General features: G+C 31.0%; 50 protein-coding genes and 2 tRNA genes (1 of these 52 running past the window's edge). 14 read left to right on the top strand and 38 right to left on the bottom strand.

What is annotated here, in order from left to right; all coding sequences use genetic code 11:
- From COC46_RS06615 to COC46_RS06535, 17 genes are all read right to left on the bottom strand, one after another.
- Nucleotides 1-239, bottom strand: the beginning of a protein-coding gene (locus tag COC46_RS06615) for an N-acetylmuramoyl-L-alanine amidase family protein (protein ID WP_098808954.1). 475 nt of this gene lie to the left of the window's left edge; only the first 239 of its 714 coding nucleotides appear in the window; its start codon is at nucleotides 237-239; the stop codon falls past the left edge of the window.
- A 109-nt stretch (nucleotides 240-348) separates the two neighbouring features.
- Nucleotides 349-1,296 (bottom strand): polysaccharide deacetylase family protein, encoded by a 948-nt coding sequence (locus COC46_RS06610; protein WP_255294836.1) that lies wholly within the window; start codon nucleotides 1,294-1,296, stop codon nucleotides 349-351.
- Between the two features lie 217 nt (nucleotides 1,297-1,513).
- Entirely contained in the window at nucleotides 1,514-2,932 is a 1,419-nt protein-coding gene (locus COC46_RS06605; protein ID WP_098808953.1) for an ABC transporter substrate-binding protein, read from the bottom strand.
- A 221-nt stretch (nucleotides 2,933-3,153) separates the two neighbouring features.
- Nucleotides 3,154-4,974 (bottom strand): sensor histidine kinase, encoded by a 1,821-nt coding sequence (locus COC46_RS06600; protein WP_098808952.1) that lies wholly within the window; start codon nucleotides 4,972-4,974, stop codon nucleotides 3,154-3,156.
- Nucleotides 4,971-5,651: a response regulator transcription factor gene (locus COC46_RS06595; RefSeq protein ID WP_098808951.1), complete on the bottom strand. Its 681-nt coding sequence runs from the start codon at nucleotides 5,649-5,651 to the stop codon at nucleotides 4,971-4,973. The genes COC46_RS06600 and COC46_RS06595 overlap by 4 nt, the downstream gene beginning before the upstream one ends.
- Before the next feature lie 82 nt (nucleotides 5,652-5,733).
- Nucleotides 5,734-6,633 carry a carbohydrate ABC transporter permease gene (locus COC46_RS06590; protein ID WP_098808950.1) on the bottom strand — a complete coding sequence of 300 codons (900 nt, stop codon included), beginning with the start codon at nucleotides 6,631-6,633 and terminating at the stop codon, nucleotides 5,734-5,736.
- A gap of 18 nt (nucleotides 6,634-6,651) precedes the next feature.
- Entirely contained in the window at nucleotides 6,652-7,524 is an 873-nt protein-coding gene (locus COC46_RS06585; RefSeq protein ID WP_098808949.1) for a carbohydrate ABC transporter permease, read from the bottom strand.
- An 880-nt stretch (nucleotides 7,525-8,404) separates the two neighbouring features.
- Nucleotides 8,405-10,783, bottom strand: coding sequence for a YhgE/Pip domain-containing protein (locus COC46_RS06580; protein ID WP_255294835.1), 2,379 nt, complete (start codon nucleotides 10,781-10,783; stop codon nucleotides 8,405-8,407).
- Nucleotides 10,784-10,860: 77 nt separating this feature from the next.
- Nucleotides 10,861-11,433: a TetR/AcrR family transcriptional regulator gene (locus tag COC46_RS06575; protein WP_098808947.1), complete on the bottom strand. Its 573-nt coding sequence runs from the start codon at nucleotides 11,431-11,433 to the stop codon at nucleotides 10,861-10,863.
- 367 nt (nucleotides 11,434-11,800) lie between these two features.
- Nucleotides 11,801-11,873, bottom strand: a tRNA-Val gene (locus COC46_RS06570).
- A 229-nt stretch (nucleotides 11,874-12,102) separates the two neighbouring features.
- On the bottom strand, nucleotides 12,103-13,611 hold the full coding sequence (locus COC46_RS06565; protein ID WP_098808946.1) for an SIR2 family protein: 1,509 nt from the start codon (nucleotides 13,609-13,611) through the stop codon (nucleotides 12,103-12,105).
- Nucleotides 13,612-14,014: 403 nt separating this feature from the next.
- The gene (locus tag COC46_RS06560; RefSeq protein WP_098808945.1) at nucleotides 14,015-14,641 is read right to left on the bottom strand and encodes a recombinase family protein; all 627 of its coding nucleotides are present in this window, start codon (nucleotides 14,639-14,641) and stop codon (nucleotides 14,015-14,017) included.
- Between the two features lie 292 nt (nucleotides 14,642-14,933).
- Nucleotides 14,934-15,350: a hypothetical protein gene (locus tag COC46_RS06555; RefSeq protein WP_098808944.1), complete on the bottom strand. Its 417-nt coding sequence runs from the start codon at nucleotides 15,348-15,350 to the stop codon at nucleotides 14,934-14,936.
- 855 nt (nucleotides 15,351-16,205) lie between these two features.
- Nucleotides 16,206-17,840 carry a DUF6119 family protein gene (locus COC46_RS06550; protein WP_255294834.1) on the bottom strand — a complete coding sequence of 545 codons (1,635 nt, stop codon included), beginning with the start codon at nucleotides 17,838-17,840 and terminating at the stop codon, nucleotides 16,206-16,208.
- Between the two features lie 497 nt (nucleotides 17,841-18,337).
- A complete protein-coding gene (locus COC46_RS06545) occupies nucleotides 18,338-19,705 on the bottom strand; it encodes a hypothetical protein (protein ID WP_098808942.1) in 1,368 nt (455 codons plus the stop codon).
- 944 nt (nucleotides 19,706-20,649) lie between these two features.
- A complete protein-coding gene (locus tag COC46_RS06540) occupies nucleotides 20,650-22,134 on the bottom strand; it encodes a GIY-YIG nuclease family protein (protein WP_098808941.1) in 1,485 nt (494 codons plus the stop codon).
- A 73-nt stretch (nucleotides 22,135-22,207) separates the two neighbouring features.
- Nucleotides 22,208-22,678: a recombinase family protein gene (locus tag COC46_RS06535; protein WP_369700022.1), complete on the bottom strand. Its 471-nt coding sequence runs from the start codon at nucleotides 22,676-22,678 to the stop codon at nucleotides 22,208-22,210.
- A gap of 929 nt (nucleotides 22,679-23,607) precedes the next feature.
- Here COC46_RS06535 and COC46_RS06530 point away from each other — a divergent pair.
- Nucleotides 23,608-23,817: a hypothetical protein gene (locus COC46_RS06530; protein WP_098808940.1), complete on the top strand. Its 210-nt coding sequence runs from the start codon at nucleotides 23,608-23,610 to the stop codon at nucleotides 23,815-23,817.
- Nucleotides 23,818-24,039: 222 nt separating this feature from the next.
- Here COC46_RS06530 and COC46_RS06525 read toward each other — a convergent pair whose 3' ends face one another.
- The 8 genes from COC46_RS06525 to COC46_RS06490 all read right to left on the bottom strand — a co-directional run bounded on the left by COC46_RS06525 (nucleotide 24,040) and on the right by COC46_RS06490 (nucleotide 31,912).
- Nucleotides 24,040-25,236, bottom strand: a complete 1,197-nt coding sequence (locus COC46_RS06525; RefSeq protein WP_098808939.1) for a hypothetical protein — start codon at nucleotides 25,234-25,236, stop codon at nucleotides 24,040-24,042.
- A gap of 521 nt (nucleotides 25,237-25,757) precedes the next feature.
- Nucleotides 25,758-26,678 carry a tyrosine-type recombinase/integrase gene (locus COC46_RS06520; RefSeq protein ID WP_098808938.1) on the bottom strand — a complete coding sequence of 307 codons (921 nt, stop codon included), beginning with the start codon at nucleotides 26,676-26,678 and terminating at the stop codon, nucleotides 25,758-25,760.
- A gap of 131 nt (nucleotides 26,679-26,809) precedes the next feature.
- Nucleotides 26,810-26,882, bottom strand: a tRNA-Val gene (locus COC46_RS06515).
- Nucleotides 26,883-27,032: 150 nt separating this feature from the next.
- The gene (locus COC46_RS06510) at nucleotides 27,033-27,227 is read right to left on the bottom strand and encodes a hypothetical protein (RefSeq protein ID WP_098808937.1); all 195 of its coding nucleotides are present in this window, start codon (nucleotides 27,225-27,227) and stop codon (nucleotides 27,033-27,035) included.
- A 306-nt stretch (nucleotides 27,228-27,533) separates the two neighbouring features.
- A complete protein-coding gene (locus COC46_RS06505) occupies nucleotides 27,534-28,739 on the bottom strand; it encodes a DUF6944 family repetitive protein (protein WP_098808936.1) in 1,206 nt (401 codons plus the stop codon).
- Between the two features lie 100 nt (nucleotides 28,740-28,839).
- The gene (locus COC46_RS06500) at nucleotides 28,840-29,496 is read right to left on the bottom strand and encodes a potassium channel family protein (protein WP_098808935.1); all 657 of its coding nucleotides are present in this window, start codon (nucleotides 29,494-29,496) and stop codon (nucleotides 28,840-28,842) included.
- Between the two features lie 14 nt (nucleotides 29,497-29,510).
- Nucleotides 29,511-30,824, bottom strand: coding sequence for a TrkH family potassium uptake protein (locus COC46_RS06495; protein ID WP_098808934.1), 1,314 nt, complete (start codon nucleotides 30,822-30,824; stop codon nucleotides 29,511-29,513).
- 173 nt (nucleotides 30,825-30,997) lie between these two features.
- Nucleotides 30,998-31,912 (bottom strand): DMT family transporter, encoded by a 915-nt coding sequence (locus COC46_RS06490; RefSeq protein ID WP_098808933.1) that lies wholly within the window; start codon nucleotides 31,910-31,912, stop codon nucleotides 30,998-31,000.
- 115 nt (nucleotides 31,913-32,027) lie between these two features.
- Here COC46_RS06490 and COC46_RS06485 point away from each other — a divergent pair, with 115 nt between their 5' ends.
- The 4 genes from COC46_RS06485 (at nucleotide 32,028) to COC46_RS06470 (ending at nucleotide 36,354) form a co-directional block, all read left to right on the top strand.
- A complete protein-coding gene (locus COC46_RS06485; protein ID WP_098808932.1) occupies nucleotides 32,028-32,756 on the top strand; it encodes an alpha/beta hydrolase in 729 nt (242 codons plus the stop codon).
- 113 nt (nucleotides 32,757-32,869) lie between these two features.
- Complete coding sequence (locus COC46_RS06480) at nucleotides 32,870-33,382, top strand: YjcG family protein (RefSeq protein WP_098808931.1); 513 nt, start codon at nucleotides 32,870-32,872, stop codon at nucleotides 33,380-33,382.
- A complete protein-coding gene (locus COC46_RS06475; protein WP_098808930.1) occupies nucleotides 33,382-33,813 on the top strand; it encodes a GNAT family N-acetyltransferase in 432 nt (143 codons plus the stop codon). The genes COC46_RS06480 and COC46_RS06475 overlap by 1 nt, the downstream gene beginning before the upstream one ends.
- Nucleotides 33,814-34,062: 249 nt before the next feature.
- Nucleotides 34,063-36,354 (top strand): ATP-dependent helicase, encoded by a 2,292-nt coding sequence (locus COC46_RS06470; protein ID WP_098808929.1) that lies wholly within the window; start codon nucleotides 34,063-34,065, stop codon nucleotides 36,352-36,354.
- A 60-nt stretch (nucleotides 36,355-36,414) separates the two neighbouring features.
- Here the strand turns inward: COC46_RS06470 and COC46_RS06465 are convergent, their stop codons facing one another.
- On the bottom strand, nucleotides 36,415-36,612 hold the full coding sequence (locus COC46_RS06465; protein WP_098808928.1) for a hypothetical protein: 198 nt from the start codon (nucleotides 36,610-36,612) through the stop codon (nucleotides 36,415-36,417).
- 68 nt (nucleotides 36,613-36,680) lie between these two features.
- A complete protein-coding gene (locus COC46_RS06460; protein WP_098808927.1) occupies nucleotides 36,681-37,031 on the bottom strand; it encodes a DUF1360 domain-containing protein in 351 nt (116 codons plus the stop codon).
- A 361-nt stretch (nucleotides 37,032-37,392) separates the two neighbouring features.
- Between COC46_RS06460 and COC46_RS06455 the strand changes: the two genes are divergently transcribed.
- Nucleotides 37,393-37,929: a CotY/CotZ family spore coat protein gene (locus tag COC46_RS06455; RefSeq protein ID WP_098808926.1), complete on the top strand. Its 537-nt coding sequence runs from the start codon at nucleotides 37,393-37,395 to the stop codon at nucleotides 37,927-37,929.
- Nucleotides 37,930-37,989: 60 nt separating this feature from the next.
- On the opposite strand, the gene COC46_RS06450 is transcribed toward COC46_RS06455, so the two are convergent.
- Nucleotides 37,990-38,469 (bottom strand): CotO family spore coat protein, encoded by a 480-nt coding sequence (locus tag COC46_RS06450; protein ID WP_098808925.1) that lies wholly within the window; start codon nucleotides 38,467-38,469, stop codon nucleotides 37,990-37,992.
- 242 nt (nucleotides 38,470-38,711) lie between these two features.
- Between COC46_RS06450 and COC46_RS06445 the strand changes: the two genes are divergently transcribed.
- Together COC46_RS06445 and COC46_RS06440 are read left to right on the top strand one after the other, a co-directional pair.
- The gene (locus tag COC46_RS06445) at nucleotides 38,712-39,185 is read left to right on the top strand and encodes a DUF2642 domain-containing protein (protein WP_098808924.1); all 474 of its coding nucleotides are present in this window, start codon (nucleotides 38,712-38,714) and stop codon (nucleotides 39,183-39,185) included.
- A gap of 377 nt (nucleotides 39,186-39,562) precedes the next feature.
- Nucleotides 39,563-40,228: a DUF2642 domain-containing protein gene (locus COC46_RS06440; protein ID WP_098808923.1), complete on the top strand. Its 666-nt coding sequence runs from the start codon at nucleotides 39,563-39,565 to the stop codon at nucleotides 40,226-40,228.
- 143 nt (nucleotides 40,229-40,371) lie between these two features.
- Here the strand turns inward: COC46_RS06440 and fabI are convergent, their stop codons facing one another.
- Nucleotides 40,372-41,142 (bottom strand): enoyl-ACP reductase FabI, encoded by a 771-nt coding sequence (gene fabI, locus COC46_RS06435; RefSeq protein WP_098808922.1) that lies wholly within the window; start codon nucleotides 41,140-41,142, stop codon nucleotides 40,372-40,374.
- Between the two features lie 383 nt (nucleotides 41,143-41,525).
- Between fabI and COC46_RS06430 the strand changes: the two genes are divergently transcribed.
- Together COC46_RS06430 and prpE are read left to right on the top strand one after the other, a co-directional pair.
- Complete coding sequence (locus tag COC46_RS06430; protein WP_098808921.1) at nucleotides 41,526-42,686, top strand: FtsW/RodA/SpoVE family cell cycle protein; 1,161 nt, start codon at nucleotides 41,526-41,528, stop codon at nucleotides 42,684-42,686.
- 205 nt (nucleotides 42,687-42,891) lie between these two features.
- Nucleotides 42,892-43,650, top strand: coding sequence for a bis(5'-nucleosyl)-tetraphosphatase PrpE (prpE, locus tag COC46_RS06425; RefSeq protein WP_098808920.1), 759 nt, complete (start codon nucleotides 42,892-42,894; stop codon nucleotides 43,648-43,650).
- Between the two features lie 172 nt (nucleotides 43,651-43,822).
- Here the strand turns inward: prpE and COC46_RS06420 are convergent, their stop codons facing one another.
- The 4 genes from COC46_RS06420 to COC46_RS06405 are packed head-to-tail and all read right to left on the bottom strand — an operon-like array spanning nucleotide 43,823 to nucleotide 46,566.
- The gene (locus COC46_RS06420; RefSeq protein WP_098808919.1) at nucleotides 43,823-44,725 is read right to left on the bottom strand and encodes an RluA family pseudouridine synthase; all 903 of its coding nucleotides are present in this window, start codon (nucleotides 44,723-44,725) and stop codon (nucleotides 43,823-43,825) included.
- Nucleotides 44,726-44,736: 11 nt separating this feature from the next.
- Nucleotides 44,737-45,531, bottom strand: a complete 795-nt coding sequence (locus tag COC46_RS06415; protein ID WP_098808918.1) for an NAD kinase — start codon at nucleotides 45,529-45,531, stop codon at nucleotides 44,737-44,739.
- A gap of 15 nt (nucleotides 45,532-45,546) precedes the next feature.
- The gene (gene yjbM / locus COC46_RS06410; RefSeq protein ID WP_098808917.1) at nucleotides 45,547-46,170 is read right to left on the bottom strand and encodes a GTP diphosphokinase; all 624 of its coding nucleotides are present in this window, start codon (nucleotides 46,168-46,170) and stop codon (nucleotides 45,547-45,549) included.
- A gap of 15 nt (nucleotides 46,171-46,185) precedes the next feature.
- Nucleotides 46,186-46,566: a UPF0738 family protein gene (locus COC46_RS06405; protein ID WP_098808916.1), complete on the bottom strand. Its 381-nt coding sequence runs from the start codon at nucleotides 46,564-46,566 to the stop codon at nucleotides 46,186-46,188.
- Between the two features lie 124 nt (nucleotides 46,567-46,690).
- On the opposite strand from COC46_RS06405, the gene COC46_RS06400 reads away from it, so the two are divergent.
- Nucleotides 46,691-47,272: a CYTH domain-containing protein gene (locus COC46_RS06400; protein ID WP_098808915.1), complete on the top strand. Its 582-nt coding sequence runs from the start codon at nucleotides 46,691-46,693 to the stop codon at nucleotides 47,270-47,272.
- An 860-nt stretch (nucleotides 47,273-48,132) separates the two neighbouring features.
- Entirely contained in the window at nucleotides 48,133-49,008 is an 876-nt protein-coding gene (locus COC46_RS06395; RefSeq protein WP_098808914.1) for a DsbA family protein, read from the top strand.
- 321 nt (nucleotides 49,009-49,329) lie between these two features.
- Here the strand turns inward: COC46_RS06395 and pepF are convergent, their stop codons facing one another.
- The 4 genes from pepF to mecA form a co-directional block, all read right to left on the bottom strand.
- A complete protein-coding gene (pepF, locus tag COC46_RS06390; RefSeq protein ID WP_098808913.1) occupies nucleotides 49,330-51,150 on the bottom strand; it encodes an oligoendopeptidase F in 1,821 nt (606 codons plus the stop codon).
- Between the two features lie 51 nt (nucleotides 51,151-51,201).
- Nucleotides 51,202-52,407, bottom strand: coding sequence for a competence protein CoiA (locus COC46_RS06385; protein ID WP_098808912.1), 1,206 nt, complete (start codon nucleotides 52,405-52,407; stop codon nucleotides 51,202-51,204).
- A 147-nt stretch (nucleotides 52,408-52,554) separates the two neighbouring features.
- A complete protein-coding gene (gene cls, locus COC46_RS06380) occupies nucleotides 52,555-54,102 on the bottom strand; it encodes a cardiolipin synthase (RefSeq protein ID WP_098808911.1) in 1,548 nt (515 codons plus the stop codon).
- A 50-nt stretch (nucleotides 54,103-54,152) separates the two neighbouring features.
- On the bottom strand, nucleotides 54,153-54,824 hold the full coding sequence (gene mecA / locus COC46_RS06375) for an adaptor protein MecA (RefSeq protein ID WP_098808910.1): 672 nt from the start codon (nucleotides 54,822-54,824) through the stop codon (nucleotides 54,153-54,155).
- 317 nt (nucleotides 54,825-55,141) lie between these two features.
- Here mecA and COC46_RS06370 point away from each other — a divergent pair, with 317 nt between their 5' ends.
- Nucleotides 55,142-55,816, top strand: coding sequence for a TerC family protein (locus tag COC46_RS06370; RefSeq protein ID WP_098808956.1), 675 nt, complete (start codon nucleotides 55,142-55,144; stop codon nucleotides 55,814-55,816).
- A gap of 135 nt (nucleotides 55,817-55,951) precedes the next feature.
- Here the strand turns inward: COC46_RS06370 and spxA are convergent, their stop codons facing one another.
- On the bottom strand, nucleotides 55,952-56,350 hold the full coding sequence (gene spxA, locus COC46_RS06365) for a transcriptional regulator SpxA (RefSeq protein ID WP_056473638.1): 399 nt from the start codon (nucleotides 56,348-56,350) through the stop codon (nucleotides 55,952-55,954).
- A 439-nt stretch (nucleotides 56,351-56,789) separates the two neighbouring features.
- On the opposite strand from spxA, the gene COC46_RS06360 reads away from it, so the two are divergent.
- On the top strand, nucleotides 56,790-56,993 hold the full coding sequence (locus COC46_RS06360; RefSeq protein ID WP_069032985.1) for a hypothetical protein: 204 nt from the start codon (nucleotides 56,790-56,792) through the stop codon (nucleotides 56,991-56,993).
- Nucleotides 56,994-57,671: the final 678 nt, after the last annotated feature.

The raw sequence follows: 57,671 nt of genomic DNA, 5'->3' as shown, positions 1-57,671 counted from the left end.
TGTCCACTTGCACCTATGTCTTCTCCACCATGACCTGCATCAATGACAATTGTTTTACCAGTTAATATCTTTTTAGAAGAAGCATTTACTTTATTTCTATTTTCAGTTGATGCTTGAGCTGTATTTTCTTCATTTTTTATTAGTCCATTATCTTTATGTTTAAAGATAAGAAATACTATCAAAATTGAAATGATAATAAAAAAGAAGTTTCTAATCTTCTTTTTTTTCTTTCGATCCATAGAATTTTCCCCCTTGGTTTTTATACTTATCTTTCAGTTATTTAATAGTCTAATAGTTGCTAGTAAGACAAAATCAACTTTAGATAAAGTTGAAATGAAGATTAATATTTCAAAGACGTCGATCATTCCAAAAGTTTAATGCAAAGTGTTCATTTGGGTTATATACCTTAAATGCATATCCTTTTGCCCTTAAATAGCTAATGATTTCAGGAAGTGCATCCAAAGTGACTTGCTTTTCATGTAATAGAATGACTTCTCTATTTTTTGTTGTTTGTCTTTTTACTTCATTTACAATTTTTGAGGGGTTAGCAGTGTTCTTCCAATCATTTGTATCCACTGTCCAATCCCATATTTTCAATCCTGCATTAACTGAATCATTACGAAGTTTTAAACTTAAACCCGGTCTAGAGCCATAAGGCGCACGAACCAAGCTGGTGTTTTCACTGGTCAAGATGTTAATAATTGATAAAGTTTGTTTCATCTCTTGCACAAATTGGCCTTGTTTGTACAGTCGATGATAGTTATGAGTCATACTGTGTGCGCCTATATAATTTCCTTCGTTTACAGCCCTTTTGACTTCTTCTTGATACTCATTCATGTTTTTTCCAGTCATAAAGAAAGTCGCGTGAATTTTTTCCGTCTTGAATACATCAAGAAATTGATTAGTCAGCTCACTCGGTCCATCATCGAAAGTTAGATAGACGACTTTCTGAAGTTGGGTACTTTGTTGTTTGTCATTTGTTTGGTTTACATTTTTTTCTTGCTTCTTTTGAACATGATCGATTTGACTACTTTCTTTTCGCCTATCTAGTTTTTCATTTGCTGGCTTCATATCACTTATTTTGTTTGCATTACCTTCTGTGTTATGTTTGACACTCTTTTTGAAGTTCTTTATTTGTTCCTGATCACTTTCGGCACTTTTTGCTACATTTTCAACAGCAAATTCTTTCAATTTACCATTGAAAGAGTAAATGAGTGAAAATGCTAATAAGGTCATACATAGACTTACAATCGCTTTTTTTATCACCTTTTTTTTCATTCTTTTATGTGCTTTCATCTCTTTTTCACCGTACTCTCCACTCCTTGAACATCTTTACAATCAAGATAAGGGTTCCAAGTAAAGATGAGATGAAGATGAGATGAAGGAACAATGAAGATTGATAATAAATGAAAAAAAGACCAAAATTCCGCCTGTTGCCGTTTCTATAAACTTAAAGATTTTGGATATAAAAAAGAGACCGCTTTAATGGTCTCCTAGAAATTTCTTTATCTTTTTACTCGTTTAAATAAGTCGTTACTCTGTTCTGTATAATCATCGCTACACTTTCCGAAGATTTTTGACCCTTAAAAAAGCTTTTTGATTCTTCCTCTATAATTATTCTGATTTTTTCATTCCATCGTACTTGTGTATTTGCTTCTGAAATCATTTGTTTCAACGGTTCAAGTGATGCTTCTGAAACTGTTACAACTCCACCTTTTCCGCCTTTGCCGACCTTTCCTCCATCACCATTTTCCACTTTCCCTTCTATTACATCGGTAAATTCCTTCTCATTTGCTGCGATATTCACAGGGAACATGCCGCTTACTGATTGAGTTTGAATCTCATAAGAAAGTAAAAATTTTAAGTAATCCCATGCTTCCATTTTGACAGTGGAATTTGTATTCATCGCATAGCGATCATATCCAGTAAAGGTAACGCCAGACTCGTTTTTAGAAGAATGCGGAAAATCGTAAATGGTCGCACCATTCTGATAGTAAATAGCAGAACGCATCGCAAAATCGTTTGCAGAATAGATTGGTGAACTTGTAAAGTACGTAGTTTTCTGCACACCGAGCTGATAATCCGATAAAACATCATCGTCATACATTTTTTTTACTTTTTTGAGTAAATCAATAAATAATGGAGAATCAAATTGGGCTTCCTTTTTCTCTATATCAACTAGTTTATCGTAGTTTTCATCCGAGAAAACAAGTGGATTTAAGATACCTTCAGGTGTAACTTCCATCACAGTATCCAGTGTTCCTTTTGTTTTTAGCTGTTGGCTTATTTCTGTAAAACGATCCCAAGTCCAGTTCTGTTGGTCATCTATTTGGATGCCTGTTTTTGAAATCGCTTCTTGATTTGCAATTAAAGCACCTAATGAAAAACGCGTGGGCATAAGGTACAGTCCACCATTTATTTTAGAATGATCAAGAATGTTCATGTAATATTGACTTTTATCAAATGACGTATCTTTTTCAATGTAATGATTGAGGTCAACAAAGGCGTTTTTATCTATGTATCGATCGATTGGCAAACTTTGATCGTTTAAGATGAATAAATCCGCGCCTTTTCCAGATAGCACTTCTGTTGTCGTCTGTGCCACGTATTTCTCAAGTTGAAGAAGAGATATCCCGCCACCGCCAGATGCAAAGCTTTTCAGTTCGATTGTAATATTTGGATGTTTTTTTTCGTATTCCTTCGCAGCCAATACAAAGTCTGGATGTTTCCCTAAGACTGAGATGGTGATTGTTTTTTTCACATCCTTGCTTAGTTTTAACGACAGATCTTCTCTATTAGCATTATTATTACTATTATTGGCATGATTTTGTTCTGAGTTATTGTTTTTATCGCTTGGTGTTTTCCCACTACTACAAGCGACAAGACTAAATAGTACGAATAAGCTCATCATTAAAGACAATATTCTTTTCATTTATTCATCTCCCTTTCTCTTATTAACTTAAAATAAGAATACCCTCCTCAAATAAAGATGAAATGAAGATGAAATGAAGTTTATTAAAAGATTGATAAAAATTTTAACATAATGATGGTTGGTTGGTTAATTCTAGGAACGTCAGCTTGAACAAAAAATCGCCCTTTTGACTAGAGCGATCCAAAAAAATACTAGTATTTTCAAATTTTCCAAACGCATTTTCACTTATTTTTATTTAAGCAAAAGTAAAATAATACGCCATCCGATGTATTCATGACCCCGTACTGCGCGTCATGTAGATCTAATATATTTTTTGTAATGGCAAGTCCTAACCCAGTACTTCCTTCTGAACGGTGTCGGGATGTATCACCACGATAGAAACGTTCCCAGACCTTATCTAATTGGTCATTTGGAATATGGGATCCTTTATTTTCGACGCACACTTTCACTAGTTCATCTTCTATAATCGTTGAAACATAGATATGTTGATGAATAGGGGTATAACGGATTGCATTTGTCATATAGTTCGTGATGACTTGCTCAATTCGATGTTGGTTTGCTAAAACTTCGATTGAAGTTAAATCTTTATGAATGGTCAATTCCTTTTTCTGAATTTCTACCGATAATTGACTACAAGTCTGATCAATTACTTTATCAATAAAAAATGGCTCCATTTGCATTTTATACGTTCCAGACTCGTACTTTGCAAGTTCAAGCATATCGACAATTAATAGATCCATCTTGTCGACTTCTTTTTCCATCGCTTCAAAATAGTAATCCTTCTTATGACTAGCAACACCGTCTTTCAGGATCGAAATGCAGCTTTTCATTATACTTAAAGGTGTCTTAAGTTCATGTGAAACACCTGAAATGAATTCTTTCCTAGTATTTTCTAATTGTTTTTCTTTCTCAATATCTTGTTGTAGTTGAGTAATATGTGAATGTAGTGTATTTGAAAGCAAATTAATATTCTGAGATAAATCACCAATCTCATCTTTGGAACGATATTCGATTCGTTCTGAAAAATCTAAGTGTGCAATTTTCCTAGTTGTATAGTTAATTCTTAATAATGGTCTCGCAATTTTGATTGAATAATAAATGGACGCCAGAATTGTAAGAAGTAAAACAAATGCAATAATATAAACAAAATAATCTTTTACCATTTGAACTGCTTCATCTACCGGTTGTAAAGAAGCCATTGCATAAATATAATTTATTTCACCATCTTCTTCAATTGGATCAATAAACAATTTATACTTAATTCCATTTTGTTCATAATCAAGTGTCTTGAACGTTTCGTACTTAGTTTGTTCATCAAACAATAAGCTCGTTTGAAATTCATTGAGACGATCCATAAATAAATTATTACTATATATAATGCTTGAAACATCATTTCGATTAGGAATTTGTACATCTTGAACAATTCCTTTTAATCGTTTTATTCGAAAATTAGTATTAAATTTTTGTGCTAAATCTATTTTCTCTTCCAGACTATACTTTTTATTATCTGGTTGAAACTCCTTATCAAGATTAGTCATAATAAAATGATTTACCCAATATGAATTATTCTGTAACGAATATAGGTAAAATGGTATAATTCTATTATTTTTTTCAACCGTAAAAAGATCAACAGAATCACCTTTTGAAATAGTATTAGGATTTTTTAAAACATCTTCGGTTTTTAATAAATGATACAGTGGTATCTTTAATACTTGTTTTGAATTTACTTTATTTTCTTCTATCTTAATTTCCGCATAATAATCATTAGATGATTTTATATCCCCATTTTGATCTAATGTTGTTATCCATGTATTTTTATTACGATAAAAGTCTTGCTCTAATTGCTGGATTGTTTGAATATTACCATTGCTTTTTAGATATTTTTTCTCAAATGCTTTGATACTTGATTTAAGCTCATTTACTTTTCGATTTGCATAATATTGTTTAAAAAAAATTGTTTGACCAATATAAATGGAACCTGTGATTAGCAAACATAATGTTGTTGTTAATAAAAACAGTTTTAAGACAATCCCGAATTTCATACGGTTTCCTCAAACTTATAACCTGTTCGAATAATCGTTGAAATCAGTTTTGATTTACTGCCTAATTTCGTCCGTAAATTACGGATATGTGTATTAATTGTTCGATCATCACCATTGTAGTCATAGCCCCAAACCTTTTGCACGAGTTGTTCCCTTGTAATTACGATCCCCTGGTTTTGCATTAAATAAGTTAATATTTCAAATTCAGTATGGGTTAAATTGATAGCATTTCCATCAATTTTGACTTTCCGTGTAGCAAACTCTACTGAAATACCATTTCTTGTTAAGGTAAGTTTAGACTGCTCATTCATTTTATATCTACTCTCAAGTAACCGTTTGACTCTTGCAAGCAAAATTGGTGGACTATAAGGCTTTGTAACATAGTCATCCGCACCTAACTCAAAACCTAGAAGTGTATCATCTTCATCCACCCGTGCAGTTAACATGATGATTGGAACATTTGAAGTCTTCCTGATTCTTCTACAAACCGCCCACCCATCAACTTTCGGTAACATAATATCAAGAATAATGAGATGAAAATTTTGTTCTTGAAACAATTCCAATGCTTGTACTCCATCGATGGCCTCAATTACTTCATGACCTTCATTTTCTAAATAATCTTTCACTATTTCACGTAAAATCGTTTCATCTTCAACGATTAAGATTTTGTATGGCATGATCTATCCACGCTCGCTTTCTATGCTCTCCCATACCTTTATTTTATCCAACATGGAATTTTATTAATTAGTGATGTACCCATTAATCCTTTGCTCCTGATAACTGAATTCCTTTGATTAAATATTTTTTTGTGAATACAAAAATCAACAACATTGGTGCCATATAAAGAATGGATGCAGCAAAACTGATCCCTCTTGTTTCTTCTATAATTTGAGATAAATAAAGAGACAATGGAAATTTTGATGGATCATCTAGAAAAATAAGCGGTTGTTCAACCATGTTCCAATAATCTGCGAATAATAAAACGACTAGCGCTGCAAGTCCTGGGCGAATTAACGGTAATATGATCTTTATAAAGATTTTAAAGTGACCTGCCCCATCTATTTTTGCAGCTTCGACAATTGAATAAGGAATCGTCATGACGAATTGTCTGAGCATAAATACGCCAAATGCACCAAAAACGCCAGGAAAGATAATCGCGCCAAAGCTATTTAAAAGCCCTAACTTATCCGCAATAATATAATTCGGAACAAGTGTTACTTGAAAAGGCATCAACATGGTAACCATATACACCAAAAATAGCGGATCTCTTCCTTTAAACTTTAGCTTTCCGAAAACATATGCCGCAAGTGACGCAACAATCAGTTGCCCTAGTATGATTGGGAATACCATTAATACTGAATTCCCATAAAATTTCATATTTGATTGTTCTTTGTCAATGAATGATTGTTTCTTGTCAAAGAATCCTTTATATTGTTCAAACGAGAACTTTTCAGGTATCAAGTCCAAATGGACGAAAGACACTTTTTGTGCAATGTTATCTTGTTGAAGTTCACTATCTGATGGATAGCTTTGGCTAATTTCTTTCTCTGTCATAAAAGAATTTGATAATGTAAAAACTATTGGAAAAACCATCATTGCTGCTATACACAATAAGAAAAAGGTTAATATCCATTTACGAATTAAAGTATTTCTTCTCATCCTCTTCACCTCTCATTTCTAACTCATAAACTTTCGATAACGACGTTCAATTACGAAGAAAACAAACACTAAAATTAAAATACAAATGACCATTAATGAGGCAGCAGCGGTTAGTTTCTGAACATTTAATGAAGCAAACATATTGTTCATATAGTGCTGAATCATATAAATTCGATCAAAAGGATAGTCTCCGGCGATTAGATAAGTTTCACGGAATACTTTGAAGGAGTTAATAATGCTCATTAAAAGTACAAAAAACATTGTTGGCGTTAAGTAAACTAACGTAATCTGTCTAAATTTAAAGAAACGACCTGCACCTTCTATGTCGGCTATCTCATAGTAATCTTTTGGTATATTTTGAAGACCTGCCAAGAATATGATCATGTTGTAACCAATGTTTTTCCATAAATAAACAACTGATACAACAGCGATCGACCAATCTGATTTCATCCAATCGATTTGCGCAAACCCTAAATTCACCAACCATGAATTAAATGTACCGTTCCAATCAAATAATATTTGCCATAGCATAACAATCGATGCGACTGGTACAACAATTGGTAAGATGAATGAACTAATAATAACATTTTTAAACAGTACACTTTGATGCAAGCAAAGTGCTAGAAGTAAAGAAATGCCGATCACAAGCGGGACATTAATCGTCGTAAACCAAAAGGTGTTTGATGCTGCCTTTAAAAATGAAGCACTTGCTAATAGTTCTTTATAATTGAAAAGACCAACATATGAACCCCCAACCGCACCATCTTTAAATGAATAGATCGTACCCATTACAAATGGGATTAAATAAAAAAGGGAAAAACCAATCAAACTCGGTAATAAGAAAAATGCTACAACCCTACCGTCGTTATTTAATTGATTACGAATTTTCATGCACTCACTTCTTTCTATAATTGAGTAATTAATTCTTTTTCGAAAGAAGTGTAACCTAATGAGATGAAGATGAGATAAAGATTAAATAAAGATTTAGCGGAAAATGATTATTTTAAAAATAAAACACAAATAAAAAGCTAACAGATTAGTTAGCTTTTTAAACTTTAATTTAAATTCCAATTTTCTTTTTCAAATTCAACGAATAGGATGAAATCTTCATTACAAAAGGATTTCTTATCTTTTTCATTTAAAAATCCATAGATTTTCAAATGAATTTTTTTCCTTTCTTATTCAACTGACATTTAGTTGAATAAGAAAATATACTAATTTTTAAATCAATAAAGTTTTTCTGCCCCAATTCTGCCCCATAAAACTGTTTCGCCAACAATAAAATTCTGTTATAAAACAAAAAACCTCTTGATATACAAGAGGTTTAGGTATGATCCCAACTGGAAGCCAACCAGCGACCCCTACCCTTTCAATTACAGAGTACGATTATAATTCAGTATTTATGAATATTTTAGGTCAATAGAGTCCAGTAAATCAAACAGTCGATGAAATTTTATTCATCATAAATCTATTAATTCTATTGTTTCTAATATGTCAGTGCAATTTATGTGCAATCGAAAAGTTTTTTTCATGAGGTAGGGTGATTGGTGTAATAGGAAACTGATTGTTTAATTTATATATACGTTAAACAAATGATAATTCATTCAGGATTCACTATTTTATGCCAAGATATATTGACTGAAAAAATTATTTACCACTAGAAGAAAAACGTTTATTATCCAGCAATCGTAAACATTGTTGCCATAGAACAATGTTTACCTCAACTACGTAAAATACGACACATAGCAAATGCTACATGTCGCTTGATTAATTATGCTTCTACAGTATTTTGATCCATTCCACTTCCGTATTGCTTTTTAAAAGCTACCGCAAAATATGCTAAAGATAATACACTAAATAAGACAATAAAGCCTAATAAGATCATTACATTATGCCACATTAAGCTATAGTCTCCAGTGGAAATAACTACCTTAAATGCTTGAACAGTATATGTCATTGGTAAAATCGCATTAAAGTGTTGTAAGAATTTCGGAACTAGTTCCAATGGGAATGTACCAGCGCTTGTTGTTAGCTGTAAAATTAACGCAATAATAGCAAGGAATCTTCCTGGTTCTCCAAAAACAGTTACTAAAAATTGAATTAATGCTAAAAACGCGAAACTTGAAACAAGACTAATTAATAAATAGTAAGGTAAAGATTTAACTTCTAGACCTAATATACCTATTAAAGCAACACTTGCAACAACTGATTGTATGATTCCTACCACAATTAAAATACCTGTTTTTCCGATAAACCAAGCAAAAGCATTTTTAGGACGTGATGCAGCAGCTCTCATTGGGTAAACAACCGACATCAATAGACCACCTACATATAATCCCATTGAAAGGAAGTATGGTGTGAAACCTGTTCCATAGTTAGGAACTTCATTCATACTTTCTTTTTTCAATTTAACTGGATTTGAATACATATCTAATTGTTTATTATTTACACCAACATCTTTTGTTTCCTCTTTCGCATCACCTAATTTTGTTGATAACTCATGTGATCCATCCTTAATTTTTCCTAATCCGCTGTTCAGTTGATTTGATCCATCCGCCAGTTGATTCACACCATTTTCTAACGCTGGTGTATTGTCGCTTATTTGACCTATTCCACCTGCAATTTGAATCATACCATCTACTAATTTTGGTGAATTACTACTTAATTTATTTGCTCCATCATTTAATTGATTAATACCAGCCAGTAATGTTGGTGAGTTTTCCGACAGTTTATTTGTTCCACTTGCTAATGCTTGAGTTCCTGTAGCAAGCTGTTTTCCACCATTATTTGCTTCTCCGAGTTTTTCACCAAATTGAGTTAATCCATTTGTCAATTTTGTTTGACCAGCAGTTAATTTACCTACACCTGCTTCAAGTTCATTACTTTTTTCATTTAAAGTAGTCGCTCCTGCTGCTACTTGCTTACCACCTTGGCCTAGTTGCCCTGCTGCAGATGATAAATCACCTACTCCACTTGCAACCTGCTTACTACCTGAAACTAACGCTTCGATTTTTGCATTATAAGCATCTTGTTGTTCCTTAGGTAATGAGGATAATAATGGTGCTATTTCTTTCTGTAATTGAGATAGCCCGTCAGCTACTTGGCTAGCTCCTATTTTCGCCTCATTCGCCTTATTTTGCCATGTAGTTAAATTAGTTGATAATGAATTTGCCCCATCTGCTAATTGTTGAGTACCGGCTTTTAATTGAGGAAGATTTCCGTTTAATTCATTTAACCCGCCTAACACTTGTTTTGAGCCGTCAAGTAGTTGACCGTTTGCTGAATATAATTGATCTAAACCATTTGACAGAGAATTCATACCAGTATTTAACTTAGACGCTCCAGCATTTAAGTCACTTACACCTTTTGAAAGAGGTCCTACACCATTATGAAGTTGGTTAATCCCTTGAGATAATTGTCCTACACCATTTGTGTATGCTACTAAACCATTTTTCTCTTTTTGAGAACCATCATTTAATTTACTAACACCTTCTTTTAATTCAACTGATTTACCTGCTAATAGTTTAAGTCCATTTGAAAGTTTCTCAGAACCATCCTTAGCAGTTCCAACACCTTTATCTAATTTTGATGACCCATCACTTGCTTGAGCAATTCCACCAGTTAATTCGCCAATACTATCGTAAATCGTTTCTACATAGTTTCGAGTAATTGTATTAGAAATTTTTTCTTTTACTTTTTCAGATGCAGAATTTCCGATTTGTGCTGATAGAAAATTGAATCCTTCATTTGGAATATATTCCATTGTTAAATGTTTTGGATTTTTTTCAGAAACAGAAGCAGCGTTTTTTGAAAAGTTTTCAGGAATACGAACTGCCATATAATATTCTTGATTTTTCAAACCTTTCAAAGCCTTTTCATTGCTAACAAACTTCCATTTGAAATTGTGATCTGTTTTAAGATTCTTAACAAAATCTTTTCCTATGTTTAAAGACTTTCCATCAACTGTTGTTCCTTTATCTAAATTTACAACTGCTACTGGTAATTTCTTTAAACTTCCGTACGGATTCCAAAAAGCCCATAAAAACATTCCACTATACAATAATGGCACTAACAATACTGCAATCACTGGAATTATAAGCTTTTTGTTTCGTACAATATGACTTAATTCTTTTCCAAATTGTGAAAACACGTCTCTCTCTCCTTCTTGAATTGAACAATTGACCATATTGTTCAAATGGTCAATTTTATTTATTTAAAAATGGATTATCATTTTGACAATCCATTTAAAATATAGAAATTAAATAGTTCGGTAATACGTTGCTTATCCAGAGGCTCGTGATCTCTGCTCCATTCAATTGTTAGTGTTGTATACAACCTGTATAAGACTACAGCAGTGATTTCTGCATCACATTGAACGATTTCATTTCGATTATTCGCTTCTTCAATCTTACGCTTAAGATATTGAATAATCACATTGTTAATTCTCTTAATTGCGTCATGGACCTCAATTGTTCCAATTTCGCGTTGTTCTTGAAGAAGTTTAATCGTTAAATCATGTTCTTTTTGAAATTCCGTAATTGTTTCGATTCCTTTATGAACTTGGGTAATAAAAGAATCAGAATCACAAATGGCATTTTCCGCTACACTTTTCATATCTAAAATTAGATTATCGATGATTTCATCAAATAATTCTTCTTTATTTTTGAAAAATGTGTAGATCGTTCCTTTTCCAACATTTGCTTGCTTTGCAATTTGACTCATTGTTGTAGCTTTATAACCAAATGTTCCAAAAGATCTTGTCGCTGCCTCTAAAATACCTTTCTTTTTACTTGTACTCAACGTATTACACCCCCTTTGACTAATTGACCAAAAATGTATTTTAGTCAATTTTCATATTCTTAATTTAACATACCATTTTTATCTTTTCAACTTTGATTTATAAAAATAAGCTTTTTTTACTTTTTTGTTATTTTAGAAAGTGATTAGTTGATTTTACTGCTACATGCTAATACTATTTGCACCATTGCGCATGAAAATACCACAATCATGTGACAATATTAATGCAAATGGGTGAGAATCCTAAAATTGTTTGTGAAAGATTAAGTCATTCAAGAGTTCAAACACTCCTGGTATTTACTCACATTCAAATGAAGCAAAAAAAAGCCCAAACCCTTGATACACTTAGGTTTGAGCCTTCTCATTTGTATGATCCCAACTGGACTTGAACCAGCGACCCCTACCCTGTCAAGGTAGTGCTCTCCCAGCTGAGCTATGGAATCGAATGTAAATTTAAGTTTTTCAAGAAATTTAAAAGTTAAAAGACTTGCAGACCACTAACCTTCTTATCTTTATATTTGTAATTGTAAAGTGGTCAACAGACTCAGTCAAGTAGTTCAAGAAATGTTTTTCACCATTGGATCAATTCTATTAGATAATCTCTAAACATCCTAATCTATGTTTCTTTATAAACAAAAGAGTGAACAAAGCATTCACTCTTTTCAAAAATTATTAACCAATAGTTGCCTCTACTTCTGCATATTTTTTATAGTCATATACACAAAGTAATTTTTTATAATCAGTTTCTCTCTTAATTGGATATTCTCTCAGGTATATTTCTAAGTCTTCTAAAGAAATCCTATCATTTAAGACACCTTTTACTATGGCAGTAACTTTACGAGTACGTGAGATATTTTCATCTTCAAGTATGCTCTTAATATTAGTATGACTTACTGCAAAATCAGTTAGACTTTCTAAAGTTTTTATTTTTTCTAATTGAATACTTTTTAGCAATTCTAAATTTGATATTTCAGGCTGTACTTTCATAAATCCAAATATCGGAAAAAATTGTCCACGTTGTATTCTATGCTTTTCAACTAATTTCAATAGTTGATGGTTAGATTCTGCTATAATTCTAAAATAATTATTCATCATTTCTTCAGCAGTGTGGTACTCATATTTTATCGTCTTTAACGATCCAATAGCCAATACTTTTTCCCCATTCTTTAAACTATCTATATCTTCTGTAATACTAACCTTAATATTTCCACCAGCATATATTTCTTTTACTACATTCTGAACTTTTCTAATGTCCATTGCTGAAACTGGCAAACTTAATTCACCTAAATGCTTATAAATTTCGATAAAATTGTCAGTCTTAATCTTATTGATTCTAATTGTAGCCATACCTTCAATATCAATATCATGTTCAACTACTTCTAAATTATTAGTACCCTCTTCATATTCTACTAACAAAAAATTTCTTCTTATTTGTTCTGCTATATCCGTTGATGTATCAATATAAGTAAAAATTGTTTTAAGAATACTTTTTATATTTTTATCGCCTAAATTATATCCTAAAAATATAATAGGGCTATGAATAAATAACGAAAGTAATTGTGCTCTTATTAATTCATATTTCTCATTAAATTTTTGATAGTCTTTTTCTGTAATTATGATCTTTTCTGCCTCTTTAACACAACCATGGATTTTATAAGCTGAACCATATGGGTTACTTAACAAAATCTCATTTCCTACGAGTGGTTTAAATTCAAAAACTTCTTCTATAAAAGAATCATAATTAGTAGTAATTATTGATCCAATATTTTTTCTCACTTTCTTTAATTCGTTAATTTCTACTAACTTATCTTCTTTTAGCGAATACTCATTAAGTAATTCTGTTATGTACAATTTAAATCTACTAATATTAATATCGTTTTTAATGTTTTCATAAAATTTATCATTTATATCCTTAAATTTCCCATCACGATCTCTTTGCAATATTATATCAAATTCGGCCTCTAAATCCGTTGCGATTTTTGGATAGTCATATTCTCCATTATTTTGATACTTATATTTTAAATCAAGATAAAATTCATCACTTCCTTTAAGTTCTTTAGATATATAAGAAAGTAATCCATCCCAAGTATATGAATTTTTTAAATATCTAAGACTCATACCTGTACCAATAAATAACACAGGATGATTATTAAATTCACTAATAAATTCATTAATTTTCATAACTTAACCTCCCACCACTGATTTCCAACAATTAAGGTGAACATGCAAATATTAAATCTCTTGTTATAATAATCTCTCTATCAAACTGTTATTTCTTCCTTATATTAACTTTAATAGAAATTTTTTCCTTAATATTATAATATCATCATAAATAACTCTAATTAAAGTCTTTAATAACTAAACTAAAATTCATATTAGATCTAATTTGATTCTCTTTACTATAAGTACTTTCTCAAACATAATAAAACACTTACTTTACATTAGTAAGTGTTTTATAGCATCAATTAATATTTAATTTTAGTTAAGAGTGCATGGAAGGGACTGCTCTGTTCTACCAATGTAAATATTTACTGATATTTGGTCATAAGCCCCCCCTACTAAAGTAATTATTCCCAAAAAGTGCCTACAAAACTTGTTCGTACTCGTTTATTACTTTATAAAAAGAGTTCTTTTTTAACTCTAGCAAGTTCATAAATTCAACTCCACTTATTTCTTTCCTCTTCCATTTGGAATAATTACTCTCTAATTTGTTTTTTTGATCTTTATTAAGAGTACTTAAACCTAATTTTGGTCTACCTAAGTGTTTTCCATTAGCTTTTGCTACTGCAATCCCTTCTGACTGTCGTTGTCTTATGTTTTCTCTTTCTCTTTCAGCAACAAATGATAATACTTGTAGAACTAATTCACTGACAAATGTTCCTAACATGTCTTTGTGCTGAGTTGTATCTAGCAAAGGCATATCCAAAACTTTTATATCTGCCTTAATGTCCTGAGTGATTTCTTCCCACTCTTTCCTCATCTCTTTAGAGTTCCTACCAAACCTGTCAATTGACTTGATATATAATAAATCTCCCTCACGTAATTGGTGTTTTAGTGATTGGTATGCTGGTCTATTAAAATCCTTTCCACTCTCTTTATCGATAAAGATATCTCTTTCATCTACTCCAATTTCATGAATTTCTTTAAGTTGTCTTTCCAAATTTTGTTCTTTACTTGACACTCTTATGTATGCAAAAGTTTTTTTACTCATTCATTTTTCAGTCCCTCTTAGTTAACTTAATCCAATTATAACCGAATAGTTTACAAAGGTATATACGCATTTACAAACGTTTATAAAAACTCGAATAAACCTTTACAAACTATTTAATCACACTTTTTTTAATATCCTAAAAGGTATACCTATACAAACATCTTATTCTAAAGTTTCTAGTTAATCTATGTAAATCCACAAAATTAATAACATTCCCTATATTAATAGAGAATGTTATTTTAAAAGATTAGTTTTCGTTGTTCTCAACATCTCATATTCAGTGTTTTGCGTTCTATTTGGTATCACGAAATGTTATTGGGCATTCATCTTCAATCCACTTGAATATTGCTGAACTCTTTCCAAAATCCTTTTCTAGCTGTTCTAATACTTGTTTTTTATTTAAACAGTAGTGAAGGAATTTTGCACGTTCAGAAGGCTTATTGCTTGGACTTAATTCAAAAAAGTTAAATGTATCATCCTCAAAACAATCAAGAGTCCAAGTGCCTTTACCATCTTCTATAAACAACTCAGCTGTAAAGTGTGCAAAAATAAAATCCTTTTGTCCTTTGCTTTTAAACATCCCTTCAACACGAATTAAATAGGGTTTTGAATAAAAATATTCTTGGATTTGATTTACAGTAGTTTTATAAACAAAAATTTGCGTTTTATTTTTCATCTCAACTAATTCCACTAACGCATGTACTTCCAAATAACCCCTCCTTTGCTAACTTAATTTATAAATCATAATTTTTTTTGATTTTCACTATTAATTACTACATTTATTGTTTTATCTTTTTTGGGTAAAACCAACAAAATTCCTATTTCTGATAAAATAATGAACCCTAAAATAACAGAATGGATAATTAGTTTTCCTGAAAAATCTTATTTAATAGGATTAATAACATCTAACACAACATCATCAGGAGATTCCTCCCATAATACTATTTCATACCTTTCATTCGCATTAACTTCAGCTACCCTTACATCTTTTTTATACTGTATATAAAAGAACCCCAACGAACCAAGTGTTCAAAACACAAGTATAATCGCAATAACCATAGATAAAATTTTCTTATTCATTCCTCATAACCCCCTGCAAAAGTTATTAGTAAAAATTCCCTAATATAAATACCATGATTTTCTACTTCAACCCTATGTTAAATTATTCTCTTTGCATACGTAAAAAACCTGTCAATTAACAGGTTTTCAATAGAATCACACGTGACAAATATTTAAGGAGATTGTGGGGAAGGAATACTATTTTTTTAATAAAACTTCTCTTTGAGATCTTTAAATTCTTGAATAGAAATTTTCAACAACATTAAAAGACCACTTCCTTCTTATTTTTCAAAAAAGGCTAGTGATCTTAGTTGTAAGAAAAGGGTCTAACAACAACCACTTTCTTAAACCCTACTCTTTCAAGGTAGTACAGTTTTTCATCTCTAGTACAATTGGATAGCTAAGTACATACTGCTGTTATGTTTATTTAGTAAGCATTTGTTTTTAAGAATCCTAAAGTTAACATTGATTACCTAGAATACGTGACTACATGGTGACCATTATCTTATTCTTCACCTGAATCATTGTCCTCATTAATTACAGGTATCTTATACATACCAACCTTTAATCCAAGTCTTTTAATTAAACTTACGTGATGTAATAAATTAACTTTACTAAAAAAAGGCAAGACATTTCTAATATCATCGCTTTTAGATGTGGATATAGCATAAACTAATGTACATTCACTATAAGGAAAGTTTTGTTCATTAAAGTCTTCCTGAGGAAATTTCTCTGATGCTTTATTCACTATGAATTGTCGATACTCAGCCAATTCTCGAAGTAATTGCATCGACACTGATCCTTGGGCAAAAAGATGACTTAGTGTCGCAGAACGAGTTTCCTTTTTCACACAGACAAAGTGCTTATCTTTTGAAAGTAAGTCACAAACTTCAATTTTACTTCTTGAGTTTGGAACTTGGTAGTTTTGCTTATCTAGACATAAGAAATAGTCTGTATTCTGCCTTTCATTATAACTACCCTCAGATTCATCGGGTTTTATACTAGTTAGAAAGTTATCGATTTCAATAAGTGGTATATCCATAATTTCAGTTTGAATTTTTGTGAAGTAATCACTATCAATTTTATACCAGTTATTTAAAGAAAAGATATAAGTATCTTCTTGATATTCAGTTTGAAATATAATGAAATGATTTAAAGTAACTGCAGAAGTAACCGCAGTATCTGAATCGTCAAAGCCGATAATTTTAATTTTGTTGATTTGTTCTGGTGAGTTAAACTCAATGTTACTTATTAAAGAATAGAGATCTTGTAAAACTACTTCTTCAGTTTCCACTTTTTTAAAACCAAGCTTTATATGATAATTTGAACACTTTTCATATTCAATCATATCAGGATATGCTAATGAAAGATTGTGAGTTTCACGACTCCTAAGTGATTCAAATAATCTCTGATTTAATATGGAAATTATATCTGCATCTTTTACTATCTTAATATTATCTATAAAACCAAAGTTCTCTTTGTAATCATCGCTTAGAAATAAATTCAGTATTTGGCTACACTTTTCACCTAGCCCTGAAAATGAAACATCACTATTAAGACTTAAAGAAGAAGTAGACCCTTTTATTGATGTACCTACTTGTTCATCTCTTGACTTTCCTGACACTAAATTAATAAGGTCTTGATCAAAGTTTAAATCAAATTCACCTAATTCACTTCCCTTATTAATATGTACTCTCTTTTGCTTTGTCTTTAGGTCAATATTTCTTACATCAAAAGCCTTGAGTTCTTTTGAATCAATTGTATTTAATGCAACCTTTAAGCCAAAATTATTCTCTAAGTTATTTCTATTAATAGCAGTAAATCCAAATCCACCAGTTATTGCAAAGAAATAAGGTAAATCATTTTTTATTACTTTTACCAAAATAACAAAGGAATTAACAGTATTCTTAATTTCATCTCGATTAGGAATATCTAAAGCATCATCTAGAAAAGTAATCCACTTAGGTTCCTTAGATCTATTTCTTTGAATATAAACTTTAAATTCAAAATCCAATTCTGTATTTCTAGGGAGAAGCTCGAAATAGTCATTTTCCTCATTTACTTTATTAGCTAAAATTAATTGATCAAAGTTCCTGACGTTTTCATTATAGAGATAGTAAGACAGTTTCAATGAAATCACCTTTCCTTAACCGTTAAATAGTAGAACAAGCCTATATATGCTATTAACCTATTAAGCCTTTCTCCTAATTGGCTTCAAGTATAATAAGTTTTAGTTACTTTTACCTATAATACCATAAATTTCTATTTAAATAATCAAAACATTTCTTATTTTTACATAATAATAAGCATGGCATTAAACCTACTTTTATAGTTATTAATATCAAATATCGGAATAAAATATAAAACATATTGTGGGAGTATAATACACCTTTTAAGGAGATTATCTTTCATTTGATAAAACTACTCTTTTATTAAGGAAAAAACCCCACAGAGTATGGGGTTTTAATTTTTTACTTACAGTCAAATCTAATATCTTTTATAAGAAGGAATGTGTTTTTCTAATTAAATGGGAATATAGTACATCCACTCATTTAACTTGTACTCAATCTTGAAAAAAAGATGTAATATCTCTCATTCCCTTTCCTTTCGTAAATTCTCTTATAGTTATATTGAAATCTAGTATTCTACATTTTCATAAATAACTTTATCTAACAAATCCTTAAGTTCAGAATTAATTCTCTCAGGATAATTAAATCTATCCTTATCCCACCAACATACATTAATATTACGATCTTCAATAAGATAGTCTAATATCCACTTTTCTTTAGGGGGACTACTTAATACGATACATAACATGGCTTCTCTTAACTGATGTAAAAATCTATATTCATATAACTGAGATACAGCTTTACGAATTTGGCTCGATTCATTCTCAACAGTAATCGATTTCATTTCAAAAATATACCATAGGTCATCTTTATTTGTATAAAGATCAATAAATTTATTCTCTAACGGAAGTAAATTATTATTATTAAGTACTTGAGCCATTGTCTGTACTAATAATTGATGTATATTATTTGCTCGCTCTCGCTTTATGTTTGTTTCCAATTCAGACGAGATATAGTCTTCTCTGGATTTATTCAGCTCCAAATTTGTCTCCCTTAATATGTCTTTAGTAAAAGGAAAAACGATTGTATAATTATCCCAATCTATCTCTTTAAAATTCTCATTTGTAATAATAGTTCCACAATTTAATTCTAAATTATTTTCTAAAAGAATTTCTTGTAACCGTTGATGTTGTTCAATTGATATTTTATATCCTTTTCGTAGATGTGCCTTTATTCTTATGAGTTTCTTGTCTTGATGATTATTTTGTTTTAACCCTTTTTTAATTATAAGAGGAATAGGTTGGCGAATAATTTCCCAATTTGTTCCTTCATTAATTAAGAAATCTATAAGTGAATCGACTTTCTTTAAAAAATCAGTCTTAGCCAGTAAACTAAACCACTCTTGATTAGTATCTTCAATATCTTCTAAACTTGTCTTTCTTTTTAAATTACTCCTTATACTTGAGATAATCCAACCTAATTCTTTCAGCTCATGTTCATTTTCAAAATTAAAGCCTTTATAGACAATATACCAATCCCATTGGTCTCTTCGTATACAACGATTAAATAATCCTTTTACCTCAGATATCTTCTCAGGTTCTAAGTCTTTGATTTTCAAGATACCTTGAGAATACTTTTGTAAGTATTTTTTCATTGCTAATAAACTTTCTATATATCTTTCTATAACTTTTGGTTTTGGAGGAAATTTTCCAAATTTAGTTATACCGATACCGATCTCATTGTTTTCAATTTTGACTATCCATCCATCAATTTCATCACCTACGTTAAGGAATTTCATTTGTTCCTTAACTCCACTATTCCAAAATAAGAAAGCTTTATTACTTGGATCGTTGATATCGATCTGTATTTTCATTTTCCCATCATTTATTACTTTTTCTATTATTGTGCCAGTAATAGCTTGACCTAATGAATACATGTTTCTGCTCCTCATAAACAAATTATAAGTTAATATTATAATTAATTTCTCTATTCGATAACTATCTCTTTTTAATTACAAATCAAAGAAATAATAAACTAGATCGATACTATTATTAGATTTAAAGAATCTTGATCTGAGTTATCTCGATTGCATTGACATAAAAATACATATTTTTTCTGAAGAAGTATTAGTTACTATGTTTAACAACATAAAGACTTAAACCTTATTATTACAAGCAACAGTTTGGAAGGTATAGAATACTTGTTTAAGGTATTAAAAATAAAATATGTTGAAAAGAATTTTTTAGACTCTATTAAAAATCATACACATGACTCATCCCTAACAAATAATATTGGTGAACTTAACAAAAACCGGGGAAAAGAACTGGAAAGATTATGAAGATATCTTTATTAAGATACTAAACTCTTAGTAAATTTATAAGGTTCATAATTTGTGAGTTCTCATAAAAAAACCTTTTATGCTGATAAAACGCCTAAAAGTATGACTTTCAATCAAAAACTAACACAGATTGCATAGGCACAACAGCCACTATATATTTGGATATTCCAATATCTGATAATGGTGGAAAGTATCCCCACTATACCATTATACAATTTATAGAGGGTTACCAAATTTCATATAAGAACATAGCAAAATTTGTACATAAGATTTTTATTTCAATATAATTACATTGACCACAGTAGTCAAATAATTTCAAATATTACGGTCGTAGAAGAGCTATTGGTGTATTAGAACATCTAACAGAAACTAAACAGAATAAAATGATGCCAACCATCCCCACACAATAATAAAAGATTCACTGTAACTAGAGAGGGAAACCGTTTTACCCTAATTCTCCTTTTGTAAATTATCACTATAGTAATATATAAAATGAAATACTATTAGTTAAAAAGCATACTAAATTACGTTTCTTAAATATATCAAATCTTAAATTTATTAAACAAGTGCCTTTGTGGAGCATCATTCCCATAACATTCCTTTTCAAATTTAAGTCTTGCGACAATTGCATCGTTCTTAGAAGGGAAAGTCCCAAGATGTTTTGTCTTCTTGTCAATTGTAATATAGGCTTCCCACTTTTCTGTTTTTCTTTTATAACTTATCCCTGTTACCTTATTATTTTCTTTCTCTTCTAACCAACTGATAAATTCTTGTGTATAGTGATTTCTAAACACTTGCCCTCTGCTTATTCTTTGAACTTGCCCAATTTCTAAATTATATTTATTAGCTATTTTTTCAAATTCCAAACTATTCATAATATCCTTTATTATTCTAGGTATTAGATCAACAAATTGTTCTCTATCTGTCTTTTTATTTTCTAACCATTTTGTATATTCATTAGGGAAGTAATCTCTATATGCAACTCCCTGACTTATATTTTTAACTGTTGAATAACTGACCCCAAATTTTTGGGCTATTTTATTATGTTTATTTCCATTCATGATTTCACTAATAATAAATGGTAAAGTTTCAAAAAGGAAAATTTCTTCATCCCTTTTTTTGTTTTTTAACCAATTTTTATATTCGTCTGACCAATGTTCTTTATAATAACCTTCATATAGAATACCTTGAATAGACTTAATACTCACTTTATATTTTTTAGCAAGTTCTTTTTGTTGATATGACTCAGATATTATATCATTCATAATTGATGGAAGAACTTCACTCAAAAATACCTTACTTTCGTTTTCTTTCTGTCTTAACCACATGGAAAATTCTTTGGTAAAATATCTCTTATAAGAAACACCCCTACTAATGTTCGTAATATTACTTTTATTTGTTTGATATTTCTCAGCTAAATCTGAGTGAGTCTTGCCACGAATAAGGCCTTTTAAAATTCCCGGCAAAATATTTTCGATGAAAAATATTTCTTTATCCCTCTTTTCCTTTAACCATTGTTTATAATTGTTTGTATAATAGCATTGATATGTTTTACCTTGACTAATAGTTTCAATAATATGTTCTGCTATATCATATGAAAGAGCTACTTCCTTAATTGTTTTTCCATACATAAGTTCCTTTGTTATTTTAATTACTTTTTTTTCATTTAATTGAGATTGAGGATTATCCTCACCAATTGAAAATCCTTCTCCACCCACAGTCATATTATAGCCATTGCACTCTTCAAAACCTACGAAAGAATTATAATGCCTAATCCAATAAACCTCTTTTTGCAATAAATCGTCTTTGCTTTGTGCAAAATCTATTATTTCCCAATCAAAATTATCTTTATTTAATTTTTGTAAGTTCTTATATATAACTATATGAAAAATATTTCTTGAACCATTCAATGCTTTTGAATTATGCTCAATTATTCTTTCTTCCAAGCTTCTAGTAGTAATTCCTATATATATTTTACCGTTACATTCATTTGTTGCTTTATAAATTAATCCATAGCAACTATTCATCTTTCCATGCACCCACCTTTATAATTTTCGGAAAACCAACGCTCTCCTAATCTAGTGAGACTCTAAACTCATATTATTTGTTCTTCTTCTTTCTTATTTCACTATATAATGTAGCCTTTGAAACACTTGTCATTTCCTCGTTTTCTTTAACTGTATACTGTTCTGTTTCATATAGCTTTATTGCCTTCTCTACCTGCTTAATATCCTTCATGGGTCTTCCACCATTTCTCCCTCTTACTCTTGCACTCTCTAATCCTGCTTTAGTACGTTCTGAAATTAAATCCCGTTCCATTTCAGCTAAAATAGCTATCATTTTAAACATTGCGTTCCCTACTGCTGTAGTTGTGTCTATGCTATCTCTTAGACTTACTAGTTCAATTCCTCGTTTTTCAAGTTCTTCTGACAACTCAATCAATCTTTTTGTAGAACGCCCAAGTCGATTAAGTTTATAAACAACTAAGACATCCCATTCTCTTGCATACTCAATTAATTTATTAAGTTGAGGCCTATCATCTTTAATTCCACTCATTTTTTCTTGATATATCTTTTCACATCCAATTTTCTATAAAGCGTATAATTGTATATATAATGATTGCTCGCGAGTACTTACCCTAGCATATCCTATCTTCATATGTATCACCTTCAAGTATCAATTTGGTGTCTTTATTGTATCAAAAACGTTAATTACAGCAAATAATGACACAATGATTTTGATACGATTTTTGATACTTGTTTTAGGCTATATCTATATGTTTTCTTTATTTGTATCATAAACATTCGTTTTAGAAACACCTATATGATATATTAAGGCTATAAAATTTAAATATTTTGAAATTCGATAAAGGAGTTGGACTCTTATTACTAATCTACCAGGAATATATCAACCATTAACAAAACTTAATGGTTACCAAAAATATGAACTTAAAACATTTAATAAACAAGATTTATATTATTTCCACTATAAAATCGATAGTGTAGAATTTAAAATTTGTTGTAATAGAGGTCAAACAAAGGTAGAAATATTTCATAATACTAAGCTTGGAAATATAAAAGATATATATATAGAACATATAAAAATCGCTAAAGAGGTATTAGATAAGAGGGATAGGTTAAAGTCTTAAAAAGTGAGAATTGTTCTTTGACATTTATATTGGGTAATCTTGCCAATTCGTTTATTACCAATCTATTTAACATATCGATCAATAAATTTATCATAATTGGTTTTTTAACTCATTCTTCATTCATACGTAAAACCTTGTCTTTAAACAACTTTTTTGTAATTATTCACACGTATTTAATATTTAAGTAGTTTAGAAGGATAGTACACTACTCTTCACCAACATTCATCTCTTCTTAATAAAAATTAAATTTATACATATTATTAGATATAAAATTACCCTAATTTTACGAGAGAGGTTTCTGCTACTATTTATAGAATTATTTATTGATAATGCTTTAGAGGAGGTAGTACAAATGAAATTCGAAGAAGTATTTCCAGCATTTAGAGAAGGCAAAATAATAAAAATTTGGTCACATGAAAAAGAGGATTATAATAAATATCAATTAAATTCAAAAACAAAAGAAGTGAAGTTTTTTCATAACAAAACAGATAGGGCATTACAGAATGCAATGTTTCCTATGTCAATGTTATTAAGAGAAGATTGGGAAATTGAAGAAAGTTGATCAAAAAATGAAACGGAATGACACGATTGTTTTTCAGTTAGAAAATAACGAAAGACTTTTTAAAAAGATAAAAACCCCAATAAAAATGGGATTTTTATCTTTTTTGTGTTGAAATGCTTGATTAGCATTATATATATGCCCTTGTGTTTTATATAAGGTTAATCAAAAATTCCAAGACCTCATATTCTCGTTTGTTGTCACTTTACGGTTATTAAGTGCGTTTTATTTAAATTTATAACCATAATACTCTTGAAGTTTATTAATTCGTTCAGCATACAATTTTTCAAAGTATAATGCGTAATATCCTTCATCAAAAGTGAAATTATCTCTTTCGTTATAAACCGTTTTAGATATGGTTTCTGTTCCGTAGACTTCTTGTAGACTTTTATCTAATGTATACGTTATTGTTTTCTTGCCCAAGAATTTATTTTCTTCTTCTTGAGCTTCCCTCAAGACATAATCATGTCTTTCCCTATGATAATTACTTTCATTGTCATTCAGAAATAACTCTTCATTTTGTCTAAATCTCTCAATTACATCCTTGTTGTATTTTTCAAGATATTTAATAACCTTTTTCTTTCTTGCCTTCAAGATGATTGCATAAACCCTATAATAATAATCCAATCCTAAAACTTCACTTTTTTCATCTGTGACTTGTGCAAGTCCAGTATTCCATTCTTGATAATACACTTTTGTTTTTGGTGCATTTTTATAAAGACTTATGTACCAATCATTTACATCATGCTTTTCCATCAAGTTTCTTTTTAGTGTTAGTATTTGTTTGACAGTATTCTCATTTAGGGTAATAGTTTCACCTGTTTCTATTACATGACCTTTGTATACAGGATAATATTCAATAATATCTGCCCTTTGCATTCGGTTAAGTGTTCCTGCTAGCTGGTTATTGATTTCCTTCACCATATAAGTAAAATCATCTAATATTCTATCTTCACCTTCAAAAATAATATTGTTTGCTTTCAAATCTTGTAAATGTTGTGACCTCATTAACTCATTATATCTTGATTGCAATAACTCGTACATATTAGGGGTTATTAAACCAAAATTAACTGCCCACTTAGAAAGAGGTTGTGCAGTTTCCTCCATTATACCTTGTTCTAACACAGAAACAACCATAATATCCATGTTCTTTGTGTATGGAATACTCCAAGCACCATTATTAATTCTACCGTCCTCTTTAGCTGTAACACCATCCTTCTTTCCACTTAGTTTATAAACATACCCCCGACCCTTTTCTGGTTTGACGACTTCAACGGAATAATAATATCTTCGCATTTCATTTATTAATGATTTTTCTAAATCCTTGTTAGTGAATTTCCTATACTTTTCAAAATGCTTCTTGCAATCCTCCGACCCATAGGTTTCTACTGCTTCTCTTTTGGTTAAAATAAGTGTGTTCATTTTTTCTACATTCCTTTTAAAGTATTTTTAAGGTAAAGGTAATTACTTGTAATAATAAAATAATTAATATTATAGGTGATTACCTTTACTTTAGGATGATTAATTATTTTGTACTTTTTACCACCATCCTTTGGAAAACTGTCGTTTTCCAAAGCCTAGCCGAAAAAGTACCAAAACGGCTCGATAAACTCTAAATCTTTCACCTCATTCCGATCACTTGTTTTAAAACAAAAAAACACAAAATAACCCCATGATAAAAAGAGGTAATTTTGTGTTTGGTTTGTTTCTTTTAATGTTATATTTGATTTATTAGTTTTATGTGTTAATTAGTCAAATTAACTTGACTACATATACTATTATAGCACAAAACTCAAATAAAGTCAAAAAATACACTATATAACTATTGACTTTAAGTAAGTTTTATATTATAAAATCATTTTAGTATTTAAAAACTTTAACAATTCAGCATGTGAAAGAATATTTAATATATACTCTAAACTAGTACTCTCAAATATAGTCTATTATAAATCTATAGAATTTAGAGGATTATATTTCTCGTTTTGTTCCTTTAACGCAGTACCCCAAATAGCTAGATATTTTTCAGTCATTTTTAAATTACTGTGACGTAACATTTTTTGTAATGTAAATACATCCCCACCGTTAATTAAAAACCTATGAGCAAACGTATGACGAAATGTATGAGCAGAAAGTCTAACATCTTTAAAATTCATTATCGCCTTCAAACGCTTAAACATATTTTTAACAGCATCTGTTGTCATAGGATTGTTATTCTTATTAATAAAGACATGTGTAGATGGTTCTTTAAAATATTGTTGGCAAAAAACTTTGTACTCTGCTAGTTCCTTAATCAACTTTTCTGCCAAAGGAATACTTGCTTGAGATCGATTCTTTCCAAAAACAATTATAGTACCTTTAACCAAGTCAACATCGCCCCATGTGAGATTGCACATTTCACCTAAACGTATTCCACTACCAAGTAATGTAAGTATTTTTGTGTGGTCACGATAAGCGTGAAAAGAATGTTCTCTTCCTTTCAGTCTTCTATAGTACCCTAACATCTGTTTAATGTGATCGTCACAAAATACATCAATCTTAGTATCTGTCTTTAAGTTTTCTATCTTTAACATTGGATTACGTTTTTCACTAATAACATCATTAATAACTTCATAATTAAAAAATGCTTTTAGATTCTTAATTTTAGTGTTAATTGTAACAGGATTGTTTCCTCTACTTTTTAAACAATAAAGAAGATATGATTTTACTGCATTGTTTGTTACATCTTCTACATTTAGAATTTCCTTCTCAGCACAAAAATTTTGAAATTCACTTAAAATAATGTGATAGGTTTTTATGGTTTGTTTTGATAAATTTTGAAACTCCCTGTCTTCCTTAAAATCCTGAATTGCAAACTTCAACAACATAAAAAGACCACTTCCTTCTCATTTTTTCTTAAGAAGGTTAGTGGTCTTAATTGTAAGAAAAGTGTCTAACAGCGACCACTTTCTTACTAAAATTGCTAAATCTTTGAAAAACCTAGAAAAACCAATAAGTATGATCCCAACTGGACTTGAACCAGCGACCCCTACCCTGTCAAGGTAGTGCTCTCCCAGCTGAGCTATGGAATCGTAATATACGGTGACATTTAAAATATCTCCGTTTATTCTTTATTCTATTGACTCTATTATACTGTTTTGTCTAGTACTCTTCAACCAATATTTAGCAATAAATTCCGAAAATTATTCTACTAATTTCAAGATCCTATTTTGTAATTTACTTCAGTTATTTGCCCTAGCTTCTATTTCGTTAATTGTATGCATTAGATCCTTCCATCTCAAATCTTTATCTCTTGGTATATTGCTTAATAATATACTGCCAACTAAGATGGTTAGGAACAATAGTAAAACCCCAACACCAAATACAAAAGTCTGAACCTTATAGTTTTTTACGATTTTCATCATTCTACTTTTCATAGGCAAGTCTCTCCTATAGTTAAATATTAATTTTCATTAATTAAATGCGTTAAAAGATAACACACTCATTACTATTAATATTTTCCTTTTTGCCTATTATGTAATCAAAAATTTTGTAATCGTTACCTATTGAGTGATTTAATGATATTGGAAATGCACGAGTACCATTTATTAGTCTACTTTTCTATTGATGAATATACTTCAAAATTAGTTTAAGCTCCTTAAATAAATGGGTTTATCAATGGCATTTTTATATCATTCTATCTATGTATCTAGAACTAACATCCACATTATCGCTTATTTTTGTTAGCTCTTTTTCTTAAATTCTGTATATTCCGAAGGTATACTTTTCTGTTGATTTGATGCTAACTTATTTTCTGTTGATTTTTTCTGTCTATTTCTATTTGGATTATTCTTCTTTTCTAATTCTTCTGTCTCTTGCTTTTTTTGTTCAGCAATAACATTTAGTAGCTCTTTTTGTTCAGAGTATGCAGATATGATTGATCCACCAGCTTGGATCCAACTTCCACTATATTTTAAAAGTAGAGCTAATTCTTCGTACTGCTTTACTAATGGGTTGGTTTCAGCTTCTTCTTCAACTTTTTGTAATACATTAAATATGGATCCATCTGATAATTCACTAGGAACGTATTGTTCACTTTGTATTAATTCATCTTGTTGTGTTGAATATGTTTCATCTAGTATTTCAATCGGCTCGTAATCTGGCAATCTACCAAAAAGAGTCTCTATTTCATTCATTAATTCTTCATTAGAATATTCATTTGTTAGTTCCGATATTTTTTCATTTTGATCTTCATTTGAAGGTTTAACCTCATTATCTTTTGGCAATCTTCCAGGATATTCTTGTACTTCATCAAAAATAATTCCATCTGTTAGTTCAATAGCCTCAGTCTGTGACGGAATGCCCTGGTATTCTTGAAGTACGTCAAATATGATTCCATCTGATAAATCGCTAGGTTCTTCTACTTGCCCAGTTTCCTTAAAATAGTCTTTTAAGTCCTCTATTTCTAACTCTACAAATCCACCCAAGACTTGTAATGTATTTCCAATCGATTGTAAAAAGTTCCCCATAAACCCAGGTACATCAAATTCTTCTTCACTAACTTCTTCCAATGCTGCAATTAATCCGCCAAAAGCTTGTTGTGCATTCCCTGTTATATTCAATTTGATCGCTCTATCTGCATCTTTTTCTTCTTCTGCTTTTTCTTCCTCTTCTTTTGCAGCTAATAAACTAAATAATACAGTGACGTTACCTGAAGCTTGGATAATTTCACCTGAATCTTCTAATATACTTGGTTCACCTAAGAAAGCCTCTATTATATTTCCGATCGCTTGAAAGGAGTTTCCACCAAAATCCAGATGAAAACTGATATCTTCCCATCTTTTTCGGTTTTCCCCTTTTAATCCTCTCATGGGCGTACTGCTAATTGCTGAACTAATTGTACCAATCGCATTTACCCATGCTCCGATAACCTCCATAACTTGGCTCATTAAAGAACACCAATCCTTGATTAGTCATTTAGGATTAGTATATTCAGCATCGGCGTTTAAACGTTCCAAATAAGTGAATGTAATTAAGCCCTAATTAAATTTACCCAACTTTCTTTTTAAACAATTCAATTTTTGATTTTTCTCCTACAATAAAAATTAAATCTCCGCTTTGAAAAACAACATCACCTATATGTGATACTAGTGGCTCACCATCGCGGATGATTAATACCACAGTTATGCCATATTTCATTGAAAAACTCATTTCTCTCAACGTTTTACCAACTAATTTTTCGGGAATGACCGTTTCAACGCCTGCAACGTTTTTAGTAATTTCAATGTATTCGACTATTCCGCTCATCGCTTCCATTCTTGCTGCTTTATGTCCAGCTTCCTCTTCAGGATAAATGACTAAATCTGCCCCAATACTTTCTAAAATACCGCCAACTTCACGGTTATTCGCTTTACAAATAATTCTTTTTACTTTTCTATCTTTCAATCTTCTCGTAATTAATATAGAGGCTAATGAATCACTTCCAATCGCTACAAAAACTGCGTCAAATTGACTTACATTTAAGTCCTCTAAAATTGACTCTTCACGTAAATCGCCAATTACTGCATATTCTGTGTACTCTTCTAATTGTTCTAATGTCTTTTTATCTTTATCGCATACAACAACCTCATGACCTAATCGATCAAACTCTTTAACAATTCCTCGGCCAAATCGACCTGCTCCAATTACTAAGTATTGCTTTGGCATATAAAAGCTCCTCCTTACCCAACTGCTAAGTCTTTTTCAACATATTTTAATTTATGATTATCTACTCGAAGTACAAAATAAATCAGCGTAAAAATCCCAATTCTTCCGATAAACATAAGTAAAATCAAAATTATTTTTGATACACTATGGATATTAGTCGTAATACCTAGAGATAATCCAGTATTTGTAATTGCCGAAATCACTTCAAGTAAAATCAAATCTAATTGAAACGGTTCAAAAATCGAAATAAAGATTGTAGCAACTGTGATTAACATGATAAAACTCATTGCGATTACAAATGCACGATCAACTACCTCTTTCTTTACACTCGTTCTAAATATAATCGTATCCTCACGTGATTTAATGACTGAGAACATTTTTGCTGCTAAAACCGAAACTGTTGTTAAACGTATACCTCCTGCTGCACTTGAGGATGCTCCACCAATATACATAAGCACCAAAAGAATTAATATCGCAGGTAATGTTAGTTCTGCAATATCAAGTGGAGCATATCCACCATTTCGACTTGTAACTGATAAAAAAAATGAATTTGTTAGTTGATCTAAGAAATTTAAATGCAAAAAGGCATGCCCTCTTTCTAAAAGCCAAAAAATAATCGTTCCTAAAATCATAAAGGAAAAATGCAGACGCATATTGATCCTTGTAAATAAAGATTTTTTCTTATTGTATTTATAGATATATTCCATAATAGTCGGATATCCTAACCCACCTATAAAAATTAATGCTGCAGTTACAATTAGGACCAAATTATTTTTTTGAAACGAGATTAAACTGTTTCCAAATAAATCAAAGCCTGTATTTGTAAAGCTTGCAATTGAATGGAAGGCCGTAACTAATAAAGTTTCTGATGCGGTGTCATATTTACCCCTAAATTGACTATAGAAAAATAATCCACCTATGAATTGAAAAATTAATGTTGTAAATAAAACTGACAAACTTAATCGTTTAATTGACTTTATACTACTTTGATTTTGATCCTTCGATACGACTAATAAATTTGAAATGGTAATCCGAATACCAAGGATCATAAAACCATAGCTAATAAATACGACAATTCCGATTGCCCCAATTTCCATTTGAATCATTAATAATATTTTTCCCCATACATTAAATGTCTCAACTAGGTTTACTGTTGTTAATCCGGTCACACTAATCGCACTAGTAGAAACAAATAAACAGTCGATATAGCTTATATTTGAAATTCGCGTAAATGGTAGATAGTATAAAAATGAAAATAAAAATGCAATGAATATATAGGAAATAAATATGTAATGGAGAGGATTTCTTGCTTTCTTCTTTTTTTTCATAGGTGGCTCTTTTTCTCCTTTTATTTGCTGGATAAAAATTTATGGAATTTTTTTCTAAATACTATTATCTATTCTACCTATTTTTAGTTAAAAAACAAAAAAACTTTCAAACCTAAAATTGATTTGAAAGTTTTTTTAAATGATTATTCCTCTTTCCTACAATCACATCCACTTCATGCCGATGAGGAATTATCTGTTTTTACTTGTATGGAAGAAACTTCTTTTTGTTGTTGATATAAATATAAGAATACACTTACAATTACGATTGTGCCTCCGATTATCTGAAATGATGATAACATTTCGTGAAGAAGGAAAACTGCTAAAATAGATGAACCAACTGGTTCTCCAAGTATACTCATTGATATAGTCGTAGCATTTACGTAATTTAATAAATAGTTATTTATAATATGTGCCAATGATGGAATAATGGCAGATGCAATAAAGATAATCCAATCTTTTGAATGGTAATCAAAGAAATTATCCATTGTTACAATATTATAGACTGTTAAGAATGCCGCTGAAAACGCGAAAACCCAAAAACTATACACCCAATGAGATGTATTTTTTACAGTCGTTTGTCCAACCATTAAATAGAGCACTGCAGCAATTACACTTAGAAATGATAGAATATCACCTTTAAAAGCTGACATACTTAAACCAATATCACCGAAGCCTATTAAACATACACCAACAATTGCGATAATCATACATATTTTAGATTGCATAGAAGTACGCTCTTTAAAGACAAAGAAACCAAGTATCATTGCTACTAGTGGCTGAAGAGCTAATATAATGGTTGAGCTCGCCACTGAAGTAAAAACTAATGAACTGTACCATAAAATAAAATGGATCGCTAGCATTAATCCACCTAAAGCAAATGACCTATAATGAGATTTTTTTAAAGCTTTTAATTCATTCTTTCGCTTCAATACAAACGGAAGCATCCATATACATGTAAACCAGAGGCGATACATGCTTAAAACAGAAGGAGAGGCATTCGTCCATTTAGCTAATATAGCTGAAGTTGAAATGGCAATAATAGACAAAACTAATAATGATATCATTGCATTAGGTTGTTTTTTACTCATGTTTCACCTCATTTTGACTTATTTTGTAAGCGTTTAATACATTTTACTTTTCTAAATTTTTTATATAAAGTAACATCTAATTATATCATCCTAGGGAAAAGAAGAGGAGACATTTATGATACAAACAAATGGTACTAGAGAAGAACACACACTATATAGTGAACACATCAAAAAAGAAATTACATTTACAATATACTATTCAAGCATGTACACTCCGTTAATAAAACATCACTTATTAATTGCCCAAGATGGACAAGATTATTTTAATTTAGGTAAAGTTCATCGAGTTGTTGAAAAATTAACAACAGAAGGTTCAATTCAACCTACAATTATAGTAGGTATACCCTATTCGTCGCCAGAGGAGCGTTTTAAGCTATACCATCCTTCTCAACCCGGCCAAAAAAATTATATTCGTTTTTTAGCTGAAGAATTACTTCCGTATTTAGATGATCATTTACCTTTACTTGGATTAGCTCATAGCAGAACATTAATCGGCGATTCATTAGGCGGTACTGTTTCATTACAAGCTGCATTTACATATCCGAATACATTTGGACAAGTCATTATGCAATCTCCATTTGTTAACGAAGATGTAATGGAATTTTTAAAGCAAGCAAAATTGAATTCGATTCTTTCTATTGTACAAACTGTCGGAAAACAAGAAGAAAATGTCCTCACTCCAAGTAAGCAATGGGTTAATTTTGTCAAAGGTAGTTTAGAGTTAAAAGATTATTTAGCAAACTTCCCTGTGGAATTACATTACGCTGAATATGAAGGAGACCATACTTGGACAAATTGGGAAAAGCAATTAGAATACGTTTTAAAAATTAGTTTAGCAAAATAATTCGCAAAACTTATCGATTTTCAAAAAATTTGGTATAATTAAAATTAGTTCTTTTTATTTCGTTAATTTTTTCAAATTAAAATACAAAGTATCGAAAACAGGAGGTAATTTTTATGAAATGTGGCGTTGTTATTTTCCCATCTAATTTCGTTCAAGAAAAGGCAAATGAGTATAGAAAACGTTTTGATCCAGCTTATACTTTAATCTCTCCTCATGTTACATTAAGAAGTGGATTTGAATTAAGCGAAGATCAACTTCCAAAAGTTATTTCACAATTAAATGAAATTGCGAGTCAAATTGAACCATTTGAATTGGAAATTAATAAAGTAAGTTCTTTTGCACCAGTTAATAATGTCATCTATTTAAAAGTTACACCTGTTGAAGCATTAAAAGAGCTTCATGAAAAAATGCACACTGGTTCTTTCCCTGAAACAAAAGATTATGCATTCGTACCGCATATTACAATTGGTCAGCAGTTACAAGATGCTGAATTTGCTGATATTCTTGGACAGTTACGCATGATTCAATTTAGTTACAATGAAGTTGTAGATAGCTTTAAACTAGTCTACCAATTAGAAAACGGTGCTTGGGAAGTTTATGAAACATTTAAATTAGGTGCAAAATAATGACCATTCGCACTATAGTCGCAGCAACAGATGCAGATATACAAGATGCCCTAAGAGTTCGAGTAGAAGTTTTCGTAGAGGAACAACAAATATCAAGAGAATTAGAGTTTGATGGCCTAGACGATGAATGTATACATTTTGTTTCATACGATGAAGAACAACCGATTGCTGCTGGTCGACTAAGATTAATCGAATCGACTGGAAAAGTTCAACGAATCTGTGTTCTAAGTAACTATCGAGGAAAAAAAATAGGAAATGAAATCATGTACTTAATTCATAAAACTGCAAAAGAAAAAGGATTAAATCAATTAGTCCTACATGCACAGGAATCTGCCATTCTTTTTTATGAAAAATTAGGTTATGAAATCTCATCCGAAATATTTTTTGAAGCTGGAATTCCTCATGCAGAAATGAAATTAAATTTAAATTAAACACAATTAAAACTATGATTCTAATCGAATCATAGTTTTTTCATGAGGAGAAAAATAACAGAAACTTATACGTTTGGAACAGTTTCCCCCATACAAAAAACTCACCGAAAATCCACATTCTTCCTTCTTAGAAGCATTCCTAGTTAGATGAATAAAAAGATTCTTTTTCCAATTAACTATATTCACTTTTCGTACACAAATCTTTTTGGTAACATAGATGAGTCTGCTTTAATTTAAAGGGGGAAAATAATGAAAATTGCAAACTATCAAAATCAAACAATCTATTTACCAGAATTCCCTCGTTCAAGATATGAGGAAATATATCAAGCGAGTATTCGTGGCGAGGTTAAATGTGCTTATTGCCATCAAAACTTAAGCTTCACATTAACTATTTATGATATTCCTCATTTTTATCATATAAACAAAGATCAGAATCTAGCATGTTTGAACCATAACTTAGAGATGGAGCAAGAAATTGCTGCTAGATTTGAAAAAAGCACTGCAACTAATGAAAATACTAACGATCGTTCAATTAAACTACCTACTAATCGTTCGATTTCAAATACAGCCACAATTGAAAAAACAGAAAATCAATTTATTAACAGACTTCCTTTTTACAATATTCCACCATATAGAACGAATGAGCAAAAGACAGATGAATTTGTGATCAATCAAATTTCATTAGATTCACAACAATGGAACGCTGTTACACATATTGGTTCGCCATTACTTGTGCTCGCTGGAGCTGGGAGTGGAAAAACACGAGTGATAACAACTCGAGCTATGCACTTAATGAATAGCGGTATTCTCCCGCATGAAATGATGCTCGTTACGTTCACATCAAAAGCAGCTGCAGAAATGAAAGACCGAATGAAAGCTCTTGGTTACCCAATCCAGCAGATGGAAATTGGTACCTTTCATAGTATATTCTATAAAATGCTCCTACGATTTGATCGAGCAAAATGGGATTCAAGTCGATTAATAAAATCAGATTTCCAAAAAGAAATCATGCTAAAGCAAATTGGAAGACGTCTTGAAATTGATGAAAAATCATTTGCTTATGACCAGGCTATTCAGCAAATCGGTTTATGGAAAAACTCATGTGTTTATCCTCATGAAATTAGATCTAAAGATACTTGGGAAGATCAGGTCGCTTCTCTTTATGAAGGCTATGAGTCATTAAAAAAGCAAAATGGGCAATTTGATTTTGATGATATGTTACTCGGTTGCTTTGAAATGCTAAATGAAAATAATGAAATACTTTTACATTATCAGAATCGATTTAAATGTTTATTAGTCGATGAGTTTCAAGATATTAATAAAATCCAATTTAATATCTTAAAAATCCTTTTTCAACAAACAGTAAATATTACAGCTGTTGGTGATGATGATCAGTCGATCTATGCATTTAGAGGAAGTGACCCTGGATTCATTTTGGACTTTAAGGAGCATTTCAACGGAGCTAAAATTTATCATTTAAGTGAAAATTATCGATCTACTCATGGAATTGTTTCATTGGCAAACGAAGTCATAAAACCTAATAAAAACCGTTTTGTAAAATCAATGCATGCGCAATATGACTACGATAAAGTCCCTTCTTTCTTCTTTCCATACGATGAAGAAGAAGAAGCAACGATGATTATTAACGATATAAAAGAAAAAATTAAAAATGGTGCAAATCCAGGACAATTTGCAATTTTATATCGTACAAATACTGCATCTAGGGCTGTTTTTGAGCGATTAATTGGGACTAGCCTTCCTTTTACAATCGATCAAGATGGTGAATCATTTTACGATCGACCGATCATTCGAAAAATGATCTCTTTCTTACTATTAATAGGAGATGAGGACCATCAATCAGCTTTAAAAGAGATACTACCTGTCTTCTTCCTAAAGCAACAGGCATTTCAAGATGCTAAAATGAATAGTGTATTGCAAAATTTAACGTTTTTAGAGGCTTTTACTACAATAAAGAGTGCAGCACCATTTCAAATTAAAAAAATTGAAAATCTAATAAAAGTATTACGCTATTTAAAACACGCACCTCCAATAGAAGCGATTGAGCGAATAGAAGAAAGTCCAGCATTTATGGACTATATAAAAAAACGTGGAAACGAATCGAATAAAATTGAACGACCTTCAGATGATTTAAGAGATTTAAAGGTCGTAAGTAAAAATTTTAAAACAATTAGAGAGTTTGTAGAACACGCATTTCATATTTCTGCTAAGTTTAAAGAATATAAACAGAAAAAAAATCAATCTTCGCACGGGAATATCTCGCTTTTAACGGCTCACCGTTCAAAGGGATTAGAGTATGATTACGTCTATATCCTTGGAGTTGTTGACGGGGGATTTCCACATGATTATGCTCTAGAATCGTTAAAAAATGGGAACTTAGATCAACTAGAAGAGGAGAGACGTCTTCTTTATGTTGCTTGTACAAGAGCTAGAAATCTATTATACTTATCTGTTTTGCAAAAGCGAAGAGGCAAAAAAGCTAATCCATCTCGATTAATTCGCCGATTTATTAATAAAAAATAAACGAAAAATTTTGTACAAAAAATTAAGGTGAGCAATAACGCTCACCTTTTATTTTATGGATTATCGTCTAGTCGTTCTTCCGCTACAACCGCAACCTGATTTTTTAACATAGCCGGTAGGAGCACCTTGATAATATGGATTATAGTTCGCTTGATTCATTTGTTGTTGCATTTGTTGTTGCTGTATTTGATACTGTTGCTGTTGTTGGAGTTGCTGCCACTGAAAAGGTGTCATTTGCCCTTGACCTTGATTATACATATCTTCCCTCCTAAATAAGTCTATTCATGTTAGTATATGAAAGGAAATTTTAATCGTTCTACCTAAAATTACGAATTCAGCCTGTTAACTATTGTTTCTATTACTCCAGCTGCTCCTGCAATTGCTAATAATAGAATAATGAACTCTCCCACATGAGGAAAGAACACATATATTAATAGTAACAAAGCAGTACACCAAATCCCACTGCACCATGTACAACTTAATAACTCACCAATAAAATACCTTAGACCACTTCCCTTGATCTTTGTATACGTAACTGGCATTCCATTCTCCTCGAGCGTTATTTCATCAATAAAAGGTCTTCTCAAAAAAGCTGTAATTTTATCGTGCACAACTAAACGAGTCAATCGAAAACTTGCCAAAATTAAGATGACTAACAGCAACCAACTTATATCCATTGTCAGTACAGGGATATGGGATATGGATTTAGGGAAATAAGAGACAGAACGATTGCTTCCATCCCTTAAATTTTGTTCCTCCTATCCCTTTTAACCCTTCTCCTCCCTATTCATTTATACTTACCAATTCCCTATTAAACTGCTACGATAAACTCATCTTGCTTTGCCTATTGTAATGACTTTCAATTCATCCCTGTTCGAATGTCAGGTTCTTTTTAGCTTCCTTCTTTTCTTGTATTAATGTCCTTCCTGCCTCAAAGCCCATTTATCTAAAAAAGCAATAATCTTCAGTAACCGTTTTTCGCCTGCTTAATATCATAGTAATGTAATATCCATCTAAAAGTGATAAGGAGTGAAAAAGATGAGTTGCAAAGACAACCACGACAAAAAAAGAAACCACTGTGTATGTGACGTTGTAAAATTCATAAATGATCTACAAGATTGCGCAACAAACACTTGCCCAACAGGTTGTGACGTTCCATTCTTAGGTGCTAACCCTAATGTACCTCTTGCAAATACTCGCCCTTTCCTATTGTATTTAGCAAACGGTGAATTATTTAGAGTACCAGCATTTAACAATAATATGATGCCAATCATGGCTCAACAACGTGATGGCGGCGACAACCAAAATAATAATAACAAAAACGCTCAAATTAACAATTGTCAAGATACAGTTGTTTTCCGTGTTGAAAGTGTAGATGATGACTGCTGTGCAGTATTAAGAGCATTAGTACCAGTTAATGGCAACGCAAATAACAACAAAAACAACAACCAAAATACTTTCTGCGAATTAGTAGACGCTGAAATGTTTGTAGCATCAAACACTTGTGTAACTGTTGACTTAGATTGCTTCTGTGCAATCCAATGCTTACGTGACGTACACGTTTCAAATCTGTAAGTTTAATGTAAACTAAAAAACTATGGGTGGTAGATGACAATCTACCACCTTTTTAACGGTCTAAATACCTACCATTTGGATACTTACAATACTTTGTATATCCAATTCAACATCATTAATTTTTGAAGAAACTTTAATTGAAACCTTTCCTTCGTTGTAACCCATAATATAGCCAATATATAAATCCTTGTCTGTTCGAATTCGGCATTCAACCTTTGGAATATAATGAGGCTTATTTATCATAAATAATACCTTTTCTTCATTCGACATAGCTTTAAATGGTTTTTTCATCCAAGCATTATCTATTTCAGGTTGTTCTTCTAGATTTTCTTCGTTCTCATCCAAATCAACAACTTCCACTTCTTCCAGATCGTCTACTTCTTCATATTCTGAAGTTACATATTCGTTTTCTTTCGTTCTTTGATCCGGTTTTACTTTGACAACATAAGAGTGTTGAACATTCAACTTGGCTTCTTGAAAATCAGGCTGCGCAATATATAGTAATGGCTTTACTCCCTCATTAGACTCTTTTCTTGCCATTGTTGTTCCTCCCTCGTAAGTGTGCTCTCATAAATTATATGAACGGACAATATTTATCATGTTACTTTTTTCTCAATCACGTAACCTATCGATTTGAACTAAATAACAAATAATTGCCTATCAACACTTGACTAATTTTGTACATATTTATATAAATTGGACAAATATCCTAGTACAAACAATTGACAGGGCACATATAAATACATTGTAACCGCACAGAAAAAACAAGGAGCGATGAAAAAGTGAATAAAGAGTTATTCTCAGTATTCGTAGGTAAAGGAGTTAGAATTGGTCGAGGAGGTCATGAATCTAAAGAAGGTTTATTACTTGGTGCATATGGAACACATATTGCTCTTTTTACAGAGGCTGAAGGTGTAATTTACTTCCCTTACACTCATTTAAAAAGCGTAACTTCATTTGCTAAAGGTAGACTTTCTTATGATGAAATGTACAATACGATTGAATTATTACCAAACGAGAGCTTTGTAGATTTATTAAACTCTCAAGTTAGACAATGGGTAAAAATTAATCGTGGTGGCCACGACAAAGTTGAAGGTATTCTTCTTGATGCAAATCATGATTACGTAGAAATTTCTTTTAACGATGAACTAGTGTATATTGCTACTTATCATATCAAAAGTGTAAGTTTCGGAGAAAAATTTGAAGTTTACGAAAGAAGTAATACGACAAGCCAAACATTAAGAAGAAGAAAATAATGTTTAGAAAGGTCGTTTTATCCAAATAAAACGACCTTTTTTTTAAAACTTTGACCTCGATGCCATTCTGATTTTGTAAAAAATAATAAAGCAATTTGAAACTATACTTAATTTTGAGTGGTAATCTAAATATTATTGGAAGTATGCCGTAATGAATTAACTGACCCAACTATAAATTTTCAACCTTAATAATCTTTTTTCTTTCATAAATAGACAGGCACTAACAACCTTGCCAATCTTTACATGAAATGATTGATTTTATTTAGACAAACTATCATTCTAATAGATATGCCTAATTTAATAAAAATGAAAATCCTTTTTCAGAAATAACCATGTCTGAATAATAATGATTTATCTTTTTAAGAAAGGAGAAAATCATGGCAAGTTTCAAAAATTTTCTCAACAAACAAGTTACAATTAAAATATCTGGTAACAGTAATGTTGATGGGATCTTAATTGAAGTTGGAAATGATTTATTAGTTGTTTTCAATGGTGAAAACTTCCTGTATATTCCACTACTTCATATTCACAATCTTAGTGAGAGTATACTCGAAGAATCCTATGGCGTTGTTCCTTCCTTACAAGAATTAGAACACGAAAAAGATGAGTTATCTTTACGTAAAGTATTAACAGCTGCTAAAGGTATTTTTGTTGAAATTAGTCTTTCAAATAATCGTTCTTTTCATGGGTTTATTACAACGATCATGAATAACTACTTTGTGTTCTACTCACCAATCTATAAAATCATGTATATATCACTACAACATTTAAAGTGGTTAACACCATATCTCACTGAAAAAGCCCCGTATATGCTAAGTAAAAACCTATTACCTGTAAATCCTTCTAATATCCCCCTAGCTCGCACTTTAGACGTTCAATTAAATAAGTTGATAGGTGAATTAGTCGTAATGAACAGTGGAGAACATTATGAATATATAGGTAAATTGAGTTCCATTGACTCAAATTTCATTGAGCTGACTACATCAAGAGGAGAAAGCAAATTAGTAGGTCTTCGCCACTTAAAATCAATTTTTATTCCGTAAGAATCGATAAAATTAAAATACCACATTTAAAAAAAGTACCCATTTATGAACATCATAAAAAGGTACTTTTTTTGTTGGACACGATTATTTATTACCTAAAAAATAGAAGCCCCTGTAGAGGCTTCTATTCATCCTTGAACATCTTATCCCATTATATGGTATCCTGAGTCAACATGAATGTTTTCTCCAGTAATACCCCTTGCTAGATCACTAAATAAGAATAAAGCAGAATCTCCTACTTCTTCTTGCGTAACATTTCTACGTAATGGAGCTTTTTCTTCAATCTCTTTTAAGATTGTATTAAAGTCGCCAACGCCTTTTGCAGAAAGCGTACGGATTGGCCCTGCAGAAATTGAGTTAACGCGAATATTATATTTCCCTAAGTCGTTTGCTAAATAACGTACAGAAGCTTCTAAAGCTGCTTTAGATACACCCATTAAGTTATAGTTTTGCATTACACGCTCTCCACCTAAGTAAGTTAACGTAACAATGCTTCCACCTTCAACCATTAATGGCTTTGCTTCACGTGCTACACCTACTAATGAGTAAGCACTGATGTTTTGAGATAATAAATACCCATCGCGGCTTGTGTCTACAAACTCACCTTTTAAATCCTCTTTATTAGCAAAAGCGATACAGTGTGCTACACCATGAATATTGCCTACTTGCTCTTTAATTGATGCAAAGCATTTAGCTAAATCTTCATCACTAGTTACATCACATTGAACTAGAATATTGTTTGGATTTTCTAGTGAGTCAGATAGTTCACGAACACCTTTTTCTAATCTTTCATTTGCGTATGTAAAAATTAAATTTGCTCCAGCGCTATGTAATGATTGTGCAATTCCCCAAGCGATACTACGGAAATTCGCAACGCCCATAACAACAAAAGTTTTTCCTTTTAATGAAATCATATCATTAGTCTCCTTTATTATTAGTTATTAGTACTAGATACTAAAATAGTAGCACAAATACAATGAATTGAAAATAGTAAAGTTAAATATAGCTTTATCCACATAAAGAAAACTCGTCGACTGACGAACCTTTTAGGCGAAATCAGAGGCGTAGTTGCACTTATACTTTAATCCTAAAATTGGCTACCACGTCGAGTACGATGCCTCGCTGCCAATTTATACTTTTTTAAAGTGAAAAATATAAATATAATAGTTTAATTAAAAAGAGTTTATAGTTTTTTAATTCCTTTAAATGCAAAAATAAACTATAATGATGATTGTCGTACATTAATAATGCCTATTTAAAAGCATACTAATAAAACATATTCTAGAGAGGTGAGGAAATGAAGGAAGACCGTACATCTCCCTTTCAAATTGATTTTAAACTACTATTTATCCTATTTTGTATAGCCACTGTAAGTTATCTTGCAATTACTAGTGCTATGCCAAGCCTTCCTGCAAATCTAAGAAACATCAATTTCGCTGGACAACAAATTAAATGGTATATCATTGGTCTAATTGGAATTGGCTTTATTATGATCATTGATTTTGATCGATATAAAAATGTAATTTGGTATATGTATGGATTTGGATTAATCCTACTTCTTGGATTAGAGTTTCATATCCCAGGTGCTCAAACGATTAAAGGTGCTACCGCATGGTACAGTATACCCGGTGTAGGTAACTTCCAACCTTCTGAGCTAATGAAAATTTTTATGATCATCATTTTAGGAACAGTTATTTCAAGACACAATGAAATGCACGCAGTTCGTGGAAAAAGGGAAGATATTATCCTTTTAGGTAAAATATTCGGTCTTTCCCTACCACCTTTACTATTAATTGCTAAAGAGCCAGACTTAGGAAATACAATGGTTATGTGCGCAATTATCGCATCAATGATCTTAGTTTCTGGAATTCGTTGGCGCTATATCCTTGGACTAGTTGGATTAACAATCGGCCTTGGATCAATGATGGTTTATCTATACTTTTATCATTTCGAATTTTTCACTTCGCATGTGTTAGAGGAATACCAACTAAACCGATTTTACGGTTGGTTAGCACCATATGAATACCCAACTCAAGGTTACCAGCTTACTCAAGCATTAATGGCTGCTGGATCAGGTATGCTTACCGGTAAAGGATTTCATAAAGGTGAAGCATACTTCCCTGAACCACATACAGACTTTATTTTCACGGTAATATGTGAACAATATGGTTTCATAGGAGCAAGTGTAGTAATCTCGTTATTCTTCTTATTAATTTATCGAATGATTCATATCGCTTTAGAAAGTAACGACAAATTTGGTAGTTATATTTGTGCAGGTGTAGTCGGAATGTTCACCTTCCAAATCTTCCAAAATATTGGTATGACAATTGGTCTACTACCAATTACAGGGATCACTCTACCATTTGTAAGCTATGGAGGAAGTTCACTAGCAACAAACCTTCTAGCAGTTGGATTTATCCTAAATGTTAGATCTAGAACGAATAAGTATATGTTTTGACAAATATAGCACAAAAAACAAAAAGGCAGGAGTAAGGATTTAGTGAAGATCCTTCCCCTGCTATTTTTAGTTTCACATCTTTTAATATCTAGTTTTAGGACTGTATAAGAGATCAACTCTTTTTGCTCTACTATTTTTGGGCATACTACCTTTATTACTTCATGATTTATAGGAAGTTTCCATTATTCTTAAAAGGATTGATAGAATGAAATACGATATTATAGGTGATATTCATGGTTGTTACGATGAATTTGTTAAATTAACTAAAAAACTCGGTTATTCTTGGGAACATGATATTCCTGTTCACCCTGACAATCGCAAGTTAGTTTTTGTTGGTGACTTAACAGACCGGGGTCCTAATTCCCTGGCAGTAATAAAAGTAGTTTATGCACTTGTCATGAAGCAGAAAAAAGCACATTATTCACCTGGGAATCATTGTAATAAACTTTATCGTTATTTTCTTGGTCGTAATGTAAAAATTCTACATGGTCTAGAAACAACTGTTGCTGAATTGCAATCACTTAGTGGTAAACAGAGAAGTCATTATCAAGAATCGTTTAAAAAACTCTACGAAGGCTCTCCACTTTATCATGTTCTAGATAATGGCAATTTAGTTGTTAGTCACGCTGGTATACGAGAGGATATGATTGGTAAGCATTCAAATAATGTTAAAACATTCGTTTTGTATGGAGATATTAATGGAGAAGTGCTTCCAAACGGAATGCCTGTAAGAAAAGATTGGGCAAAAGAATACAAAGGGAAAGCACTAATTGTTTATGGTCATACTCCCATTAAAGAACCAAGGGAATTAAATAATACAATTAATATTGATACTGGTGCTGTTTTCGGTGGTAAACTAACTGCCTTTTCGTATCCGGAGCGAAAATATACTCAAGTACAGTCTACTATGCCTTATATTGAGGAAAAATTTAGTTTTTATGAAGAAAATGAGAGCAGAGTATAAAGACATAAAAAAAGTAGGTTTCTGATCGGAACCTACTTTTTGCTGATTAAGTATGCGTCCACTTATCAGCTTAATATATTAGTCTCATCCATCCCCATGGTAGAAACACTACATACTAAAAATAATCTATAATTCATATATTGTCAATAAATTATACAAAATTTAGACAAATTTATCTCTTGACATTTTGCGATTCCAAAAAAGCCTTTAAATCAACTGGTAAAGCGATTTCAATATTTTTTTCGGAATGATCAATCGGATGCGTAAATGATAATTTATAACTATGGAGCGCTTGTCTTTTTAATGCAATAGTATTTCCTCCATATAAGTCATCCCCTATTAGTGGATGGCCGATAGAAGACATATGAACACGGATTTGATGTGTTCGGCCTGTTTCTAATGCTAGTTCAACAACTGAATAGTCTTTAGTCGCTGAAAGTACTTTATAATGTGTAATTGCTTCTTGTCCTTCTTCCGAAACCATTCTCTCAATTATACTATCACTTTTCCTAGCAATCTTAGCTTGAATGATCCCTTTTGAATCTTTCATTTTCCCATGAACAATCGCCAAGTATTTTCTCTGAACATTTTTTAATTCATTTTTAGAAAATAAATAATGTATATAACGATTTTTGGCAACTAACATTAATCCAGAAGTATCTTTATCTAATCGAGTTACAATATGGATTGTAGATTGAAGACCAATTGATTGATAATAATATAATAAACCATTTGCAAGTGTACCATTTGGATGCTCTCTAGAAGGTATACTCGGTATTCCGTAAGGTTTATTAATGACCACAACAGCATCATCCTCATAAACTATTTCAAACGGAATATGTTCAGCTATAAGCTCCTCGCTTGGTTTTTCGATTGGAAAATAAATTTGTACAAGATCTAATTCATTTAAAATTGTACGAACAGTTTTTTCTTCCCCGTTTACTGTAATTTTTCCACCCTGAAATTTGATATCTGTTAAAGCACGTTTAGAGAGCTCCTTTAATTTAAGAAACTCTCTAAGTAAAATACCATTATGCTCTTTTTTAACTTCCCACGATAAACTAAACTGCTTCATTTTCTTCACCATTATTCTTTAACAAAAGAATCAACGACACGCTTCCAAAATGGAAATGGTCTAAATCGTGCAAATCGAACTTTTTCATGAGCTACACGACATTGAATCGATTTAACGTCTTGATGCACAATTGTTTTATGATCTAAAGTAATTTGAAAGTTTGCGTTTCTTACTGGTTTAAGTAAACAAGTATGATGCTTAGGTAAAACAAGAGGTGAACCAATTGTACGAAAAACTCGATTATTGATTGATGCCATCTCCGCTATTTGAATCGCTTCAATTGATGGATGAATAATTGCACCACCAAGTGCTTTATTATATGCAGTACTACCTGAAGGTGTAGAAATGCAAAGACCGTCACCTCTAAATGTCTCAAAATGCTGACCTTTTATCTCAACATCAATCACTAAAGTGCCTTCAAGCCCCTTAATCGTACATTCATTCAGAGCTAATGTTTGCATCTCTTTTCTTCCATCCTTGTATCGAATAATCACTTCCAATAATGGATATTCAACTACTTGAAATGGAGTCTTCGCGATTGCAATAACAAGCTTTTCTACTTCACTTGGTACCCAATCAGCGTAAAATCCTAGATGTCCAGTATGAACTCCTACGAAAGATACTTTATCGAGAAGATGAGTGTAATTATGAAATGCATGAAGTAACGTCCCATCTCCACCTACAGATATGACAATTTCGGGTTCTTTTTCATCAAACTTAAAATTAAAACTCTCTAAATAATCTCTCATTCGTTTCGTCAGTTCATTGGACTCTTGGTCGCCCTTAGACATAATTACGAAATTCATTTTCTCGTCCTTCCCTTATTGGTCGTTTTTATTCGAAAATTCAGCTTGCGCTTCTTGAATCTCGCCTCTAATTAGAGACATTTCCTCATCTAGGAGAAATGCTGCTTCAGCTGCCCTTTGTAATCGTTCAAGAATATTTTCTGGATATTGTCCCTTATACTTATAGTTTAAAGAATGCTCTATTGTTGCCCAAAAATTCATCGCAAGAGTTCTAATTTGTATTTCAACTAAAACTTTACGTTCCCCTTCAATTGTTTGAACTGGATATTCAACTACTACATGATAAGAACGATAACCACTCTTCTTTTTATTCGTAATATAATCACGCTCTTCTACAATTGTAAAATCCTTACGTTTACGAAGAAGTTCTACTACATTTTTAATATCCTCTACAAATTGGCACATCATTCTAAGGCCTGCAATATCTTGTAATTCAGTTTCTAAATTCGCTAATGGAATTCCTTTTCTTATCGTCTTATTAACAATGCTGTGAATCGGTTTTACTCTCCCAGTTACAAACTCAATTGGGGAATGCTGATTAGATTCTTCAAACTGCTTTCTAATCCCTTTTAGCTTTACTTTCAACTCACTTACCGCTTGTTCATAAGGTGCTAAAAAACTTTCCCATTGACCATTCATCCAATCACCACCAACTTACTTCTCTTCTATAAACACACTTTGTACCTGCTTAACGAACTCTTCTCCGTAATTAAAATTACCTTCAACATTTTCGATTAAATAGGTTAATTCATCATTCCAATTATTTAGTGAAAGATTTTCTTCACCTACTTTTAAAAATACGCTTAAATTTTGATCAATTGCTTTTTTTAATTCCGACCAATACTCAAAAGGAACTGTAACATATACAAACTCCTCATTTTCTTCTATTATATACAATAGTGAACTTTTGTCTGAATCTGCAATCATTGTACCCACTTCATAGCACTGTTCTAAATTCATTTTTGCATCATCGATTAATAGAAATAATCCATCATTATTTATATTTATTCCATTTATTTCAAGCATTTTTCTCATCGTAAAACCTCAACCTTTTTAATGTATGTATTTTATTCAAATTTGACCATTTCTATTGTAACATATCAAATAGAAAATAGACGACTAGCACAATCATAACAAACTAAAAAATAAGGAGTTAATTATGGCTAAAGAAATTGAAATCGAATTTAAAAACTTATTAACCAAAAACGAATTTGAAAAACTTAAATCCCATTTTCAAATTAACGAGTCGGAGTTCCGTTCACAAACAAATTATTATTTTGAGACCCCAGATTTCACATTCAAAGAACATGGTGGCGCATTAAGAATCCGCAAAAAATCGCTGACTTCATTTACTTTAACGTTAAAAATTCGCCAAGCTGTCGGCCATTTAGAAATTAATCAAAAAATTAATGAAACTGAAGCATCAAATATGCTCGAAACATGTGTTGTTCCAGATGGAGAAGTTAAAGAATATATCGAAGAAGAAAAATTAAACTTAAATAACTTAGCCTTAATCGGTGAATTAACAACAAACAGAGTAGAATTTCCTTATAAAAGTGGACTCTTAGTTTTAGACCATAGTACATATTTAAATCACGAGGATTATGAGTTAGAATTCGAAGTTTTTGATGAGAATATTGGTAAGCAGCAGTTTATCAATCTGTTAGAAAATCATCAAATTCCGGAGCGCGAAACATTAAATAAAATTAGACGTTTTTTTAATGTTAAACAAGGGAAATAAAAAAGAGTGCTTTTTTGTTTACATATAAAACTTTGGGGTATTCTCTTAGGTCAGCCAATCTGACATATGAGAGCCCTTTTTGAATGTAATTTTTGTATTTCTGAACTTGTTGAATATTGGGAATTTTCAAACAGTTTCTTGTGATCGTCTTAAGAGGGTATATTTTATTTGTAATCGATTTTGACACACCTTTTAATCGAAAATAAGCAGATTTCTATCGACCATTTAACCGATTGAATAAACATATTCAAAATTTTGATGGTTTACCATTTGAAAATGTCTACTTTGGACCAAATTTGATGTCATAATACCTATACGGGTATAGGCATTTCATGATCTTATTTGCGATTACAAAGGTTTTAATTGCAGTATTGCCATTTTTATTTGCGATTCTCAAATTTTAATTGCAGTATTGCCATTTTTATTTGCGATTCTCAAATTTTAATTGCAGATTTGGCTATTTTATTTGCGATTTTCAAATTTTATTTGCGGTTCTGAGTTTATTTGCATAGATAAACCCGTTATTTGCGCTTCACTCACACTTATTTGTAACCTGGACCTTATACAAACCCTGTTTATTACAAAGAAGAACCTGTTATTTGCGAATTACTCAATCCTATTTTTCATCTGGACCCTATTTCCTCTACTCAGCATCATTCCATCGAATACAGCCCATTTTTTCATCTTACTCAAGTAAATTAATAAAATTTTAATAGATTAACTAAAAATAGTGCATCATATTTGAAATATTAACTATCCGTTGCTACAATACCATTAGAGAACAAATGTGTTATATCTTACAAATTAATTTTCAAGTCTGTTATAGTACGGACTTATGAATTGCATTAAGGGTGAAATATATGAATGACAAACAATATAAAAATGAATCAATCACGCTTCCCGAGCAGAATTGTACAAAAAAATCGATTGAATTGTATGTATTCATAGATCCACTTTGTAGAAATTGTTGGGATTTTAGTACACTGTTAAAAAAGTTTCACTTAGAATACGGTCAATATTTTTCATCTACTTATATTCCAGTTAATCGATACTACACTACTAAAAAACTATTAGATAAACGGCCTTCACAGCTTTCATTCGTTTGGGAGAAAACGGCTAGTCGGTCTGATATCCTATGCGATGATCATCTATGGATTGATAATAAAGAACTTTACCCATATTACTCTGCAGTTGCATTAAAAGCAGCTGAGCTTCAAGGTAGGGTAGCTGGCGTAAACTATTTAAAGAAGTTACAAGAATATTATTTCTTAATGGACTTAGACATTACAGAACAAGAAGTTCTTATCCAATGTGCTAAGGATATAAATATTGATGTAAAAGAATTTATTGAAGATTTAAACAGTACACACTCAATTAAAGCTTTGCAATGTGACATTAAAGTTACGAAAGAAATGCATGTCACTGAAATTCCAAGCGTTGTATTTTTTAATGAAAATATCGAGGAAGAAGGTTTGAAAGTTTCTGGTTTTGAAAGTTATCAAACCTATGTAAAAATATTAAAACTAATGACTAATAAAGAGGAGTTAGAAAAAAGAGAACTTCCTGACTTAGCTGAATTTATTAAATTTCAACCATTCGTTACAATTAGAGAACTATGTACGATTTATGAGCAATCTTCTCAATGCATGGAGTTAGAATTAAAAAAATTAATCTTACGTAGAAAAGTTAAGAAAATTGTTCAAAAAGATAACACTTATTATCAATACGTTGTTTAAGCATCAAAAAAAGACCTAGCTTTCGCTAGGTCCTTTTTTTGATGTAATTTTACATCAAGGGGATGGGAGAAATTTTCACGTTCGACAAAGGGGTATTTGTGTTTGTGAAGTAATTCACACCCTTATAATACAATTAATTTTAGAGTTTGGCAACCATTTGAGTAATATTTCACATTTTAGACACAAATAAAAAACAGGTATAAGTTCACAGGGAATAAGAAGGACAAAGTCCAAAAATATGATTTTCAGACTGATTGCANNCGTTTGGCGGGCAGTCTGAGGCACATATAGGTTTTATCCTATATGTGCCTGATAAAGTTATTACTCGTTAAATAAAAGTTCTTCCATTTCGTTAAGCATTTCTTCAAATACTTTTAATGCTTCAACGATTGGTTGTGAAGAAGTCATATCCACTCCAGCCTTTTTCAATACTTCAATTGGATAATCAGAGCTTCCAGATTTTAAGAATCCTAAGTATCTTTCAACTGCTGGTTCACCTTCTTCTAAAATCTGTTTTGAAAGTGCTGTTGCTGCACTGAATCCAGTAGCGTATTGATATACATAGTAGTTGTAGTAGAAATGAGGAATTCTACTCCACTCTAAACCGATTAGCTCATCAATTACGATCTCATCACCAAAATATTTTTGGTTAAGTTCATAATATGTTTTTGTTAATAAATCTGGCGTTAATGCCTCACCATTTTGAGCTAATTCATGAATCTTGTGCTCATACTCTGCAAACATCGTTTGACGGAATACAGTACCTCTAAATGTCTCTAAATAGTGGTTTAATAAGTAAAGTCTTTGCTTAGGGTCCTCTGTATTTTTTAGTAAATAATCATTTAAAATCGCTTCATTACATGTAGAAGCAACCTCAGCCACGAAAATTGAATAATCCCCGTAAACATACGGTTGATTTTTACGAGTATAATAACTGTGCACTGAATGGCCAAATTCATGAGCTAAAGTAAATAGGTTATTTACATTGTCCTGCCAGTTCATTAGAATATATGGATTCGTACCATATGCACCAGAAGAATATGCTCCGCTTCGCTTACCTTTATTTTCAACAACATCTACCCAACGGTTTTCGTATGCTTCTTTAAGAATTTCAATATATTCATCACCTAATGGTTTTAATGCCTTTAATAAAATTTCTTTTGCCTCTTCATACTTAACTTCCATTTTTACTTCTTCTACTAATGGCGTAAATAAATCATACATATGAATTTCATCAAGCTTTAATGCTTTTTTACGAATAGCGATATAGCGATGTAATAAACTCAAATGATCATTTACAGTAGAAACTAATTGATCATAAACAATCTCAGGAATTTCGTTATTACTTAATGCCGCATGACGTGCATTATCGTATTTTCTAACTTTTGCTTTGAAATTATCTTTCTTAACAGCACCACTTAAAGTACTTGCAAAAGTGTTTTTATAAGCATCATACGTATGATATACCGCTTCAAATGCATCTTTACGAACGCGGCGATCTGCACTTTCTAAAAAGTGAATATAGCGACCATGAGTGATTTCTACTTCTTCACCATTCTCGTCTTCTATTGTTGGAAATTTTAAATCCGCATTATTTAACATTCCGAACGTATTACTAGATGAGGATAGTACTTCAGAAGCTTGCGCCATAATTTCTTCTTCTGCTGCTGAAAGAACATGTGGCTTTTGCTTTAAAATTTCTTCTAATGAATGCTTGTACAATTTAAGTTCATCGTTTTCTTCGATAAATTTTTTCATTGTATCTTCTGAAATAGTTAATAATTCAGGCACGAAGTATGACATTGCACTTCCAGCTTTGGTGTATAGATTTTTCGCACGATCATCTAAAGCTTGATATGTTGAATTTGTTGTATCTTGATCGTATCGCATATGAGAGTATGTATACAACTTACCTAATAAGAACGAAATTTCATCTTGTTTTTTTAAGGCATCTAAAAGTGTTTGAGAAGACTCTCCCAATTTCCCTTTAAATTCTGAAAACGATGGGATTAAATTTAGTACTTCTTTGTACTCTGCTTCCCATTTTGCATCTGATTCATAAATATCTTCCAATTTCCAAGTTAATTCTTCTTGAACTTCACTTCTAGTTGGTAATTTTTTAACAGCTTTTTGTTCTAGCATGTCTGATCCCCCTAAAATTATATTCGTATTAATAACATCCCAAGTCTGATATTAATAATCATTTGAATCAGTTTTTGCATGAAACAACAAATCAAATGCTGTATTAGCCGTCAGACAATCTTCATCCAAAGCTTGTTGGAATGATGTTGGAATAATAGCATTAGCTATCTTCATTATTTTACCATTTTTAATCCGTTTTACGATTCTAATTTTTACAAAAAAGTCAATATACTTTTCTACACATTTCTCCAAATTTTCTATTTCATTATCTTGAAATTGATTAACTCGCCACTTACCGTTCTGTACTTCGATCTTTACATATTGATTTATTTTATCTACATTGATGAGTTTTCCAATTTCTGTTTCATGAAAAAATTTAAAATAAATTTGCCCTTGCCAAATGATGCAATGCTCTTTAATTATGCAGTTACTTTCTAAAGGAACTCCAATTACGGCTGGAAAATAAGTAATATTTGCATGATATAAATCATGTTTAAAAACTTTTAAATTACCTTTAGTATGCAAATGCTGATAAAGTCTAAAATCCTTTTTTAATCGGCTCCATTTAGCTATTAATTCCTTTTTATCAACTTTATTTTGGACTAAAAGCTCCTTCAGACTAAAATTATTAATTGGAAATACTTGTTTTTGACCAATATATTGGACGGGAGAAAATGCTATTAATGAGGAAAGAACCGTAAAGGAGTTTAAGGTAGGATTATAAAAAAGAAGCGAAAAAAGATTAATCTTAATCAAGGAATAGACTGAAATTGAATTTATGTAGAAAGAAGACCATCTTTTTTGATTTAATAATTTATCATTTAAGATCCATAAAACCTTCATCCCTTTATTTTTAAACGATTGAGTTCTCTTGCTCATTATTTCTAACGGAATAACAGAACATTGATATTCAACACACATTTGAATATTATTTAATCTAATAAATAAATCGGGCCTTTGGTTTAACTCAGAAATAAACTTTTCAACTTCAACATTTACACCTAATTTTTTAAAAAATTGATACAAAGCAAACTTACCTTCTAGATGCTCAAGACTCTCTTTTCTTTCATTATCACATTCAGTTAAATCGATGTGTGCAAAATGAGTAACTTTCTTTAATCCAATTTTGAGCCTCACTTGATTTTTACAGTTTGGGCAAAAGTATGGACCATTTTTCTTTAATTTTATTAAATCTTCTGGAGCTTGAATTTCAAATAAATTAATTACTTTCCTTTCTGAATTTATTGCAACAATCATTTTTACCACAACCTCCTTTCCACATTACTTCACTATCCTTCCCCCTGTTTCCTTCAAAAATATTAAAAACGATTTTTCAAATAGAAAAACCTATCTAAATTGAAATTTCAACTTAGATAGGTTGTGTGTTAAGTGTAATAGATTTAATTATAACAAAGGTGCCATTAATCTTGATAATGATTCAAATATCCTTTTAAATATCGGTCTCTTTTTAAAATCTTTAAAAATAATTGCTTCAGAATCTCGGATATCATTATTAAAATCATTAACTAAGCGATGAATACTTTCTTCTAAATATAAAAATGCAGTTACTTCAAAGTTTAAACGAAAACTTCTCATGTCCATATTTGCAGTTCCAACAGATGCGATTTCACCATCAACGATTAATATTTTACTGTGTAGGAAACCTTGTTTGTATTCATAGATTTCGACCCCTGCCTCTAACAACTCTGGAAAATAAGAACGTGAGGCATAAAATACTATTTTCTTATCTGGGCGATCTGGCATTAAAATTTTTACTTTTACCCCGCCATTTGCTGCTACCTTAAGAGCTGTTAATATATCCTCATCAGGTACAAAATATGGTGAAGCAATGTAAATACTTTTTCTTGCACTTGTAATCATCGCAAAAAATAATTCTTTTATAACTTCATGTTTTCGATCTGGCCCACCAGAAACAAGCTGGATTGCCCCTTTTGAAGAATAGTTATTAGGATTGATTTCAAAGTATTCTTTGTCATCAATTAACTCATTCGTCATATAGTACCAATCTTGGAGAAAAATAAATTGCAGTGTCCTAACACCTTCTCCATTGAGATATAAATGGGTATCTCTCCATTTTCCAAAATACAGGTCCTTACCTAAATACTCATCTCCAATATTTAATCCGCCCACGAAACCTACATTTGAATCTATTACAATAATCTTCCGATGGTTTCGGTAATTAATCGTGTCATTTATAACCGGAATTTTTACAGGTGAAAATGGTAGTATTTCTACACCAGCTTTTCGTAAGTCCTTTACAAAATTTCTTGATAATTTCCAACTACCTACCGCATCGTATAAAAATCGAACTTTTACACCACTTTGTGCCTTTTCAATTAGAATATCTTTCAGTTGATTTCCAATCTCGTCATTTCTAACAATATAAAATTCGATATGAATATGATGCTTTGCTTTTTTAAGTTCTTCTATAATTCTAGGAAATGTTTCACTGCCATTAGTAAGAACTTTTGTAAAAGTATTCATTGTGACCGGTGTATTACTCTGTTTTGCTGCGATATTAATTAAATATTCTAATCTTTGATTTTGAGATATAAATTCTTTCACTTCTTCATCATCGGAGCCACTAATCAGACCATTAGCATGCTGATCAATAATTGCTTTTTTTCGATAGACCATTTTCTTTTTGTAATTTTGTCCAAAAATTAAATAAAAAACAAAACCAAATAAAGGGAAAATAGCTAAGAGAATAATCCATGTTAACGTTCTAGCTGGGTTTCTATTCTCTAGGAATATAATAATTGATACCCCTATAGCAGTTACCGAAAACATTACACTGATTAATCTAAAAATAGTAGATTTCTCAAAAAAAGCAAAATTCATTAACCAAATGAATTTAATAGTTGGAGAAGCAAAATATAAAATGCATACTACAATTGATAAAAATATTAAAATCTTTAATCGAAATTGCATCAATATTCTCCTTTATACAGAAAAGAAACCGATCCCTAAGGCATCGGCTATTACAGTAATGGAAAAATTGATTTAAAATGAGGTAATGCTGTTTTCTCATAAATCAATTTTCCGTATTCCTCTAAAACATGTATAGTTACCTTTGAACGATGACCATATTCAAGTAACATTGATGATAAATATTCAACTTGAACTTCATCAAGTAAATCTTCTTCAAATTTAACATAAAGATAGTAATAATCTTGGAAAGAATAAAGTGTAGTTTCAAATGATTCTTGATTAACAGAATGAGATAAAGAAATGATATCTTCAAAATTCTTAAAGGATAAAATGAGCTCAGTTTCCTCTTCATCCATTGATTCAAAAATATCGTCATCATCATCTTCTTCTGAATCATCTTCATCATCTACAGAGATAAATGGAATTTCTAAATTCTTTTCTCCTTCACCTAAATTGACTTCTACCTTTTTGCCATCTTTAGAAATAACTGCTTTAGTTACAACAACTTCTAACCCTTTGTCTAGTGCCTGTACCTGAATCCATAGGGGGCCACCAGCAATGAATTCCTCAGTCAAATGCGCTTCATCAATTAGTTCCCAGAAAAGCTCTTCACTTCTTTCTCGATCTAACCATACTTCATCTTTAGAGAAACCTCTCTCTTCGATGTCTAAGTAGGATATGGAGAATTTAAACGTATTTTCATTAATTCTTTCTATTTCCATGGTTTTCCCCCTCCTTTAATGAACAACAAGTAATTGAGTTAGACGAAATAGAATAAATAAAGTAAAAGAATTTTATGTGAAATATAAAATTCTGAAATAGTAAATTAGAAAAATACTCTTTAAAATTTAGCTTTATAAGTAAATTTTTATCTATCTTACCATGAAAATTTATTAAATGCGAATAGTAACTACAATTATATTTTATGTTACACTTTAAAATTTTGGAAATAAAATTCACCTATTTTTTAAAAATCATCATATACCTATTATTATAAGGACAAACATATAATGCTTTTATTAAGAGAGGTGAATTCATGATAGATCTTCAATATATATGGTCCTTTTTAATGATTGTTATTATAGATATTGTATTAGGTGGAGATAATGCTATAGTCATTGCATTAGCATGTAGAAAATTACCATATAAGCAACGAAACATAGCGATAATTTTCGGTAGTATTACCGCAATTGTTTTACGAATTATATTAACAATATGTGCAATTTTTGTCCTAAAGGTTCCATTTTTGCATTTAATAGGCGGAATATTACTTTTGTACATAGCATGTAAATTAATCATTCAAGAAGAAGACAACCTCTCTTCCATCAAGGAGAACTATACAGTTTTCCATGCAATTCGTACAATTGTGTTTGCTGATTTAGTTATGGGGATTGATAACGTATTAGCAATAGCTGGGGCATCAAACGGAAAGCCATCTTTAGTTATTTTAGGCCTCTCCATTTCAATTCCAATTATTATTTGGGGAAGTAAAATAGTATTATGGTTTTTAGAACGATATCCGATATTAAGCTTTGTTGGTGCTTCAGTACTCTCAATCACTGCTAGCAAAATGGTAATAGACGAACCCTTTATCAATCAATACATTAATGGACGGAACGAAATGGAGATAATTGTTAGTTCATCATGCGTAATATTCACTATTATAATAGGTTATTATTTTAATAATATTAGATATCGTAAGCGGACTTCCTAATTGTTAAAAAAAAGCTGTAAAAAGTATTCATTAAACTTTTTACAGCTTTTTATATAATATGATTAAGTATTTGGTCAATATGATTGAGAATCCTAATCAAGAATTGTAATTTTTTTCACAATTCAAATCGTAAAATTACTCATTAACTAAACGTTGAGCTTCGCGTAATTGATAGGTGCGAACTGAACGCGGCAAAAATCTTCTAATTTCATCTTCGTTATAACCAACCTGTAAACGTTTCTCATCAATAATAATTGGTCTTCTAAGTAAGCCAGGATATTTCTGAATGATTTCATATAAGTCTTGTAAAGGAAGACTTTCTAAGTCTACATTTAATTCTTGGAAAATTTTTGATCTTGTTGATATAATTTCATCAGTACCACTTTCAGTCATACGTAAGATTTGTTTAATCTCATTAATTGATAATGGTTCTGAAAAAATATTTCTTTCTTTATAAGGAATATTATTATCTTCTAGCCACATTTTTGCTTTTCGACAAGACGTACAACTTGGTGAATTATACAAAATTACCATTTTGCTCTCCCCCTAACTATTCTTTTAAAAAAAAGTAATATAGTTATGTGTATTAATTTATAAGAATTTGTTAATTATAATAAGTTTAATCTACCACTATATGTTCACCATTATACAGTATTGCGGAAAATAAATATATACAAATTTGTAAAAAAATTTAAAAAAACCTATACAAAAGGTGTACAATTTTCAGTATATTTAAAAACTAAATTATAGGCTAATTTTAAGACTATATTTCACAATTTGTAAGTTAATTATGACTCCAATTTGATCACACTTTCCGTACACTTTTCACCTTAAATGTTACAAAGATCTATAGTTAACATTTCTTTAGAAGACCCTAAAATAATTATTTCGAAAAAAGGTCAATTAAACTTTAAATTTCATCAATTTTTTAATACAATATTAGTAACGCTTACATTCCTAGGAGGCTAATCTAATGGCAGCTTACATAACTGATTTATTGATTGTTGCAGTACTAGTAATCGGAATAACTGCACTTAATGGTGTGTTTACAAACGCGATCGGCGAAAAAATATTTGGTAGAAGTAAAAAAAGTCAATTTGTTGATATGTCTGACAGAATGTCTGCAAACTTCAAACAAGTTGGTGGCCAAGGCAAATTCCGTAAAAAAACTTATTAAGAGAAGTAAACCCGTTTTTCTAAAACAATTTATGATTAAAAAGAAAGGGAAAAAAGCCCTTTCTTTTTTTTGTCTTAATAAGGTTTAGTGTATAACGAATGTAGAAGAATTGTGGATACACTGGTTAATCTTATGGTTCAGTACTTTGGAATATTAGATTCAGGGGCTTTGAATTAAAATTTCTGTACCCATAAACATATAGATTGACTTAATTCTTTCTAAACTTTGTACTACTCTTGTTAACCTTATCTGTAATGATAATTATAAAACTCCCACCTTAATTTTCCCTTAATTTCAAAATTCCTTGAACCTTTTATGAGTTAGATTTTTTCAGTTTCCTCCCTTTTTTCTTACTCATGAACCCCTTTATGAGTTAATTAATCTCGGCTTCCTCCCTTTTTTCTTACTCATGAACCCCTTATGAGTTAATAAAACTCAGTTTCCACCCTTTTTCCTTCCTCATAAACCACTTATGAGTTAATTAATCTTAGTTTGCTCCCTTTTTTCTTACTCATGAACCCCTTATGAGTTAATAAAACTCAGTTTCCACCCTTTTTCCTTCCTCATGAACCCTTTATGAGTTTTTCCATTTCTTATTCATACCTTCCACTGCGTAATCCAATAAAAAAATCCTAGTGATAAGCTCACTAGGATTTTTTTCAAAGTGTTGAAATATAA

Origin of the sequence: Bacillus sp. AFS041924, assembly GCF_002577195.1 — a bacterium.
Lineage (GTDB): Bacteria > Bacillota > Bacilli > Bacillales > Bacillaceae_G > Gottfriedia.
Note: the sequence above shows the minus strand (reverse complement) of the source record. Positions and strands in the feature narration are given on the sequence as shown.

What these genes read in the sequence shown, in the direction of transcription:
- COC46_RS06610 (WP_255294836.1), bottom strand. Translation starts at nt 1,296, where the DNA reads ATGAAAGCACATAAAAGAATGAAAAAAAAGGTGATAAAAAAAGCGATT.
- COC46_RS06605 (WP_098808953.1), bottom strand. Translation starts at nt 2,932, where the DNA reads ATGAAAAGAATATTGTCTTTAATGATGAGCTTATTCGTACTATTTAGT.
- COC46_RS06600 (WP_098808952.1), bottom strand. Translation starts at nt 4,974, where the DNA reads ATGAAATTCGGGATTGTCTTAAAACTGTTTTTATTAACAACAACATTA.
- COC46_RS06595 (WP_098808951.1), bottom strand. Translation starts at nt 5,651, where the DNA reads ATGCCATACAAAATCTTAATCGTTGAAGATGAAACGATTTTACGTGAA.
- COC46_RS06590 (WP_098808950.1), bottom strand. Translation starts at nt 6,633, where the DNA reads ATGAGAAGAAATACTTTAATTCGTAAATGGATATTAACCTTTTTCTTA.
- COC46_RS06585 (WP_098808949.1), bottom strand. Translation starts at nt 7,524, where the DNA reads ATGAAAATTCGTAATCAATTAAATAACGACGGTAGGGTTGTAGCATTT.
- COC46_RS06565 (WP_098808946.1), bottom strand. Translation starts at nt 13,611, where the DNA reads ATGAAAATTAATGAATTTATTAGTGAATTTAATAATCATCCTGTGTTA.
- COC46_RS06560 (WP_098808945.1), bottom strand. Translation starts at nt 14,641, where the DNA reads ATGAGTAAAAAAACTTTTGCATACATAAGAGTGTCAAGTAAAGAACAA.
- COC46_RS06545 (WP_098808942.1), bottom strand. Translation starts at nt 19,705, where the DNA reads ATGTATTCATTAGGTCAAGCTATTACTGGCACAATAATAGAAAAAGTA.
- COC46_RS06540 (WP_098808941.1), bottom strand. Translation starts at nt 22,134, where the DNA reads ATGAATAGTTGCTATGGATTAATTTATAAAGCAACAAATGAATGTAAC.
- COC46_RS06530 (WP_098808940.1), top strand. Translation starts at nt 23,608, where the DNA reads ATGAAATTCGAAGAAGTATTTCCAGCATTTAGAGAAGGCAAAATAATA.
- COC46_RS06525 (WP_098808939.1), bottom strand. Translation starts at nt 25,236, where the DNA reads ATGAACACACTTATTTTAACCAAAAGAGAAGCAGTAGAAACCTATGGG.
- COC46_RS06520 (WP_098808938.1), bottom strand. Translation starts at nt 26,678, where the DNA reads ATGTTGTTGAAGTTTGCAATTCAGGATTTTAAGGAAGACAGGGAGTTT.
- COC46_RS06510 (WP_098808937.1), bottom strand. Translation starts at nt 27,227, where the DNA reads ATGAAAAGTAGAATGATGAAAATCGTAAAAAACTATAAGGTTCAGACT.
- COC46_RS06505 (WP_098808936.1), bottom strand. Translation starts at nt 28,739, where the DNA reads ATGAGCCAAGTTATGGAGGTTATCGGAGCATGGGTAAATGCGATTGGT.
- COC46_RS06500 (WP_098808935.1), bottom strand. Translation starts at nt 29,496, where the DNA reads ATGCCAAAGCAATACTTAGTAATTGGAGCAGGTCGATTTGGCCGAGGA.
- COC46_RS06495 (WP_098808934.1), bottom strand. Translation starts at nt 30,824, where the DNA reads ATGAAAAAAAAGAAGAAAGCAAGAAATCCTCTCCATTACATATTTATT.
- COC46_RS06490 (WP_098808933.1), bottom strand. Translation starts at nt 31,912, where the DNA reads ATGAGTAAAAAACAACCTAATGCAATGATATCATTATTAGTTTTGTCT.
- COC46_RS06485 (WP_098808932.1), top strand. Translation starts at nt 32,028, where the DNA reads ATGATACAAACAAATGGTACTAGAGAAGAACACACACTATATAGTGAA.
- COC46_RS06480 (WP_098808931.1), top strand. Translation starts at nt 32,870, where the DNA reads ATGAAATGTGGCGTTGTTATTTTCCCATCTAATTTCGTTCAAGAAAAG.
- COC46_RS06475 (WP_098808930.1), top strand. Translation starts at nt 33,382, where the DNA reads ATGACCATTCGCACTATAGTCGCAGCAACAGATGCAGATATACAAGAT.
- COC46_RS06470 (WP_098808929.1), top strand. Translation starts at nt 34,063, where the DNA reads ATGAAAATTGCAAACTATCAAAATCAAACAATCTATTTACCAGAATTC.
- COC46_RS06465 (WP_098808928.1), bottom strand. Translation starts at nt 36,612, where the DNA reads ATGTATAATCAAGGTCAAGGGCAAATGACACCTTTTCAGTGGCAGCAA.
- COC46_RS06460 (WP_098808927.1), bottom strand. Translation starts at nt 37,031, where the DNA reads ATGGATATAAGTTGGTTGCTGTTAGTCATCTTAATTTTGGCAAGTTTT.
- COC46_RS06455 (WP_098808926.1), top strand. Translation starts at nt 37,393, where the DNA reads ATGAGTTGCAAAGACAACCACGACAAAAAAAGAAACCACTGTGTATGT.
- COC46_RS06450 (WP_098808925.1), bottom strand. Translation starts at nt 38,469, where the DNA reads ATGGCAAGAAAAGAGTCTAATGAGGGAGTAAAGCCATTACTATATATT.
- COC46_RS06440 (WP_098808923.1), top strand. Translation starts at nt 39,563, where the DNA reads ATGGCAAGTTTCAAAAATTTTCTCAACAAACAAGTTACAATTAAAATA.
- fabI (WP_098808922.1), bottom strand. Translation starts at nt 41,142, where the DNA reads ATGATTTCATTAAAAGGAAAAACTTTTGTTGTTATGGGCGTTGCGAAT.
- COC46_RS06430 (WP_098808921.1), top strand. Translation starts at nt 41,526, where the DNA reads ATGAAGGAAGACCGTACATCTCCCTTTCAAATTGATTTTAAACTACTA.
- prpE (WP_098808920.1), top strand. Translation starts at nt 42,892, where the DNA reads ATGAAATACGATATTATAGGTGATATTCATGGTTGTTACGATGAATTT.
- COC46_RS06420 (WP_098808919.1), bottom strand. Translation starts at nt 44,725, where the DNA reads ATGAAGCAGTTTAGTTTATCGTGGGAAGTTAAAAAAGAGCATAATGGT.
- COC46_RS06415 (WP_098808918.1), bottom strand. Translation starts at nt 45,531, where the DNA reads ATGAATTTCGTAATTATGTCTAAGGGCGACCAAGAGTCCAATGAACTG.
- yjbM (WP_098808917.1), bottom strand. Translation starts at nt 46,170, where the DNA reads ATGAATGGTCAATGGGAAAGTTTTTTAGCACCTTATGAACAAGCGGTA.
- COC46_RS06405 (WP_098808916.1), bottom strand. Translation starts at nt 46,566, where the DNA reads ATGAGAAAAATGCTTGAAATAAATGGAATAAATATAAATAATGATGGA.
- COC46_RS06400 (WP_098808915.1), top strand. Translation starts at nt 46,691, where the DNA reads ATGGCTAAAGAAATTGAAATCGAATTTAAAAACTTATTAACCAAAAAC.
- COC46_RS06395 (WP_098808914.1), top strand. Translation starts at nt 48,133, where the DNA reads ATGAATGACAAACAATATAAAAATGAATCAATCACGCTTCCCGAGCAG.
- pepF (WP_098808913.1), bottom strand. Translation starts at nt 51,150, where the DNA reads ATGCTAGAACAAAAAGCTGTTAAAAAATTACCAACTAGAAGTGAAGTT.
- COC46_RS06385 (WP_098808912.1), bottom strand. Translation starts at nt 52,407, where the DNA reads ATGATTGTTGCAATAAATTCAGAAAGGAAAGTAATTAATTTATTTGAA.
- cls (WP_098808911.1), bottom strand. Translation starts at nt 54,102, where the DNA reads ATGCAATTTCGATTAAAGATTTTAATATTTTTATCAATTGTAGTATGC.
- mecA (WP_098808910.1), bottom strand. Translation starts at nt 54,824, where the DNA reads ATGGAAATAGAAAGAATTAATGAAAATACGTTTAAATTCTCCATATCC.
- spxA (WP_056473638.1), bottom strand. Translation starts at nt 56,350, where the DNA reads ATGGTAATTTTGTATAATTCACCAAGTTGTACGTCTTGTCGAAAAGCA.
- COC46_RS06360 (WP_069032985.1), top strand. Translation starts at nt 56,790, where the DNA reads ATGGCAGCTTACATAACTGATTTATTGATTGTTGCAGTACTAGTAATC.